Here is a 54,779-nt window from a genome sequence, read left to right on the forward strand (position 1 = left end):
TCGGCTTTCTCGATCACCCCGAACGGTTTCCGCCACAGGCCCACGCATACTGGGACATGAGGTTGCCCTGGGTCGACTTTCCAGACGAGCTGCCGCGGGTGGGGACGTATTCGAGGCGGCGAGATCCGGTCTTCGGAAATCCGGCGGAACGCTAGGTTTCGATCCCCTCGCTGGTTGGAAAACGTGCCAGTCTGGCTTCGTACGAAAACGACAATTGGCGCGCGGCTGAAAACGCGCGATCATGTGCCAATGGGCCGCCGTTTGGATGACAAGCTCGATTGCAAGGCGTGCGGGACGATCCTGATGGAGATTCCCGACAATCCGAAGGATTCGACGCCGATCTATTGCAGCAATTGCGGCGCCTATCTCGGCGAATGGGGCGATCTGCAGGAGGACTTCTTCAGGCAGGCGTTCGGCGCCCAGGCCTTCGATCTGAACAACGGAAACATCATCAAGAAATAATCCTGGATTGTGCGGGCACCCCGCCGGCCCCAAGCCACGGCCTATGGACCCGGCTCGTTGCGGCAATCGCCGTTCGTATCGGACCCTCGGGAACCTTTCTCCCGAGCCGCTTGTTTGGGTGGCGGAAGGAGAAACGCCATGAGCACGAAACCTCCCCCTGTGCCGCCTAAGAATCTGAGCCCAAAGGGCGCCGGTGACAAAAAATCGGTAGCAGCCGACCAGGCACCGCAATCCACCGTCCCCGATCCCGACAAGCAGGGTCAGCAAGGCAATACGAAGGTCAACACCACTCATCAAGGCAACGTCCAGGATCGCTAGGCCATGTCCACGTCGAAGAAAACTCCTGCCAGCATCCGCCAGGGCGGTCCCGGCGCCGCGCACGAAAACGCCAAGAAGCCGCTGAGCGTCGAAAAGCCGCCGGCCGATTCAGACCTGCGCAGCCACAGCAAGGTCTCCGGCGGCGGCGGCGAACGCGACAGCCACCATATCCATGACCCCGAAAAGAAAGGCGACACTCGGCCGGCGCATCAGGACAAGTGAAGTCGGGCGGCGACGCGACTACCGATGGGGCTCGAGCGAAATGTCAGCGGGGACGGCGCGCCAAGGCAATCGGCACGACGTTGTCGACATTGACCACCGGCAAATCGAACAGCATCGGAAGCCCCCGCGTCGCGGCCATTTCCACGATCAGCTCCTCGATGGAGTGATCGGTCAGAAGGGTTTCGACGCCCAGCCGGATCATCGCCGCCAGCTTGTGCACCGGCACCGGCACGGACTTCGCCCGGTCGTCGAGCAACTTGCTGATTTCGATCACGACGTCGGCGTCGATATTCCTGGGCAAGTCTCGCATAAGCGCCTCCCCGCCAAACGAAACGAAAAGCCCGCCGCACCTTTCGATACGGCGGGCGATCCAGTGATGCGCACCGGCGAGGGGATCGGGGGTGGGCGTGCCGGCGCGCGCAGATCGCAAGTAATTTTAGTTAAATCCGCCAACTTCGATGTGTCACGGAAAAACGTCTGTACGTTTTTTACCGAACCGCGCGGATCGTTAGCTGTCCCCGCCGTCGCGCGGCGCGGCAGCACAGACGGCGCGATCCTCTGCCCTCCGGACAGCGAGCTCAAACAGTATACATTATAGACTTGAAATATCTTGCCAGGTGATCCAGCCTGTGCTCCACTTGAGCCGGGAACAGGGCTGGCAGGTCGATTTCTGCCGATACATGGCTGCATTTCAACGGCACGACTGCGAGATCACAGCCTCAAACGATATACGAAATCTTCGCATGGGAAGGCGTGGATGACGGAAACGATAGAGCTCAAACGGGTTGGCGATGGCAATCTGCGTGCCCAGGTCTATCAACAAGTCCGGCTGACGATACAGCATGGCGAATTGGCGCCTGGCCAGAAGCTGGTGGATGTCGATATTGCCGCCCGGCTCGGCATTTCCAGAATGCCTGTCCGCGACGCCTTGATGCAGTTGGTGCATGAGGGCTATCTCGTCGGCACCACACGCGGCTTCACGCTGCCCACGCTTACCGCAACGGATGTCGCCGACATCTTCGAGGTCCGCCGGTTGCTCGAGCCGCGGGCCGCCGCGCACGCCGCACGGACACTTGACGCCGCTGGCCTCAAGACCTTGGCAGCCGCGCTCCGGGAGGCAGAGGCTGCGGCCGCAGATGGCGATGCCGACCGCTTTTTCCAGGCCAATTCGGCATTCAGGAATTGTTGGCTTGGCGCGGTCGCGAACGAGCGTCTTTCACAAACGATTGCCCGCTTCGCCGACCATGTACTCGTCGTCCGTTTAAGGACGCTGTCGCACCAGCCGACGCAGGCCGTTATCGTGGCCGGCATGCGCGCCATCTACGAGGCATTCGTCAAGCGCGACGCCGTCGCCGCTTACGACCGCATGACCCACTTCATTCAGAACGCCGAGGAGCGTTTCATGAAGCTGAGCCCACCGTTTCAAAACTCCGACGGCGAGGGCAAGAGCATGTCACGGCGGGGGAAATCATGATCAGGAAACAGCACCCGCTGAAAGGGCCGAACAGGTTCAAGCTCGGCGTCTTTTCCATGAACGCCGATGGCGGCCTGGCAATGACCACCGTCCCCGAGCGCTGGCGTGCCCGCTGGGAAGACAACCTCAATTCCGCCTGCATCGCCGATCGCGCCGGCCTCGAGTTTCTGCTGCCGATCGCCCGCTGGCGCGGATTCGGCGGTTTGACGCATGTGCGGGAATGGTCGTTCGAGACTTTCACCTGGGCGGCGGGTCTTGCTGTCGCCACCGAAAACATCGGCCTGTTCATGACGGTGCATGTGCCGCTTGTTCATCCGCTGCAGGCTGCAAAAGCGCTGGCGACGGTCGACCACATCTCCAACGGGCGTGCCGGCTTGAACATTGTGTGCGGCTGGAACCCGGACGAGTTCGCCATGTTCGGGCAGACGGTCGGCGAGCGGACCTACGATCAGGCCGAGGAATGGATCAACATCATCGTGCGTGCCTATCAATCGAGGGAGCCGTTCGACTTCAGCGGCGAGTTCTACGATCTGAAGGGGGTCGTCAGCCGCCCGCCAAGCCTGCAGGCGCCGCGACCGGTGACCATGAACGCCGCCTTCGGCGCGCCGGGGCGCAACTATGCGGCGCGCCACTGCGACTATCTGTTTTCGACTTTTTCCGAAATCGCCGACGGCCGTGCGCATGTGGTCGACATCACCAACCGAGCTGCCGAAGTCGGACGCGAAGTCGGCGTCTATACGGTTTGTCACGTCGTCTGCCGGGAAACCCAGCAGGAAGCCGAGGATTATTACCGGCACTACGCGCTGGAATGCGCGGACGAGGGTGCCGTCGACGAGCATATGCGCAAGAAGAAGGAATTCGCGAACTCGCACGATGCGAAGGCCTTCACCGAATATCGGCAAAGGTTTGCCGGCGGTGCCGGAACCTTCCCGCTCATCGGCACGCCGGAAAAGATCGTCGACGACCTCACCGCGATCATGGACCAGGGTTATTCCGGCGCCGCCCTCACATTCGTCAACTACACCTACGAACTGCCCTTCTTCTGCGACCGCGTGCTGCCGCTGATGCGCCAGGCCGGGCTTCGAGTAAATTGATGCCGGCGGCCGCCATTCCGACGCCGTGGGTGGATGGGCACGACGCCGTTAATCCGCGCGCATTCAAGCAGGCGATGCGGGCCGTGGCGGGCTCGGTCGCCATCCTCGCCTCGGAACATGACGAGATCGGTTTTTGCGGCATCACGGCTACGGCACTCTGCTCGTTCAGTGCCGAGCCGCCGTCGCTGCTGGCCTGCGTCAACCGCGGCAGCACCTTTGCCTCGGCCATTCGCGAAGGTTTGCCTTTTTCGGTCAATCTTCCCGCCGGCGACCAGGAGAACGTTGTGCGTGCCTTTGGCGGCTTGACCAAAGCCAAGGGCGCCGCGCGGTTCTCGTCCGGATCATGGGTGCGTGGCGAAACCGGCGCGCCCTTGCTTGTCGGCGCGCGGGCAATGTTCGAATGCCGGGTGGCCGAAATCATTGTGCGGGCGTCGCACATGATCGTCATCGGCATCGTCTCAGGCGTCGCGCTGGACCGCGCTGACCGATCGCCGGTCTTCTACGCACATGGACGGTTCCTGACAGTAGGAGATGATGCCAGTTAACCGCCGTTCGCGTGGCGGCGCAGCGATTGTAATTTTCAGATCGGCCCGATCATGGGCGAACTATCAAAGGGAACACGGCAATGCGCATTTGGAAATCCCTTGTTCTGGCTGCACTCCTGTCGGGTGTGGTGGGTATCGCCGCGGCCGAGGAGGTCGTCCTCAACGCCGTGCATTTCACGCCGACGCAGAACGGCTACGCCCAGAGCTTCCTGAAGTTCGTTCAGAAGGTGAACGAAAAGGGAAAGGGCGTGGTCCAGATCAACGTCCGTGGCGGGCCGGAGGTCATTCCGCCGATCCAGCAGGGCGCGGCGCTCAGGAGCGGCCTGATCGACGTGATCGACACGCCGGCAGGGCAGTTCCTCGAGCTCGTGCCCGAAGGCGAGGTGTTCTCCGCATCGACGAAGACGCCGTGGGAAGTTCGCGGCAATGGCGGCTGGGAGTTCATCAGCGGAATTTTCGAGAAGAAGGCCAATGCCCATCTGCTGGCGCATGTCGACGCGGGCTCGGGCTTCAACGTCTTCACCATCGACGAACCCAAGCTCAACAGCGAAGGCAGCATCGACTGGAGCAGCCTGAAGATCCGCTCGTCGCCGCTCTATCGCGATTTCCTTGAATCCCTGGGCGCAACGGTGATCGTGCAAGCGCCAGGGGACGTCTACACCTCGCTCGAGCGCGGCGTCGTCAATGCCAACGCCTATACCGTGTTTGGCTATGCGTCGTTCGGCTGGGACAAGTTCACCAAATACCGTGTCGACCCGCAATTCTTCAAAACCGACGTGCTGATCTCGATCAACAAGGCGAAATGGGACACGCTGTCGCCCGAGGCGCAGAAGCTGCTTGCCGACACGGCCGTCGAATACGAGCGCGCGAGCTATGACGCCAATCTTGCCGAGTCGGAAAAGCAGGCACAGGCGATGATCGACGGCGGGCAGAAGGTGATCAGCTTGACCGGTGCCGGCCGCGACAAATTCCTGGCGGCTGCCACGCAGGCGAGCTGGGCGAGAATGGCCAAACGCGATCCCACCAACATCGATCAGTTGAAGAAATTCTTCCAGTAGCCGAGCGGGGGCTGCCTTGTAAGCCCTCCGTCAAAGCTGGGCAAAAGCGGGGCAACGGTGGACATGAGGGTCGTCGGACATGGACAGATTGTTTGCAGCGATTGCGAAGCTGAGCCTTGCGTTGGCGGCGACGGCAAAAGTGGTGCTTGGCCTCATCATCGTCGCGGTGGTTGCTGATGTATGCGTCCGCAATCTGGGCCTGAGGCCGCTTGCCTGGGCAGTATCGGCGACGGAATACGGCCTGCTTTACGCGGCATTCCTGCCGATGCCCTGGCTGGTCCACAGCAAGGGCCATGTCTTCGTCGAGTTCCTGCGCAAGGCGCTGCCGATGCGGGCTCGGGCGGTGCTTGAAAAACTGGTCTATCTCGCCTGCATCGGCGTCAGCCTCTACCTTGGCAGCGTCGCCTTGTTTTCCCTGACAAGCGCCGTGGCGGGCGGCGAATATGAAACGCGCAGTTTCGACATGCCGAAATGGCTGGTCTTTCTGCCCATCATGCTCGCCTTCTACCTCTCTGCGCTGGAATGGCTCAGATATCTCCTCGGCCGTGACACGCTGTACACGCTCGATCCGCTGGAAATGGAAGGGCTCTGACCGGTGGCCTGGCTGTTTCCATTCGCCGTGCTTGTTGGCACCATCCTGGTGTTGATGGGGCTTGGGCTGCCGGTCGCCTTCGCTTTCTTCGTCACCAATGTGATCGGGCTGTACCTGTTCTTCGGCGGTTCGATCGGCGTGACGCAGATGGTCGCCAACTTCTCCGAGGCCGTCTCGACCTATGCGCTCGCTCCGCTGCCGATGTTTCTTGTCATGGGCAGCCTGTTCTTCCGCTCCGGCCTCGGCGAGAAGGTCATCTACGCGCTCGACCTGTGCATCGGCAATCTGCGCGGCCGCCTCGCCTATGTCGTTCTCGCCGCCGGCACCATCTTTTCCGCGCTGTCGGGCTCGAGCCTCGCCAATACCGGCATGATGGGTTCGCTGATGGTGCCGGAGATGCTGAAGCGGGGCTACAAGCCGCATATGGCCTACGGCCCGGTGCTTGGCGCCGGAAGCCTTGCCGTCATCATCCCGCCATCCTCGCTGGCCGTCTTGCTCGGCTCGCTGGCCCAGATCGACGTAGGCGCGCTGCTCATAGCGGGAGCTTTGCCCGGGCTGCTCCTCGTTGTCATGTACGCGGCGCTGATCTTCGCACAGACGAAGATCGATCCGGACGCCTCTCCGCACTATCCGGTGCCCGCCGTTCCTGCGGCCGAGAAGGTGAGGGCGGTTGCCGTCAACATCATTCCGATGAGCGTCATCGTGTTCATGGTGGTTGGCACGATCATCCTTGGAATAGCGACGCCGACGGAATCGGCGGGGCTCGGCTGTGCCGCCGTGTTCGCCTTGTTGTTTGTCTACCGGCGGTTCAGCTGGTCGGTTGTCTGGAAGTCGCTGGACGATGCGATGAAGGTCACCGGCATGACCTTCCTGATCATCTCGGCTTCGACGACGTTTTCGCAGATATTCGCCTTCTCCGGCGCCTCCAACGGCTTTATCCAGTTCATCGTCGGCTATGATCTTGGACCGTATCCCATGCTGCTCATGATGGTGCTCGTCATCCTGCTGCTCGGCATGTTCATGGATCAGGTCTCGATGATGCTGATCACGCTGCCGATCTTCCTGCCGATCGCCCACCAATTCGGCTACGAGCCGGTATGGTTAGGGCTGATCCTGCTGCTCGCCTACGAGGTCGGCTTCACCACGCCGCCGTTTGGTCTGCTGCTGTTCATCATGATCGGTGTTGCGCCGAAAGGCACATCGCTCAAGACGGTTGCCATGTCAGCGGCACCCTACATCGCGCTGACGCTTTTGCTGATCCTGCTGATTGTCCTCTTTCCGCAGATCGCTCTCTTTCTTCCGAATTTGATCTAGTCGAACTCGATCCAGCAGGTGTCCAAATGCGCTTTGCCTATCTTGCTTTCTTCCATGATGACCGCGAGGCAAATTTGGCCATCGCCGGTGAAGACGTTGATGCCGTGCGGGGGGTGATTGCATCGACGCCGGGCCTTGCGCTTGCAAACATCTATCTGCCCGAAGTGGCGACGGACATGTTCAACAAGGATGGCCCACCGCCGGTCTTTGGCTTCCAGCTCTATTTCGACGAATTGGCGGACATGGAGGCGGCGCTGGCGCCGTCCGGCCATCTGCAGGCGCTTGCCGCACCGGGTATGCTGTCGAGCGTCGCCGGTTCGAGGCCGACGCAACAGGCTATGTGCGTGCGTCCGTTTCCCGTCGACGACGCTGGCGTCCAGACGTCGGGGCTCCCCTGCAGCTATCTTGTCCACTATCCCGGGCCGGCCGAAGACATGAATGTCTGGCTCTACCACTATGTGACGCATCATCCGCAATTGATGCGGGGCTTCCCCGGCATTCGCCACATCGAGGTTCTGTCGCGACTGGCGGTTCGCTGCCCTGGCCGCGCATCGACCATATGCAGCGCAACCGGGTCATGTTCGACAGCCCCGCGGCATTGACGCACGCCCTGCAGTCGCCGGCGCGGCTGGAGATGCGCGCCGACTACAAGACTTTCCCGCCGTTTTCAGGCGGCAGCCGGCATTTCCCGATGTCGACGGAAGCCGTGCATCCTTTGCCGCGGGCCACATAGCGCAAACAGGTTTTGCCGACGCCGAAAAATCTCTGGAGATTTCATGTACGACTTTCGCAAGAAATGTGTCTCTCTCGATCGCCTCATCGGCACGTTCTGCGCCATCCCGCACCCGGTGGCGGTCGAAGTGGCGGCCGCCAGCGGGGTCGATTTCCTGTGCATCGACTGGGAGCATTCGCAGATCGGCCGCGAACGGCTCGAGGATCTGGTTCGCGCCGCCGATGTCCACAAGGTTCCCGCGATGGTGCGCGTTCCCGGCCAGACGCCGGAATGGATGGCGGCCGCGCTCGACGCCGGCGCGTCGGGCGTCCTGGTACCCCGCGTCTCGACGGCCGAGCAAGCCCGCATGGTGGTCATGGCCTGCCGTTACCCGCCGGTCGGCGCACGTGGTGTCGGTCCAGGCCGCGCCGCCGGTTATGGCTACAGGATTCCGGACTACCTCAAATCGGCCAACGAGGTCCTGACGGTCGCCATCCAGGTCGAGACGGCCGAGGGCCTCGCCAACATCGACGACATCGTCCAGGTCGACGGCGTCGACGTGGTCTTCATTGGCCCCGGCGACCTGTCGGTCTCGATCGACGCCATGGGGCCGGCCGGCCAGGACAAGCTCAATGCCGCGATTACCAGGATTGCGGCCGTAGCGCGCGCGGCCGGCAAGGCCGTCGGCATCTTTCGCCCTTCGGCGGATGATGTCGGCAAATGGTCGCGGCACGGCATCAGCTTCTACATGCTGGCCAGCGACACGATGTTTCTCGGCGCCGGCCTTGCCGCCGGCGTCGCCTCGGCGCGCAGCGCCTCATAGCAAGAGTTTGCCATGAAGATCATCAAGACCGACGGTGTGCTGTCAGTCGAGGAGGAGCAGCTGCGCTACCTCGACGGCTTGAGCGCCGAGTTTGTCGAAAAGACGCTGCTCACAGAAGATGCCCTGATCGAACACTGCCGCGACGCCGACGCATTGATGGTATTGCGGGAGCCGATCACGGCTCGCGTTTTGGCGGAACTGAAGAACCTCAAGGTCATCGGGCGGTTCGGCGTAGGGCTCGACTCGATCGACGTCGAGGCCGCTAGCCGTGCCGGTGTTCAGGTAACCTACGTGCCGGACGCCAATCTGGTGGAAGTCAGCACCCACGCCATGGCCCTGATCCTGGCCTTGGCGCGCAGGCTGAAGCAGTTCGACAGCGCGGTGCGCGCCGGCCGCTGGGCGGCGATGACCGACGGTGCCGGCATCACGCGGCCGGACAGGCAGATTCTCGGGCTGATCGGCTTCGGCCAGATCGGGCGCCTGACTGCCGAGCGGGCGCGGGTCTTCGGCTATCATATCATCGCCTACGACCCGCATATGCCGGCAGAGCGCATCACGGCCGGCGGTGCCGAACCGGTCGGCTTCGACGAGCTGCTAGCCAGGGCCGACATCGTCTCGCTGCACGTTCCAGCGACACCGGAGACCAGAAACATCATGTCGGCGGATGCCCTGTCGCGGATGAAGGAAGGAGCGATATTCATTAACGTGTCCCGCGGCGGCCTCGTCGACGAGGTCGCGTTGGCGGATCTGATCCGGCGTCGCCATCTGGCAGGCGCGGGCATCGACACGTTCGAGCAGGAGCCGCCTTCGCCCGACAATCCGCTGCTGGCGCTGGACACCGTCCTGGTCAGTCCACACGCGGCGCACTACTCGACGCAGTCTTACGCGGAGGTTCGCAACAAGGTGTTTGCCGACGTCGCAGCGGTCCTGCGCGGCGGCAAGGCGGTATATCCGGTCAACCGGGTGTGACCAATTCCCGATGCCGGCACCATCCGCTGCCTGCCGACAGTTCCACCTTAACGTTCCGGGGCAGGCAGCCTTGAGCGCGACCTCGGCAAGCGGATAAAGACGGGAACGGGTGAAGTGAATTCGCATTTTTTGCCGACAGCGCCACATTTTGTTCTTGCTTTGTGCCGGCAGCTATGCTACTAATTTACGTATGGTGCTGATTCGCACCGAGGACCCGCCGCAAGGCGGTTTTTTTGTTTCAGGTTTCAGCGCCGTCCGTCGAGGCCCTGCTCGGCTTGTTGCGGCGCTCGACGATGTAGATGTGGTCGGCGACCAGCACCACGTTGCCATGCTGGTTGATCACCTCGCAGCGTTCCACGACCCGGCCTGAATCGGGTCGCTTCGGGTCGTCTTCCTTGGCCGAGATGGTGGTGCGGGTCCTGATCGTATCGCCGATGAACACCGGCTTGATGAAGCGCAGCCGGTCGTAGCCATAGGAGAAGGCGACCGGGTTGACGACGCTTGCTGTCAGCCCGACGCCGACCGAAAAGACCAGCGTGCCGTGCGCGATGCGCTGGCCGAACGGCGTCGTCTTCATGAACTCGGCGTCCATGTGATGGGGAAAGAAATCACCGGTATGGCCGGCATGGACGACGAAATCGGTCTCGGTGATGGTGCGCCCGCTGGTCATGCGCGACGAGCCGATCTGGTAGTCCTCGAAATAGACAGTCTGCTCCAAGTCAGGGCCTCGCCGCGATCGGTGTTGCCGGCGCCGCGCTCGATTGGTAGGCGGCTTCGACCAGCGCCATGGTGTTCCAGCCGTCCTCGACGGAACTGACAAGCTCGGCGTCCTCGCCCGACGCGTAGCGCTGGACATTGGCCATGCGGCCGGCAAAGGCGTCCGGAAACCATGCGCCGACGAGTGGAACCGCAATCCAGTCCTTGCCGCCTTTGGGGTAGATTTCGAGGATGTCCGGCTCGCCGCGCGGATAGTCGAGGTTGACGCCCAATTTGAGGTAGGCGGCGCCTTCGGTGCCGCAGATGCGGAATTCGCAGGCCTGGTGTTTTCGACCGAATTTGTGATCGTGGTTGATCGACAGTGCACAGCGCACGGTGTCGCCATAGTCGAGGATCGCGCTGGTGCGCGTTTGCGCAACCTTATGGCCGGGATGGCCGAGCGTCTTGGCGTGAACCCCCTTGGGGTCGCCGAGCAATTGCCGGATCAGGTCGAGATAATGGATCGAATGCATGGCGATCTCGACGCGCGGCGCCTGCAACAGGAATTCCCAGAGCTGCCAGGGTGTCGCAAGCGCCAGCCATGCGTCGAAATCGACCACGTCGCCCAACCAGCCCTTGGCGATCGCATCCTTGAGCGCCAGCATCATCGGCGCGAACCGCAGCTGGAAATTCACCGCGGCCTTGAGGTCTTTGGAGCGGCAGATTTCGAGGATGTCAGTCGCCTCGCTGAGATTGCTGCCCATAGGCTTCTGGATCAGCGCCACCGCACCATCGGGCAGCGCCCTGAGCACGCCGGCATGATAGGCCGGCGGTGTCGCCAGATCGAAGACGGCGTCCTTTATTGACGCAGCTTCCTCGACCGACCGGTAAGCGGTGACGCCCCATTTCTGCGCCAGTTTTTCGGCCTTGGCCAGCTCGGGGTCGAACAGCCCGGCAACCGGGAAACCGGCTTTCCCATAGGCCGGGAAATGCGCATCGCCGACGATCGAGCCGGCGCCGAAAATCACGATCGGCCTGGGCTTTGACGGTTGTGCCCAGGCCTGGGAAAGCGAGGCAGGATCGAAAATGTCATCAGTCATAATGGAAAACTTCGTCCATCGACGCCCACCACTCGCCCTCCTTGCGGGTCGGCAGCGGCTCCTGGCACGGCATGCACAGCGCCCACCATTCCTGCGTCGTGGGATCGGCGGCCATCTTGGCCTTGTCGGCGGCGAAATCGGTGCCATGGTACTCGAAGGTGCTGAACAAAAGGTGCTCCGGCTCCCTCAGATAGATCGAATAATTCTTGATGTTGCAGGCGGAAATCATCTTGAGGACGTCCGGCCACACAGCAGCGTGAAGCCGCACATATTCGGCGACTTTCTCCGGCTTGAGGCCGAGCACCATTCCGATTCGCTGCATGTCCGCCTCCTATTTCGCTATCGTCGTGGTGAATTCCGCGATGCTCTTCGCCTTGATCGCATCCCAGTCCCAGTCGATGCCGATGCCTGGCTCGTCCGGCGCCAACGCGTGCCCGTCCTCGATACGCATTTTCTTGCCGGTCAGCTCGTCGAGCTGGGGAATATACTCGACATATCTGCCGTTCTGAACGGCGCATGTCAGGCTGACATGCAGTTCCATCAGGAAATGCGGGCAGACCGGTATGTCGAACGCCTCGGCCGCGTGCGCGACCTTCAGCCACGGCGTAATGCCGCCGATGCGGCCGACATCGACCTGCACGATCGAGCAAGCGCCCTTTTGCATATATTCGCGGAAATGCCGGATCGAATAGAGCGACTCGCCGATGGCGATCGGCGTCGATGTGGCACTCGACAGCCGCACATGGCCGTCAATGTCGTCGGCCGGCAGCGGCTCCTCGATCCAGGCGAGGTCGAGCTCACGCAGGCGCTCGGCCCGGCGGATTGCCTCGTCGACCGAAAAGCCCTGGTTGCAGTCGGTCATGATCTCGTAGGAGTCTCCGACCGCCCGGCGCACCGCCGTCAGCCGAGCAAGATCCTCGGAACCGTGCGGCTTGCCGATCTTGACTTTCGAGCCGCGAAAACCCTTGGCCTTGGCGGCCAGCGCATCCGCGACCAGCGCCTCGGTCTCGATATGCAGCCAGCCGCCTTCGGTCGTGTAGAGCGGGCAGCGGTCCTTGGCGCCGCCGGCCAGCTTCCACAGCGGCAGTCTCTGTTTCTTCGCCCGCAGGTCCCAAAGAGCAGTGTCGATGGCCGCCAGCGCGATTGCCGTGATCGCGCCGATCGTCGTGGCATGGGTGGCGAACTCCAACTCGCGCCAGACCGCCTCGATCATGTCGGCGTCGCGGCCGATCAGCCGCGGCGCAAGGTGGTCGGCCAGCAGTCGCATCACCGACGAGCCGCCGGTGCCGATCGTGTAGCTGTAGCCTGAGCCGACCGCGCCGTCGGCATCGGTGATGGTGACGATCGGTGTTTCCTGGCTGACAAAACTCTGGATGGCATCGGTGCGCTTGACCTTAGGCACCAAGTCGACCATGCGCAGTTCGACTTTCTCGATCTTTGCCATGATTTTAACCTCGCAATGTCTTGCCCGTTTCAGCAGAAAACAGATGGGCCTGCGACAGGTCCAGGCTCATCTTGACCCGGTCGCCGGCTTTGAGCGGCTTTGGATTGAGCATCCGTGATACCCAGTCGCTGCCGTTGAATTCGGCGAACACCAGCGTCTCATTGCCGAGCGGCTCGGTGACGGTCACCGGCAACTCGACCTGGTGGACGTCGACATCTTCGCCGGAGCTGATGCCGTGTCCGGTCGGATAGATGTCGTCGGGCCTGAGGCCGAACACGACCTTGTCGCCGGTTTCGACATTGGCTTTGAACTGGCTGGGCAGAGGCAGCTTCTCGCCGCTGGCGAACAGCAGCTGTCCGTCGTCGACAACCGCCTCATGCAGGTTCATCGGTGGCGAGCCGATGAAGCCCGCGACGAAGCGTGTCTGCGGCCGGCGGAACACCTCGTCGGGTGTGCCGACCTGCTCGATAAAACCGTCACGCATGATGACGATGCGGTCCGCCAATGTCATCGCTTCGACCTGGTCATGGGTGACGTAGATCACCGTCGACTTGACCTTGGCGTGCAGCTTCTTGATCTCGGTGCGCATCTGCGTCCGAAGCTTGGCGTCGAGATTGGAAAGTGGCTCGTCGAACAGGAAGACATCGGGATCGCGCACGATGGCGCGGCCCATGGCCACGCGCTGGCGCTGTCCGCCGGACAGCTGCGACGGCCGGCGGTCGAGCAATTGGTCGAGGCCGAGAATGCCGGACGCTTCGGCGACGCGACGGTCCATTTCTTCTTTCGCGGCGCCCGCGATCTTGAGCGAGAAGCCGAGGTTTTCGCGCACCGTCATATGCGGATAGAGCGCGTAGGACTGGAACACCATCGAGATGTTGCGCGAGCGCGGCGGCAGGTCGTTGACCATGCGGCCGCCGATCTCGATGACGCCGTCGCTGATCGCCTCGAGGCCGGCGATCATGCGCAGGGTTGTCGACTTGCCGCAACCGGACGGCCCGACCAGCGCGATGAACTCGCGGTCGGCGACCTCGAGATCGATGCCGTGCACCACCGCCACCGGGCCGTAGCTTTTGGTGAGATTCTTGAGCGATACGGTTGCCATGTCAGCCTTTCACCGCGCCGGAAGTGAGGCCGCCGACGAGGTGTTTCTGGACGATGAAGGTAAGCGTGAGCGCCGGTATGACCATGACCACGGCGAGCGCGCACATGCCGCGCCAGTCGATGGTGAATTCGGCCGTATAGTCGAGCAGGCCAACCGGCAGGGTCTTGGAGTTAATCGAGCGTGTCAGCTGCGAGGCCAGCGCGAACTCGTTCCACGAGGTGAGGAAGGCAAAGATTCCGGCCGAGGCGATGCCGGGCCCGGCGAGCGGAAACTCCACCTGCCAGAAGGCCTGCCAGCGCGTGCAGCCGTCGATCTGCGCCGCCTCGGCAAGGTCTTTCGGTACCTGGCGGAAAAAGCCGTCGATCAGCCAGATGGTGAAGGGCACATTGAGCGCGACATAGACCAGGATCAGCCCGAAATGCGTGTCGATGATGCCGAGCCGCGCAAAGACGAAGAACAGCGGCAGGGACAGTGCGATGCCGGGCACCGTGCGCGTCAGCATCAGGCCGAGAAACATCGCCGACTTGGCGTGGAAGCGATAGCGCGCAAAGGCATAGCCGCCCGCCATGCCGATGGCGATGGCGATCAGCGTCGAGGTCACCGAGATGATCAGCGAATTGCGGAAATAGTCGAGCACCGGAATGCCGCCCTTGCCGACGCCGCTGAACATGGCGACGTAGGCATCGAGCGAGAGTTGCTGCGGAATCCACACCGGCGGCTTGGCCATGATCTCGACAGTCGGCCGCAGCGACGACAGCACGATCCAGATGCCGGGCAGGCAGATGACCAGCATGGCCAGGAACAGCCCGATGCCATGGACGATCCGAAGCGCTTTGTTGCCGGCGCGATGCAGGCTGTTCTGGTCCATCCTCACCACTCCGCCGCGATCTGCGTGCGCGCCGCGGCGAGCTTGCGGTAGAAATAGACGGTGAACAGGATCGACAGCAGGATCGAGAAATAGGCCATGGCATTGGCCATGCCCATTCTGGCATCGCCATAGGCGGTGCGGGCGACCAGCGTCCAGACCAGCTCGGTGCGGCCGGCAGGGCCGCCGTCGGTCATGATCTTGACGATGTCGTAGGCGCGCGCGACGTCGAGCGAGCGGATGGTCATGGCGATGAAGGCAAACGGCATGATGAACGGCCAGGTGACATAGCGGAATGTCTGCCATGGCGTGCAGCCGTCGACGCGGGCCGCCTCGACGGGTTCGCGCGGCATCGCCAGCAGCCCGGCCAGGATGAGGATCGCGAACACCGAAGTCGACGACCAGATCTCGGCGGTCAGGATGGCGATGAAGGCGAGATTGCCGTCGATCAGCCACGGGATGGCGCGATCGGTCAGGCCGAGCGCCTGCAGGGCGTTGTTCACCAGGCCGATATTGTCGTTGAACATGAATTTGAACTGGAAGCCGACGAGGATCGGCGAAAACATCATCGGAAACATCATGATGGTGCGCAGGAGCCGCTGGCCGCGCGACGCTTTCTCCACCAGCAGGGCCAGCCCGAGCCCGATCAGCATTTCCAGGTTGAGCGCCACCGTCAGCAGCACCACAGTACGGGCAAAGGCGATCCAGAAATCGCGGCTGGTCAGGATGGTGACGTAGTTGCGGGCGCCGATGAAGACCCAGAACGTCTCAGGCCTGGTCAGCCGGAACGGCGTGAAGCTGGAGTAGAGCGACAGCAGCAACGGCACCACCACCACGGCCGCCAGCACGATCACCGCCGGCAGCAGGAGCAGCAATGGTGGCGAGGGTCTCCAGCCTTTCATGGCGATCCGGTTCTGGTTGGTGCCCGGACACCGAAGCCCGCCATCGGCGAGCTGGGATCAAGACAAAGCGGGTTGCGCATGGTTCGAAAAAAGTTCGGGGGCGCCGCTCTTCAATGAGCGCGGCGCCCCCTTGGGAGAATGGTCAAAGCTTGCCGGCGTCCTCGAGGATCTGGGTGGCCTTGGCGGCAGCGTCGTCCAGCGCCTGCTTGGAGGTCTTGTCGCCAAGGATGGCGGCCTGCAATTCGGGATAGACGGCGTTGGAGATTTCGATCCATTCAGGTGTCTGCGGCACGGCGAAAGCGTGCTTTGCCTCTTCCTGGAAAGCCGCCAGCACTTCCTTCTTGTAAGGATCGTTTGCTGCCTGCTGGATGTCCCAGTCCCACACCGCCGTGCGGGTCGGCAGAGGTCCGCCTGCTGCCTCGAGCTTCTGGCTGTCCTCATTGGTCAGGAACCAGACCAGCGACGCGGCCGCTTCCTTGCTGGCGCAGTTTTCGGTGACCGAAAACCCGTGGTGCCCCGACCAGCCGGTGCGAATGCCGGCCGATCCCTTCGGCGCCACCTTCACGCCGACATTGCCGGCGACCTTCGACGACTTTGGATCGTTGAAGAAGCCTGCCCAGCCAGGCCAATCGAGGTTGATGGCGACGGTGCCCGAGGCAAAGCCCTGGCCGAGATCGTCCCACAGATAGTTGGTGGTGCCGGCCGGCACTGCCTTGGCCTTGTAAAGATTGACGAACCAGTCGAGCGCGTGCACGCCGGCCTCCGAATTGAATGCGGGCTTGCCGTCCTTGTCGAGGTACTCGCCACCGTCGGCGATGAGCATCTCGTAAAAACGGCCGTTGATCGCCTCTTCCTTGCCGGCGAACTGGGTGCCATAGAAATCGGGCGGGCTGGCGAAGAATTCCGCCTGCTGGGCGACCTCGTCCCAGGTGTCGGGCGGTGTCAGCTCCTTGCCGTACTTGGCCTTGTAGGCGGCCTTCTTGGCTTCATCCTGATAGAGGCTCTTCTGGTAATAGAGCGCCGAGACATCGAACTGCGCGCGCGGCAGCATGACCAGCTTGCCGTCGAGCGTCGAGGCCTTGATCGTCGACGGCACGAAGGCGTCGATCTCCTCCTTCGGCAGCAGCTTGTTCAGGTCGGTGTAGATATCAGGATATTGCGGCGCGAAGGACGAGTGGTTCGAGCCGACGCACCAGTTGATGCTGCCGGAGGCGATGTCCGACTTGATCTCCTTGTCGAGCTCGAAGTGGTTCTTCTTCGAGATCACGTTGACCTTGGCGCCGGTCAGTTTTTCCCATTCGCCGATCCGCGCGTAGAGCCCTTCATATTGCTGGCCGCCGATCAGCTTGGCGTCGATGGTGACGCCGTCGAATTTGCCGGGCAGTTCGGCAGCAAGGGCAGCACTAGCACCAAACGCGAGTAGCGTTACGCCGGCCGACAGGCCGCAAAACAGTTTCGTCATTGGTATCCTCCCAAAGAGCCTGCATCGATCGCGTAGCGAGGTCGATCGGCAGCTTCATTCATATACAAACAAAACATTTATAGGATCGTCAAGCCGAAAGTTCTTTCGGAAGCAAGGCTGTTGCGTATATGAAAAGTGAAATTCACTGGAGAGGCGCAATGGCAGAGGACGAGGAAGACGACCGGTATCGAGCCCCGGCGCTGGACAAGGGGCTCGACATCCTCGAGCTGCTGGCCGGCGTCGACGGCGGCCTGACGCAGGCGGAAATCGCCAAGAAACTCGACCGTAGCCCGAATGAGTTCTATCGCATGCTGGATCGGCTGGTGCGGCGCGGCTACGTCACGCGTCCTGATGGCGACCGTTATTCGCTGACGCTCAAGCTGTTTGGCCTGGCGCAGCTGCACGCGCCGGTGCGCCGGCTGGTTTCCTATGCGACGCCGCTGATGCGCGAGCTGGCCGAAACCTCACAGCAGGCAAACCAGCTCGTCGTCTTCGATCGCGGCTCCGCGGTGGTTATTGCCCAGCAGGAGGCGCCGGATTACTGGGGCATCTCTATCCGCGTCGGCTCGCATATCAGCCTGTTCGACACCGGGTCCGGCCATGTGTTGCTGGCGTTCCGCCCGTCGGAAGAGCGGCAGATGATGATCTCCGAACATCTGCGCAGCACCGACAAGCCACCGCAATCGCCAGAGTTTTTCGCCCGCCTCGACCAGATTCGTGAACGCGGCTACGAGATGATGGCGTCGATGCAGACGGCCGGCGTGTTCAACCTGTCGACGCCCGTTCTCGGCTCGGACGGCAAGGCGATCGCCGCACTGTCGATCCCGTACATAACCCTGGTCAACGCACCCAAGGCGCCCGACATCACCAGGACCATAGAGCTGTTGCTGGCAGCGACCGAAAAGCTGTCGCAACTGGCGGGATCGACTGTCAAGCAATCGCGATGAATTCTTATTTGAATGAAGAATTTCTCCGTGAGATGATCTCGAAGTCGCCAAGGAGGAGCGCGCCGCCATGATTGTCGACACCCATCTGCACCTGATCGACCAGTCCGCCCTGCGCTATCCATGGCTGGCCGGCGTGCCGGCGCTCAACCGCGATTTCCCCTACGACGAATATGCAGTCCAGGCCCGTCGCGCTGGCATCGACGGCGCGTTCCATATGGAGGTCGATGTCGATCCAGCCGATATCGAGGCCGAAACCGGCCATGTCAAAGCGCTCTCGCGGCAAAAGGGCAGTTTGCTGAGGGGAGCGATTGCCTCCTGCCGTCCGGAGGAGCCCGGCTTTGCCGCTTATTTGGAAACGCAGCGCGCAGATCCTTTCGTCAAGGGCTTTCGCCGTGTGCTGCACGTCATGCCCGATGAGCTGTCGGAGGGCGCGCTGTTTCGTGAAAACATCAAGCGGCTAGCCGGCAGCGGCCTGACCTTCGATCTTGTCGTTCTGCCGCACCAGATCCCCAAGGCGATCGCACTCGCCGATCTCGCGCCGGATGTGCAGTTCGTGCTCGACCATTGCGGCGTGCCCGACATCAAGGGCGGTGCCGAGCACCCCTGGCGCGAGCATATGGCGGAGATCGCGCGGCGCCCGAACGTCGTCGGCAAAATTTCTGGTGTGGTCGCCTATGCGGATGCCGGATCCTGGACTGTCGAAACGCTGCGTTCCTACGTCGAGCACACCATCGAATGCTTCGGCTGGGACCGCGTCGTGTGGGGCAGCGACTGGCCGGTCTGCACGCTCGGCGGCGGGCTTGCGACCTGGATTGCGGCAACGCACGCGCTGCTCAGCGGTGCCAGCGCCGATGAGCGGCAAAAACTGCTGTCAGGCAACGCCAAGCGGCTGTGGAGGTTGTAAGCGGCTCAGATCGTCGCCGACACGTGCCGCTCGCGGCCGTAGAGCGAAACCAGGAGCACGATGACCAGGCCAAGTGCCGCCTGCACGGTCGAGGGTCGGAAGCCGAGGCCGATCAGCAGCGTGTTGATCTCCGTTAGCACCAGCACGCCGGCAATGGTGCCGAAATAGCTGCCGCGGCCGCCGACAAGGGCGGCGCCGCCGACCACCACTGCCGCAATCGTCTGGAACAGATAGGGTTGGCCGACATCACCATAGGCAGAGCCGGTGAAGCCGAGCAGCAGCACGCCGGCCGCGGCGGCGAAGAAGGCGCTCGCGGCATAGGTGACCGTCCACATGCGGACTGGATCGATCAGCGCCAGCGGCGCAGCACCTGGATTGCTGCCGAGGGCGTAGAGACGGCGGCCGTATGGCGTGCGCGCCAGCACCAGCGCCACCAGCAAGGTCAGCACCGCGACGCATGGCACCAGCCCCGGTACCGGCAGCGGTCCGACCGAACCGCCGATCGAAACGAAGGCGGAAACCGTGATTCGGGCCGGCCCGCGCAACAAAACCACCGTGCGCGCGTTTGCGAGGCATGGAAGCTCACGAGAACGTCGAGAACGCCTGGGCGTATGGTATAGAGACGTGCCCTGCCGGCGTGCTGCCGAGCGTCGAAGCCGTGTTTCTGCTTTATGGCCCCGAGCCCATCCATGAGGGTGAGGCGTTAGCCAAGGCTATCATCGAAACCGTTGAAAGGCTCACTCGCCCTGGCTCTTGAAAATCTCTGCGACGAGACATCCTTGGACACGCTTCCACGCCCGGTCGCTGATCGGGGTTCGAGATGTCAATTTATTTGTGCCGGTTCGGGTCAAATGGCGAACCTGCTAGGCGTCCCCTAGCGAATGGCTGTAGAGCTGGCCGTATTCTGGCTTTCCAGTTTCTTTCGAGCATTTTGTTGTACTCCTGTGCTGGGCCGATCGGGCGAGCTACCAATTCTTGGAACCGCTCTTCCCGCTGCCCAAGGTTGGTGGCGGTTTCGACCACACTATCGGTCATCGACCGGATTGCAATTTGCCTCTCCGTGTCAGAGAGGTCGAACCCCTGCAGATGCGTTGCCACAGTGACAAACATTGTATGAAGACGAGTTTCCAAAGGAGGGTACGGGTGTTGCGCTGCGAGGGCAAAATCGCCCTCCCATCCGGGTTTCCGCCCACCCCTGAACTTCACGAACGTATCAAAATAATGATATATAGCTGCTCCTAGAATGCTCATTTGCTGGGTTTGGTTGCCAAAGCGATTGGATTCTGGCCACCGCCAAATCTGGCTACCGTCCTCTCGTCGTCCCTCGGCTTCAGCACCGGCAATTCGGGAAAAAAGCGCCTGCGCGGCATAGCTGTCAGCATCATATTCGAGCGTTTGGTTATCCAGCCCCGAGAGAGCGTCGCGCCCGACGTGGCTCCGGAGATCTAGGTGCCCATTCACTATGTGAGCAAACTCGTGGAACCTTGCTACCGACACAGCCGCATGTGCTGTTATCGACCATCTTCTCTTGTTTTCTGCTGAAAACGGCCGCTCGGTGAGACCGATAGCTTTGCCGCATTCCCCGTACAAAAATATGATCACCGCGGCGCTGATGCCTACGAAATACTTTCCGTTTAACACGCCAGCGTAGGCGTTAATCGCTTCGCTTGCGAGGACAGCAGCTTCTACCACTATGCTGTGCGCACTCGCGCTCCACTGCGCAGCGTCTTTGCGCAGCATTGCGGCTTCGCTCGCAATGATGGCATCGAATGCGTCGGGCTCGTCCCGAGGGATCCAAATGCCCCCCCGTTCACCTGCCCAATGGACGAATTCAGGTGAATATGGGGTCGTTGGTTGTGCGGATAGGCCTTCCAATTTGATTCTTTAAGTCCCTCTTTCAGAGCAGCTTACTGCTCGCACAAGCTCAGGTCCTCGCAATCAAGAGATTATCAGCTCCCGCGCTGGCTGTCCCTTGCCGCCCGAGACCGTGTAGATCAGCTCGACGCCGTCAAATGCAAAACCCGCGAACGTCTCGCGGATCTCCGGCACGTCGTTGATGGACAGGATGAAGCGCCCCTTCAACGTTCGCAGCTTCGTCGCCAATGCATCGAATTGGTCGCGGCCGAACATCTCTTTGCCATAGTCGCTCTCGCTGCCGAAATAGGGCGGATCGAGATAGAACAGCGTCTCCGGCCGGTCGTAGCGGTCGATGAAGGCCGACCAGTCGAGCTGCTCGATCACGACGCCCGCAAGCCGGTCGTGCACGTCGGCCAGGAGCGGCTCAAGGGTCGTCAGGTTGAAGCCCGCCGAGGAGCGCGGGTCGACTCCGAAATTGCGGCCAGTGACCTTGCCGCCGAAGGCCAGGCGCTGGAGGTAGAGGAAGCGGCCGGCGCGCTCCAGATCGGTCAAAGTGAGCGGGTCGCTGCCACCGTCCCGTCGGCGATCAGCCCGTCGACCAGCCGCTTCAACTCCTTGGTGACTGTGACGCGCCACGGATTGCCCTGATAGGACTCGGAGTGGCACCATTTCCACGGCTTTGGCGGCGGCATGAAATTGTCCCAGGCCGACGGCAGCATCTTCTGCGGCGCGCCGTCATATTGCGCCTTCAGTTCGGTCGGCAATCCAGCAATCACGCCCGAAACGTCTTGAGCGCAGGCTATGGTCGTGAGCGATGCAAGTGCGGTTGCGGCCATAAGGCCGCGGATCAGGCTGTTCATGTTCTCCTCCGTTCGGTTGTTTTCAGGCTCCTCCGCCGGCAACGCCGGACACCTGCGTCGAAAGGCTCTCCCGAAACAGGCGATTGAGATCGGCAACGACGCGAGCGGCATTGTGCCTTTCGCTCAGGCCGAGATTGATGCGATCTGACGCCGCCTGCTGGAAGGCCATGTAGCCGTCGTGCCGCGGCCTGACCCAGGCACCTTCGAGCGTGGCTCGGGTGTCCTTGTAGAAGTTGCCGGTGGCAGCGTTGACGGCGGCATCCTCCCAGGCTGCCGCATGGCCGGGCTGGCCGCCGGCCGAGGCGTAAGGGCCGCGCTGCACGTCACCGCTGGCGACCCAGGAAGCGAAGTCGATGGCCGCCTGCCTGGCCTTCGAAAAAGCTGACACCGCAATGCCGGTCCCGCCGAGCGCCGAGCCTTTGGGGCCGGCATTGCCCGCGGCCGGGATATCCGCGAAAGCCAGGCGGTTGGGTCGAAACCCGGCGATGGCATAGGAGACATAGCCATAGATCAGCGGTGCACAGGCGATCCGTGATCCCGATCCGGCCATTTGCTCCAGAACCGCGATCGGATCCATGCCAAGGCATGCCGGATCGACGAGGGCCGCGATCTCGCGCATCATCTCGAAAACCTGCTTGCCCGTTGCCGGATCCACATGGTCGCCGGGGCCTTCGCCGGCGGGCCGGCCGAGATTGCCGGCGAGCGTGTAGAACACCATCAGCGAATGCGGCGGCCTGAGCGGCAACAGCACGTGGCCTTGCCGGGCCAGATCGAGCGCATCGGCCCAGCTCGCCGGCGCAGCCGAAAGCATGTCCGGCCGCCAAGCCTGCACCTGGCTGGCCGCGTCGATCGGAAACGCCCACTGCCGGCCTTGCCAGTTGTAGCTCGGAAAGGACCGGCCGACACTGCCCGCCGCAAGTGCTGCACGTTCGCCTTCCCGACCAGCGACATCGAGCGGCGTCAAACAATTCTCGGCGGTGATCTGGCCGACATGCGGATGGTCGATGACGATCAGGTCGTAGGCACTGGCCAATTCCTCGACCGGGAAGGATTCGAAATCCTGCAGCGAGCGCTTGTCCCATTCGATGGCGACGCCGGTGCGTTCCGTCCACAGCGCTGAACAGGCGACCATCGGGTCATAGCCGCGCGGATGGCTCCAGGTCATGCCTTTGAGCGTCACGTCGCTCACAGCCCGAACTCCTCGCGGATTTTTGCGCTGTGCTCGCCGATGCGTGGCGCGGCCCGCTCGACCTTGGCGCGGATGCCGTCGACCCTGAGCGGCGAGCGCGTGGTGAGGATCGAAACGTCATCCTCGCGCGTCACCGTCTGCAGCATGTCGAGAACCTGGAAGCCTTCGCTGGCCATCATTTCCGGCCAGGTCAAAACCTTGGCGCACCAGATGTCGGCGGGCTCGAGGATGCCGAGCCACCCATCCACCGTCCTGGTCGCGATTTTTTGCGCGATGATCGCCTTGATCTCGTCGCGGGCGGTGAACCAGGTCGACGGCTGGTCGCGGTAGGGCGCAAGCTCTTCGAGGCCCAGAAGATCGGCCAGCTTCGATATCGGCGTCATGGCGATCGCCAGATAACCGTCCTTGGCCGGATAGACGCCGTAGGGCGCCGACAGATAGGCATGGGCGCTGCGGAAAGATGACCGCCGCGGCAGCCGGCGTCCGTCATTGAGATGCGTCGTCAGCACCTCGAACTGGAAGTCGACCAGTGCTTCGAGCAGGCTGGTCTCGACATGGCTGCCCTTGCCGGTCACGCCGCGCCGCACCAGTGCGGCAAGGATGCCTTGCGCGGCGGCGGAGCCGGCCAGCATGTCGGCGATGGCCAGCCCGAAGGGCACCGGCCCCTGGTCCTCGTCGCCGTTCAGCCACATCACGCCGGAGCGGGCCTGCGCCAGCAGATCCTGACCGGGCCGCTTGACCCAGGGGCCTTCCTCGCCATAGCCGCTGATCGAGGCATAGACCAGGCGCGGATTAATCTTGCGCACCGCCTCGCAATCGAAGCCCAGGCGTTCGATGACGCCGGGCCTGAAATTCTGGATCAGCACGTCGGCCTTGGCCAGCAGGCCGCGCAGCGCCGCAAGATCGGCCTCGTCCTTCAAGTCGATGGCAAGGCTTTCCTTGGCGCGGTTGATGGCATGAAAAATGGTGGAATCGCCACCGATCTCGGTGTCGCTGAGATAAAGCCGGCGCGACAGGTCGCCGCCATCCGGCCGTTCTATCTTGATGACGCGGGCGCCGAGGTCGAGCAGTCTGAGTGAACAGTAAGGCCCGGACAGGAACTGGCTCATATCGACGACGATGAGCCCGGTCAGCGGCAGTTCGGCAATGGCAGCCATTGCCTATTTCTCCGTCTTGCCGGCGAAATCGGCCGGATTGCGGTACTTCACCGTCTGCAGGTGCTCGCAATAAAGCACGAGCTCGCCTTCGCCCTTGAAGACTTCATAGCTGGCGCGGATCAGCCCCATTTCCTTGTATTTCGGCTTCTTGTCGAGGTTGGAGCGGATCGAATAAATCGTGTCGCCGATGAACACCGGCTTGATGAAGCGCAATTTGTCGTAGCCATACGAAAAGGCGTTGATGCAATTGGTGGCGACGAGCCCGAGCCCGGCCGAGAACACGAAAGCGCCGGCGACCAGCCGCTTGCCGAAGATGCCTTCCGTTTCGGCGAACATCTGGTCCTGCACGTATGGATGGATGTCGAGCACCAGCGTGTTGAAGAGATGGCTGTCGCCCTCGGCAATGGTCCGGCGCAGCGAACGGATCTTCTGGCCGACCGGCCAGTCTTCGTAGAACCAGTTCTCCGCGTTCCAGACGGGAAGGTCGGCGTGTTCCTTCGGCATGTTGGCGGGGTGTGTCGATGCCACGCCAACGGTTGGCGCGAAGCCGCTCATGACGACTTCCTCTGGGAGCGGGAATCGTCCATCAGGGCGCGCCGCAGACCAGCGAAATGCATGATCGATCCTCCCGTCAATCTTCTTTTGTGAATAGTATTTTCACATATGGGGTTGTGTTGCAAGCGAGTCTCGGCGAAATTTTGCTTAGATCGGCGGCAGCCAACGCCGGCGGAACAGGAGGAAATGATGCAGAATGCCTGTCTGGTTTTCGTCGGTAGCCTCAACCGCGACGCCCCATATTTTCAGGGCGCGCGCGGTGTCGGGCTGGGCGTCTATAGTTTCGACGAGGGGACGCTGGAGACGAAGAAACTGGCCGAGACGGGAGGCATCGACAATCCGACCTTCCTGTCGGTGACGCCGGACGGCTCCCACATCTACGCCAATTCCGAAGTGTTCACCTGGCGCGAAGGCGTGGTCTCGGCTTACCGTTTCGACAGGCAGGCCGCCACGCTGTCCTACATCAACAAGCAGCCGACGCTGGGCAGCATCACGGCGCACAACACCATCACGCGCGACCGGACGAAGCTGCTGGTTGCCAACTACGGCATGGGCGAGGGCGGCCCGGATCGCTCGGTCGTGGTCTTCGGGCTGCGCGACGATGGCGGCCTGACCGCGCCATTGTCGAGCGTCGCCCATAGCGGGACCGGACCAGACCCCGAACGCCAGGAGCGGCCGCATGCCCATAGCGTAACCGAGACGGTTGCCGGCGGTGTTGCGATCGTCGCCGACCTCGGCATCGACCGGCTGGTGTCCTACCGCATCGGCTCAGACGGCAGCCTGACGAAGCTCGCCGAGTCGGCGCTTGCGCCAGGCGCAGGTCCGCGCCATCTCGCGCTGCATCCGGGCGGCCGCTTCGTGTTCCTCATGAACGAACTGGATTCGACGGTCGTCTCGCTGGCGCTGGACGAAGCATCAGGCAAGCTTACGGTGATCGACAGCAAGCCGGCCGTGCCGGCCGAGGCGCGGGACGTCAATCACTGCGCCGACATCCAGATCTCGCCCGACGGCCGCTTCCTCTATGGCTCCAACCGCGGTCATGACAGCATCGTGGTGTTTTCGATCGACCAGCAAACCGGCAGGCTTGCCCTTGTCGACTATACGCCTTGCGGCGGTGCCACGCCGCGCAATCTGGCACTGACGCCCTCGGGCGGCCATCTGTTCTCGGCCAACCAGAATGCCGACCGCATCTCGATTTTCGCCCGTGATGCCGCAACCGGCCGGCTGACCGACACCGGCCGATCTATCGGCATCGGCACGCCGATGTGCGTGAGGATCGTGCGTTGAGCGCTGGCGGGTGGAAATTCCGCCGGCACCATGGCCATAAGAACGCCCCGTTTCAATACGGGTGTCGGAACGCCTGTCGCGCGAGATAGGGAGCCACCAGCGCGCGTATGTCTGCGGCTGCTACATCACCGGCAGCACGCAATGCGCGCTCGTAGCGCCCATATTCGTCAACTGCGCCTTCGAAATCATTGCGGGACAGTTGCTCCTTTATCAGCGCCTTGCAGATCGGTCCGGCATCCGGATAGAAGTCCAATACCCCTAGATATATCGCCCGTGCTTTGTCGGCCCGGTCGGCCGCCTCCAGCCGCTTGCCGAGCCGCAGCCCAAGATCGATCAGTTCGCGACGCACGCGCTCGCGAGCCGGGAGCGACCAGGAAGTGGTTCGCTCATGCAACAACAACGGACCGGGGAAGGCATGGAAGAGCGCCTCCGCGTCAGGCCGCAATCCCTCCCCATTAATCGCTGCGACAGTCCTGAACCGTGCTTCCCAGTCGGCGAGGTCGACCCAGACCTTGTCCGATGCAAGGCGAAGCCTGCCTTCGCGCTGGACGATGAGGTCGGTCCGTCCCAGCAGCTTGCGCAGCCGATGAAGCGCCTGGTCGCACGCCGCCCGCGCCTGGTCGCCATCGAGGTTGGGCCACAGCCAGTCCTGAATGGTCTCCAGCGAGCAGGTATTTTCCTTTGAGATCGCCAGCACCCGCAGGATGTCGAGGGCCTTCGTCGGCGGCTTCGCGCCGAGAGGGAGAGGGTTTGCATCGAGTTCGAGCCGAAAGCCTCCGAGAACGTGGACCCTGAGCGGCCATGGCCAGGCGGCGGGCCGCCGGGGGGGCGGCTCGAGCCGGCGTTCGCGGATCAACGACCGGCAGAACTCGGGCTCGATGCCGCGCTCAAGCGCATCGCCAAGCAGTTCGGCGAGCAACTCCGGAACGTTGAGCAGCACCATTGGCCAGCTGATGTCGCGTAGCGCTTCCAGGAACGCCTTCAGCCGGTCGCCATAGTGCGGATCCTCGTTCCACAGGCTCTCCAACGCGGCCGCTGCCAGAATGCATATCTCGGTTCGCTTGTGGGCACCGCCGTCCAGCCGCGGCAGCAGATCGCTGAGAAGCGCGGCGGCTTCGTGCGGCCTCCTGTCCGCCAGCAGCACCTGGAACTGCGTAATGTAGTGCGGCCAGCGCTCGATCATCGGCTCGTTGGCCGCCTCGATGGCCGCCATGAAGTGCTCGCAATCCTGGTAGGCGGCCGTGAAATCGCTTTGCCTGGCATGGAGCGCGGCGTGGCAATCGGCGACGACGGCAACCTGTGTGGTGAAACGGCTGTCGGCGATTTCGGCCAAGCGCTCGACCACTTGGTGGAACTCGGCAAAATCGTTGCGGACCTTCATCTGCATTTGCAAATGGTAGAGCCCCCCGAACTCCACGCCCTTTAGCGACTCGCGCTCGCCAATCGCGATCGCCGCCCGCAACGCGGCTTCGGCCGACGGATAGGGAAAATCCCTTCTCTTGTAGGGAAAATAACGTCCACTTTCCGCACCAAAGGCGACCAGCCACATGCCGAGAATCCAAGGCAGCACGCTCTTGTCACTCAAATCGTCAACGACGCTGTCGACGGCCTTGGCGAACAGATCGGCGCGCATGGTCGATGCCGAAAGATCGATCAGCGTTTCGCTGGCAAGCAGCCGCAATCCGCTCGGATCGTGCTCGGGATTCCGCGTCAACCGCTCCAGGAGTTCGGTTTCGAGTGCCTGTCCGGCGGGGCTGCTGCGGTAGTAGTCGTCGCCGAAGTTCAGCGCCCGCATCATGCCAATGCGTACCAGCATCGCTTCCTCGGAAGGTAGTTCCGGAAGCCCGCGTTCGATCAGCTCGAACGCCCGTCGCGTCCACATGGACAGACCTTCGTAGGTGCGCCAACTGGCCGTTTTGACCAAGACCGCCCGCGACACCGTGAGGCACAGGCCGCGCAGATCGTCGGCCTCGCAAAAGGCTTGCCATGCCTTCGACAGCCAACGCTCCGCTGCAGCGTCGTCGGGCATGTGGGCCACGCCCAGCCAATAGAAATGCCAGCCATTCATGACGGTTTCCGGCAATCGGCCGCACCATTCGATGAAGGTCGCGCGGCTCCCTTGCGCCAGCAAGGCCTCCGCGCGGCTCAGCAGCAGCTCGCTCGCTTGGTCCCAGTCGTCGGCCTGTAAGGCGAGGTGGATGGCTTCGTCATGACGGCCGGCCTCCGCAAGGACCTTCGCCGCCTTTCGCCGGAGCGATTGCTGCTCTTCCCTGGCAACTTGTTGTGCGAAACGCCGGTCGAGGAAGTCGCGCAAGAGGTCATGAAGGTGAAAGATATCGCGGCTGTTTTCCGAGCGCGTGACCAGAAACTGTCGCCTGTAAAGCCTGTCGAGCAGCTTTCCTGCTTCGCCCGACCCGATCATCTCGTCAGCCAACCCGGCGCTGATTTCGGGCAGCAGATTGAGTTTCAGCAGCATGTCCTGGTCGGCGGCGGGAAGGGAAAGGAAGAAATGACGGCCGAGAACGTCCGGCAGCGCATTCTGCCCGCCGAGGACCGTCTCGCTTATGCCGTCCAGTCCGGCTTTCGCACCTTGATCCGCGAGCAGGACGAGCCCGACCGCCCAACCGCGTGCCGCCTCGACATCGACCGGAGCGGCGTCGTTCGAACGCAGTTGGACGAGTTCGCGCGCTTCCGCGGTCGAGAATTCGAGCGCGTAGCGGTCGATGACAGCCATTTGGCCCTTGAGAATGAGGTCGCGCAATTCCTCCTGGGGTAACGTGCGCGAGACACAGATGCAGCGGACCGTGTCAGGGAGTTCACGGAACATCTCGGAAAGCACCGCCCGGAATTCTGCGGTATCGGCGTCGTGCAAATCATCGAGCACCAGAATTGTGCCGGGCTTTAGCCGAGCGAAGTAGACTCTCGAGAAGCGCCTGGCGAACTCCTTCGGCTGCTCGGCATATTCGACGCCGAAGACCGGCATGTCTCCAGCCGAGGCTGAGTCCAGCGACTGCGCCAGATATTGAAAGAACCGCGCGATATCCTGGTCGCCCTCGTCGACGCGGTACCATATGTGCGGCGCCTCGACGCTTTCGAGGTAATCGATGACCGCCGTCGTCTTGCCATAGCCGGCCGGCGCCGCCACCCAGCATACGCTTGACCGCGACACCCGATCGATCGCTTCGAGAACGCGGTTCCGCCTCAATATCCTGGCGCTGCGCGGCGCCGCCAGCTTGGCGATCCGGCCTGTGCCCGAGAGCGGGCGGCTCGCGTCGGCTTCAACGGCGTCCAAGGCGGCCATGGGGGCTCCCGCTCGACCAATTATCGAGCGTCGGTCGTGCTGCCATGACCGTCCCGGCGACCCGATTGACGTTAGCGCAGCGTAATCATGCGACAATTCGTAGTGGCTTCGCAGATGAAGCGGCACTGGCTGATCCCGGAGGGGCGGATCTCGATGGTTGCGCAACCTGAAATTGGGCAATGGACGGCGGGTGAACCTCGCATTCCGTCTTCGACCGTCGGCTCCAAATCCGGTAGAAGATCTGATCATTGGTATTCCCTCCGATTGGCAAGCTCATGGACTGACTGACAGTCCTTTCCAAACTCACGAGCTCATCCTGTGCGCAGTGGCATTCGCGCACATCGGTACGGTCACCTAGTTTCTCGGCGATTGATCTCCTAGTTTTCGCGAGCTTGCCTAGTTTTTAAGGGCTTGTTGGGCGCCCGGGTCCTCGGTGCCTTACGCAACCGGAAATCATGAAGCGGACGGGACCGGACTGTGCAAGGCAATGGGTGACCGGTGTATCCCGCACTCTGTTTTCGACAATCCGCTCCAGCGGCCCGCGCGCGGATTGTCCGCGCTGCCGCACGCGACTGTGCAGGGCGCACAGCCAATCGAGAAATAGCCTTTTTCAACGAGCGGATGCCGGGGAAGGCGATGATGGTCGAGATAGACCTCGATCTGCTGGCGGGTGAAGCGGGCAAGCGGCTCGATCTTCAGGCGTCCGTCAGTTTCTTCCAGCGTCGCGACATCCGTGCGAACTCCACCATGATATCGCTTGCGGCCGGAAATCCAGGCCCTGAAACCGCTCAGGGCCTTCTCGAGCGGCAACACCTTGCGAATGTGACAGCACCGGTCCGGATCGCTGCGGTGCAGCGATCCAGCGCCGTCGAGCGCCCGCAGGACGTTTGCCTGGGGCGTGACGATGCGCACATCTGTGAGGCCGAGCAAGGCCGTCAATTGTGCGCCATAGGCGACCGTTTCCGCAAACAGCTTTCCGGTATCGAGCGTGATGATGGGGAGGGATCGGTCGATCGACGCGGCCATGTGCAGCAACACCGCAGATTCCGCGCCAAATGAGGAGACGAGCGCTACGTTTCCGCGGAACAAGTCGGTGACGAGCGGCGCCAGCAGCTCGGGCCCGTCGAGATGGTTCAGCTCCGCGATGATGCCTTCATGCATGGCAATTCGGCCCGGTTTGGCGTGACACGGCCGGTTCATAGTCTGCTCACGAAATCGAGGATCGCCTGGCGGTCGGCCTCGTCCAGGCCGAAGAAGCGGTCGCGGACGATCTGCGCCGTGCCGCCATGCGCGAACACCGCGTCGCGCAGTGTGGTCGCGCGGCCGTCATGCAGGAAACGCTGGCGCAGGCGGATGCCGATCAGCGGCGTTGTCCGCCATTCGGCGCCGATCGCGTCGCCCTGGATGATCTTGTCGTCGAGTGCCGGCCCCATGTCGTGCAGCAAAAGGTCCGAGTAGAGCCTGACTTCGCCTTTTGTGCCCGCCAGCGCCGGCACATGGCATTTGGCGCAGCCGACGGAAGCGAAGAACCTTCCGCCATCGCTGCCCAACATCGCGCTTTCGCTCGATGCCGGGGGCGAGGCCAGGAAGCCGGCCGAGAACGGGATCAGTGCACCGTAGGCCAGGGTTGCCGACAAAAGCACGCCGGTGGAGCCGAGGCCGATCAGGCGCCACGCACCGCCGGCTTCGCCAAGACGGCCGATGCGGGTGGTGATCCCGAGCGCGACCATCACCATCAGGAACAGGAACTGGTCGACATCGAGAATGCCGCGGCGCAATTGCGGATCGAGCGTGATTTGCGAATTGAGCATCACCACGCCGATGAAGGCGACGATGAACCACGGGAACGGGATCGGCGTGGCTCCGGGCGTGCTCTTGCGGCTGCGAAAGAACGTGCCGATGACCAGCAGAAGCGGGATGAGCATCAGCACCTTGCTGAGCTTGACGAGGGTGGCGGTGTTCAGCGCCCCGTCGGAGACGGCGAAGGAGGCACCGTAGACTTGCGCCAGTTCGAAGATGCTCGCGCCGACGAACACGCCGTAGAGCCGGTCGTCGAGATGCGGCAGCCAGCCGCCCAGGAACATCACGGGATAGACGAGCAGCGCCGCGGTGCCGCTGAGTGTGATCAGGGCGATCGCAACCCCGGCGCTCTGGTCGCGTGCGCGCACCAGCGCAGCCACGGAGAGAATGGCCGCTGCGCCGCAGACGGCGCTTCCGACCGCGACCAGCAACGCAATCTCGGCCTCCAGCCTGAATAGCTTGCGTGCGATAGCGTAGAGCAAAGCCGCGACCAGGATCAGTTCGATGGCCGCCACCGCGAGCGGCATCAGCCCGAGATCGAGGAACAGTCGCGTCGTGATGCGGAAGCCGACAAGGACGACCGCCAGCCGCAACAGATAGCGCTTGGTGAAGTCGAGCCCCGGGCGCAGCAGGTCGGGACAGGCAAAGCAGTTGCCGATCAGCAGCCCGAAGAGCATGGCGACGAGGACCGGATTGCGCGACAGGGGTTCGCCCAAGCCGCCGGCAATCCAGCCGCCCGCAAGGGCGAGCGCGGCCGCCACGGCGATACCGGGCAAGATCGAGCGCGCTTTTTCCGGCGCATGCGAAAACGTCAGGGTAATGCTCATCGTCTGGCCTCCTCGGCCGGGGTGAGCGTTCGCAGATAAGCAGCCACCGCCTCGATCTCTCCGGACCCTTGTTCGACGGGCTGCGTGTCCGTCCCGCTGTGGCCGAAGACGACGCTGGTGATGCCGAGCTCCCTGGTGAAGGCGTCGGCGACCATCTCTTCGAGGACCGCAATGTCAGCCTTCCAGCCATAGCGGCCGACCCGCGTCGCGCCGTTGGCATCGAGGACATAGTGCGGGCGGCCCTTGATCCCGTCGCCCTTGCTGATCGCCTGCGCCTCGATGACGCTGTCGGGTATGTCGTCGATGCCCGCGACGCCGTAGAGGCTGGGCGGCATGCGCAGCGAGATGACGTTGGCCTGGCGCGGCAGTGCAGCCGGTTCAGCCGCGGTGCCGGCACCATCGCGCAGCATATAGCGCCGGGCGACCGGGCTGTTGGGATGATCGATCGGGACCGTGCGGCCGGATTCCGGATCCATATGGGCTATCCTGCGCGCGAAACGGTTCTCATCGGCACTCGCACCGCCGGGGCCGGGATGGCAGGACAGGCAGGACGTCGCATTGAACAATGGTCCAAGACCGGTCCGCGGCGTGAAATCGGTCTGAAACAGCGCCCTTCCGCGAGCGGCGAGATCGGGATTGGCGACAGCATTTTGCGTCTGCTGGGCCGTCGTCGACACGCCGTGCTCGTCAAAGGCAGGGACCTCGAGCAGCGCTCCGTCTTGGCCGGGAAATCCGGGGAGCTCGCCGCCTATCGTTATCCAGATCCGCTGCGCGTCCGCCGACGTCGCGATGGCGCGTAGGCGATCGCCGCCGAGAGGCCCAAGGCCAGGGATATCGATCCTGGCCCGGGCGAGAAGCCGGCCATCCTGGCTTATGCGCAGCAGCGAGCCGTTGCCGCGATTGCCGACAAACAGGTCCGACCCGCCGGCAAGCGTCGTGTGGCTTGAAAATTGCGGATTGGCGATCTCGGGAACAGCTGCGGCGATATCGACCGGACGGTCGAATTCCGGCAGCGAGATGGTGTCGGTCCCGGCGACCGTGAAATGCCGCCGGTCGTCTTGCAGTTTCAACAGCACCAGCCGGTCGCGGCCGGGGTCGGCGATGTAGAGAACGCGGTCCGGGTTCCACTTGAAGACAATGCCGATGACACCGGAATCGTCGCCACTGTTGCGGCCCGTGCTCACCGTGCCGGGGCCGGCCAGGCCGTCGACACCGTCCTGGACATGAACCTGGACCACGCTGCCGTCCGCAGTGACCGCTGCGAACACGGCAAAACCGCTGCCGTCCGGCGATGGGCCGAGAAATGCCGTTCCGAGCGCACCTGTGTGCAGCCCGCCAGGCGTCAGTTGGCCGCTTGCCCGGTAGTTCAGCAGCTTCGCCAGCCATCCGTTGGCCAGCCAGCTACTCGCCAGCCATCCAGTGGGTTGAGCGATCTGCTCCTGTTCGCGATCAGTGGACCGGCCGGCGAACACGCCACCGGCCTCGCGGCTTGGCGCATTGTCAAGCGGCGCCCCGTCGGGGTCGACGACGGTGACGCTGCCTTCGCCGGCCAATCCGTTCGGCGCGTTGGCGATCCAGAGCCTTCCAAAGGCGTTGTTGATCGAGATGTAGCGCGGTCCGGATGCCGCCGCCAACCGCGCCGTTCGAGCCTTGCCATTGTAGCGCCGGTTGAGGAATAGCTCGCTCTGCGCAGTGTAGAGCTGGACTGGGCTCGCTCCGTCATAGTCGGTGAGATCTTGGTCGGTGAGATCCTGCGGAACCAGGATCGTGCCCGATTTGTCGCCGCGCGGATCGATCGACAGGATCGCGCCAGGTTCGAACGCAGGATCGCCTGGCGGGGCGCCGAAATTGCTGCCTACCGCGACCAGAACCCTAAGCGGATCGAGCACACGTCCTTCGCGCGTGGTCAGCAGGAATTCCGGATTTCCTGGTATCGGTCCGCCATTATGAAAACGCCCCACCTCGCGCACGCCGGCCACGCCCGGCAGCCCGACGGCGACGATGCGGGCGCCCAGGCGCCAGGCGTGATCGCTGGTGAAGCCCACGCTCGGCAGCAAGCTGAAAGACACCGCTGCCATTGCGGAGATAATCCGGCCAATCGAAAGGTCCAGCGAGGCGCAGCTTCGCCGGGACCGACGAGGTCTGACGAAATCCACAAACACCGCGGCAAGGCCTTTGCGCATTGCGATATCCCCGGCTCGATACCTCGATGCGTCTGCATGCGGCCCGTGCGCATGTGACGCTTATCTCGACGCGATCATTGAGCGGGTGCACTTACGTATCGTGTACGGGATCCACCGCAGGCAGGATCTTGCGCTCGGAAATGCGTCCGGCCGCAGAAGCGCTTCGCGAGGCAAGCGCTTCGCACTGTCAGGCAAAGGCGATTATGGGCCACGGCGAGGTTGCCGCGGACGGCAATTCTCAGAACTCGAGCGCCTGCCTGAGTGCCGGGCCGCTCCTGACGCGCAAATCGAGGTCGGCCTCGATATGGTCGATGTGGTGCAGCATCAGCGCGCTGGCGCGTTCGGCATTGCCATTTTCCAGCGCCTCGAGGATCTGCGTGTGCTCGTTGTGGCCGCAGCTCGAGATACCCGAGCGGCCATAGAGCGCGATCACCAGAGATGAACGAGCGACCAATTCCTCCATGAAGCGCTGCAGGATGACGTTTCCCGCGACCGACGCCAGCAGCAGGTGAAAATCCCCCGACGCCTTGATCTCCGATCGCCTTGCGTTCGGTCCGCGTTCGGCGATGAAACGGCCTTCTTCGTCGAGCTGGGCCTTGAACGCGGCGACATGCGCCGGCGTCATCCGCCCGGCGGCGGCAATCGCGATGCCGGGTTCGATCAGCCGGCGCGAAGCAAAGACCTGCCGCGCTTCCTCCGGCGACGGATTGGCGACGAAGGCGCCGCGATTGCGCTCGGTGCGCACCAATCCCTCGAAGGAGAGCATCTGCAGTGCGGCGCGCGCCACGGTGCGGCTGACATCGAACAGCGTGCCGACTTCGCCTTCGGAAAGCTTGGTTCCGGGCGCCAGCCGGCGATCGACGATCGCGTCGCGCAACTGATCGCGGATCGCCTGCGCGCGATCCTCGTTGGCGGCCTCGATAGCAGGGAAAGTCTGGTCGGCAATGTTCATGGCGGTGATCCTGCGTACTTCTACCCTGAATCGCATCGCTTGGACGAGAGACAAAGTGAATACAGGGATGAAAAAGATTGCATGCGATTTTTGCGAGGATCGGCGGCAATCGCCTATAATTTGTGCATTGCACAAGGATGCCATATCGGCAGCCATGTCGATGCAGCCCTGATTTCTTCGAGGATTCAGTCGGTTGGTGCGGCGGCGCGCAACTGGCACGCATGATGCTTTGGCTAATCCGACCAAAGGGGAAGCTGGATGTCCAAAGCCGCCGAAATCGACATTGTGTCCGTTTCGAAAGTCTATGGCGCGACGACTGCCGTCGAAGGCATCAGCCTGAAAATCCCTGCGGGAACCTATTGCTGCCTGCTCGGTCCGTCCGGCTGTGGCAAGACCTCGACGCTGCGCATGATCGCCGGGCACGAGAGCATATCGAGCGGCGATGTGCGGCTCGGCAACACAGTGGTCACCGACCTGCCGCCGGCCAGGCGCGGCACTGCCATGATGTTCCAATCCTACGCGCTGTTTCCGCATCTCGACCTGATCGACAATGTCGCGTTCAGCCTGAAGATGAAAGGCGTCGGCAAGGAGGAGCGCCGCGCCAAGGCACTCGACATGCTGAAGCTGATGCAGATGGAGGCATATGCCAGCCGCCGTCCGGCGCAGCTTTCCGGCGGCCAGCAGCAGCGCGTTGCTCTTGCGCGCGCACTGATCACCGATCCCGAGGCGCTGTTGCTCGACGAACCGCTTTCGGCGCTCGATCCGTTCCTGAAGATCCGCATGCGGGCCGAACTGAAGAAGCTGCAGACGTCGCTCGGCATCACTTTCGTCCACGTCACCCACAGCCAGGAAGAGGCGATGGCGCTGGCCGACCTGATCGTGGTCATGAACGACGGCCGTATCGAGCAGGCGGCGCACCCTCGCACGGTGTTCGAGCGGCCGGCCACGGCCTTCGTCGCTCGTTTCATGGGCGACCACAATGTCATCTCCGGCCGCGTCACCGGTAGTCGTGACGGCATGGTTGTTTTCGATGTGCCCGGCGGTGTCACGCTCGCCGCCAGCGGGCAGGGCAGGGCGACCGGGGAGCCCATCGACATCGCCATTCGCACCGACCACGTGCGGATCGGCGAGCCGCCGGCGGCGGGGCTCGGCTTCACCGGCATCGTTTCAAACGTCGAGTACCGCGGTTCGACCGTGAAGCTCTCGGTCAATGGCGCGGGCATCGAGGATTTCACGGTGATCGTCGACGACACCAGCTTCTTCGCCAGCCCGGTTGCCGTCGGCGACGCAGTGCCGATCGCCTGGGACGCCGAGGACGCGATCGTCCTTGGCCGTCTCGATTCCTGAAATCCAGCATAACCAACCAAAACAGGGGAACTGAACATGACCAACACCACAGACAAGAAGACTGGAATATCGCGTCGCTCGCTGCTCAAGACAGGCGCCGCCGCCGTCGGTTTTGCCGCCGGTTCCGGCGCCATATCAGGCTTTCCGACCATCTGGGCGCAATCGAACATCACGTTGCGCCAGTTCGGCACCGGCGTGTCCAACCTCAATGCCATCGCCGACAAGTGCAAGGCGGATCTCGGCATCACGCTGGAGATGACGGCAACCGATTCCGATGCCGCCGCCCAGCGCGCGGTAACGCAACCCGACAGCTACGACATCGCCGATATCGAATACTGGATCTGCAAGAAGGTGTTTCCGACAGGCGTCCTGCAGCCGATGGATGTCACCAAGCTGAAATACTACGACGAGCTCGTGCCGCTGTTCAAAACCGGCAAGCTGATGCCGGACAGCGTCATCGCCCAGGGCACCGCGCCGCACACGGTCGGTTACGTCGAGGCGCAGGACAGCAAGGTATTCGCCAAGGCGCCGACCAATTGGTTCACCATGGTGCCGACGATCTACAATGCCGATACGCTCGGCATCCGCCCCGACCTCGTCGGCCGTGACATCACCACCTGGGCCGACATCATGGATCCGGCCTTCAAGGGCAAGACAGCCATCCTCAACATCCCGTCGATCGGCATCATGGATGCGGCGATGATCATGGAAGCCACTGGCAATATCAAATATGCCGACAAGGGCAACATGACCAAGGAGGAGATCGACAAGACGATCGATTTCCTCATCAAGGCCAAGCAGGACGGCCAGTTCCGTGCCTTCTGGAAGTCCTTCGACGAAAGCGTCAACCTGATGGCTTCAGGCGAAGTGGTGATCCAGTCGATGTGGTCGCCGGCCGTGGCCGCGGTCCGCTCCAAGGGCATCGCGTGCCGGTTCCAGCCGCTCAAGGAAGGCTACCGGTCCTGGGGTGGCGGGCTTGGCCTGGCAGCCCATCTCTCCGGCGCCGAACTCGATGCCGCCTATGAATACATCAACTGGTACACGTCCGGTTGGGTGGGCGGCTACCTCAATCGCCAGGGCTACTACTCGGCCAACATGGTGTCGGCCAAGAAGTTCATGTCCGAGGACGAATGGGGCTACTGGATCGAAGGTAAGCCAGCAAAGGGCGATATCCTGTCGCCGGACGGCAAGGTCATGGAAAAGGCAGGCGCCGTGCGTGACGGCGGCTCGTTCGAAGAGCGCATGGGCAAGGTCGCCTGCTGGAACTCGGTCATGGACGAGGACCGCTATATGGTAAAGCGCTGGAACGAGTTCATCGCTGCTTGATGCCCTCTGCCTTCTCCCCTTGTGGGAGAAGGTGGATTGGCGCGCAGCGCCAAGACGGTTGAGGGGTGCTGGACGGAGCACTGTTGGTGCCAAGCTGGAACACCCCTCATCCGACCGAGCTTCGCTCGGCCACCTTCTCCCACACGGGGAGAAGGGAACACCCCTCAGTCGCATCGCCGACTTGGACCGAGAGATAGATGGCAGTAGCGCTCGAACAATCCACGCACGTTACGTCTGCGAAGCCGGCCAGACCTAGGCGCTCCTTTGCCGGCGTCGCACCCTATCTCCAGGCGGCACCGCTGGCGCTGATCCTCGGCGCGTTCCTCCTGTTGCCGATCCTGATGATCGCCGTGGTCTCATTCTGGGACTACGATTTCGCGGCGATGTATCCGGATTTCCTGACCACCAACTATGCCGACACGCTCGGCTCCTGGGTCACCTGGAAAACCTATCTGAACACGCTGAAATACGCCGCCATCGTTTGGGCGCTGACGCTGTTCATCGGTTTCTGGGTCGCCTATTTCCTCGCCTTCCACATCAGAACCACAGCCATGCAGATGGTGCTGTTCCTCGTCTGCACCGTGCCGTTCCTGACCTCCAACATCATCCGCATGATCTCGTGGATTCCAGTGCTTGGCCGCAATGGCCTGGTCAACTCGACGCTGGTGCAGATGGGGCTGATCCCGAAGCCGATCGAATGGTTGCTCTATTCCGAATTCGCCGTAGTGCTGGCCATGGTGCATCTCTATACGCTGTTCATGGTGACGCCGATCTTCAACACGCTGATGCGCATCGACAAATCGCTGATCGAGGCCGCGCGCGACGCCGGCGCTTCCGGCTGGCAGGTTCTGTGGAACGTCGTCATCCCGCTTGCCAAGCCCGGCATGGCGATCGGCACCATCTTCGTCGTCACCCTGGTGATGGCCGATTTTTCGACGGTGCAGGTGATGTCCGGCGGCCAGAGCGCCTCTGTCGCGCTGATGATGAAAAACCAGATGTCGCTGCTGCAATATCCGGCAGCCGCCGCCAACGCCGTCGTGCTGCTGGTGCTGGTGCTGTTGATGGTCGCGGGCATCCTGCGCATCGTCGATATTCGCAAGGAGCTGTGAGGCGATGAGCCACGACAAGCGCACCTTCGAATTCTACGTGCTGGCGGCCTTCTTCGCGCTTTTCGTGCTATTCCTATACGGCCCGCTTTCGGCGATCCTTATCCTGTCCTTCCAGGGCGAGAATGGCGGTCTGACGTTTCCGTTGAACGGCGTTTCGCTGCACTGGTTCGCCAATCTGTTCGAGCGCCAGGCGGTCGGCGATTTCGGCGGCAGTTTCAAACGCTCGCTCGTCCTTGGCCTGATGGTGATGATCGTCACGGTCGTCGTGTCGCTGCTTGCCGGCCTTGCCTTCCGGCAGAAATTTCGCGGCGCAACCGCACTGTTCTATCTGGCCGTCGCCAGCCTGGTCGTCCCGTCGATCATTATCAGTCTCGGCATCGGCGTCGTCTTCCAGCAGATCGGCTTCCGCCCCGCCTGGTACACGTCTGCTTTCGGCGCCCATCTGACCTGGACCTTGCCTTTCGGCGTGCTGATCATGTTCGCGGTCTTCAACCGGTTCTCGCCGGCCTATGAGGAAGCCGCGCGGGATCTCGGAGCATCGTCGTGGCAGACCTTCGCCCATGTCGTTCTGCCGATGATCGCGCCCAGCCTGATCGGTGTCGGCCTGTTCGGCTTCACTCTGTCATATGACGAGTTCGCCCGCACGCTGATGACCTCGGGGACCTTCAACACGCTGCCGCTCGAAATCTACGGCATGACGACGAATGTGACGACGCCGGTGCTCTATGCGCTCGGTACAGTGACGACCGTGTTTTCCTTTCTGGTGATCCTGCTGACGCTCGGCGCAATCGTCTATGTCGGCCGCCGCCGGGAGCGTGCCTGACAGTGCAGATCCTCGTCGTCAATCCAAACACCACCGCCAGCATGACCGAGACTATTGCGGCGGCGGCCCGATCGGTCGCTGGTCAATCGACGAAGATCGTTGCCGTCACCTCGACGATGGGCCCGGTTTCGATCGAAGGCTATTACGATGAAGCGCTTGCCGTACCCGGCCTGCTGGTCGAGATCGCTGCCGGCGAGCGCTCAGGCGCGCAGGCTGCGATCATCGCCTGTTTCGACGACACCGGCCTCGACGCCGCGCGCGCCATGGCCAACATTCCGGTCATCGGCATTTGCGAGGCAGCGCTCAGCACGGCCTCGTTCATCGCCCAGCGCTTCACCGTCGTCACCACCACCGGACGCTCGCACGTGCCGGTCGAAGGGTTGGTGCAGCGCTATGGCATGGCGGGGCGCGCGCGCGTGCGCGCTGCCGATATCCCGGTTCTTGCCCTCGAAGATCCGGCATCCGATGCGCTCCTGAAGCTGCGCAACGAGATTGCGCGCGCCATCGACGAGGATCGCGCCGAAGCGATCGTGCTCGGCTGTGCCGGCATGGCCGACTTGGCGGCCGCGCTGCAGCGGGAATTCGGGCTTCCGGTCATCGACGGCGTCGGCGCCGCAGTCAAGCAGGCCGAGGCCTTGATAACGCTTGGCCTGACGACATCTAAGCGCGGCGCCTATGCAAGCCCATTGGCAAAGCCCTATCATGGTGCGTTGAAGTCCTTCGCGCCTGATGCCGCCGAGTGATCGCAATGCCCCGAACGATCCGAACGCTCGCACGTGAAGAAGTGCAAACCCTTGTCGATTGGGCGGCGGCGGAAGGCTGGAACCCCGGCCTCAGCGACGCCGCGCTGTTCCAGGCAGCCGACCCGCAGGGCTTCATCGGCGCCTTTGTCGACGGCGAGATGGCGGCCGGCATTTCAGCCGTTGCCTATGGCGAGGAATTCGGCTTCATCGGCCTGTATATCTGCCGGCCGGACAGGCGTGGCCAAGGCCATGGTAAGGCCGTTTGGGATGCCGGCATGGCGCGGCTCGACAACCGCACGATCGGCCTCGACGCCGTCGTCGAACAACAGGCCAACTACCGCAGCATGGGTTTTGCGCCGGCCTACCGGACGATACGGCTCATGGGGTCGTCGAATGCCCCGGCAGCCGCCGGCAGCGACATTCGCGCCGTAGGGCCGGAACTCGTGCCGGACATACTGGACTATGACCGCCGCTTCTTTCCCGGCCCGAGGCGATCCTTCCTGGAGCAATGGCTGCGCCCGCCGCATATGGCCCATGCGATCGTCAAGCACGGCGCCATTGCAGGATATGGCGTCGCGCGCCAATGCCGGGACGGCTGCAAGATCGGCCCGCTCTTTGCCGACAGCCTGGATGCAGCGAGCCGTCTCTTCGCCGCACTCGCGCACATGTCCGGTCCCGGAAACGTCCATCTCGACGTGCCCGAGACCAGCGGGCAATTTGCAGATTTGCTGTCGTCCGCCGGCCTTCAACCCGGCTTCGAGACAGCTCGGATGTACAAGGGAAGGGCGCCGCAGCTCATGCAGTCCGGGGTTTTTGCGATAACGACGTTGGAGCTTGGCTGAAACGGTGCAAGCCGACGTCTAGCGTAAAGTCGGGCAACACGAATACCTGGTCTATTTTTCCTGAACCGAAATGCCGGAATCGTCGATACGAAGTTCCACGCCTTTCGGCTTAGTCTCCTCGCGATAAACGTAAATGCCCAAGGCAATGACGGCGACGACCAAAGCGCCGATGATGAGATAAAGATAGTTCTGCTTCATCCGCTGTCGTTAACAACATGATGTGGGCGAGTCTAGCAGTTCGGGTATCAGGACGGCGGCCGGAGACGCACGTCGATCAGCCATCCAGCCGGTCGCGCAGCATGCTCCAGGGGAGCACCATGTTTGGTGCATGCCGCACCAGGCTATGGAACGGGATCGGCGACGGCGGCGCAAACGGCAGCGGCAAATCCTGAGGCTTTGTTCCATCAGCCCAGTCGGCAAGCACCTCGCCCATGGCAGTCGTCATGGCGATGCCGCGCCCATTGCAGGCAAAGCCCGCAACCAGGCCGGGGCCGAGATCGACGAGGTGCGGCAGGAAGTCGGGCTCGACCGCAGCCATCCCCGACCAGCTGTAGTCGATCGGCGGCATTCCCGGGAGATCGAGATGCCTGGCAAGCCGTCGCCAGATCGCCCGCGGCACCCGCGTGTCGGCACCGGGGCCAAAAACATGCATGCCGCCGGTTATCAGCCTGTTTTCGCCATCGAAGCGGAAGGTGAAGAGATATCGCCTTGTGTCGCCGACGCCTTGCCCTCCTGGAAGCAGGCGGGTGCGGTATTCGCGCGGCAGCGGCGCCGTCGCGATCTGGAAGATTTTCAGCGGGAAATAGGTTCGCTGCAGCGCGCGATCCAGCGCCCCGCCATAGGCGTTGGTGGCGACCAGCACTTTTTCGGCACGCACCGAACCGGCGGCCGTCTTCAGAGTCCAGCCACCCCCTGTCCGCTCGATCGATTTAACCCGCGTATGTTCGAAGATGCGCGCACCGGCCTTTTCCGCCGCGTCGGCCAGCCCGCGCGCATATTCGACCGGATTGAGGACGCCACCCGACCTGTCCATCCAGCCACCGAGATAACCGCGAACGCCGGTCAGCTCTTCGACCGCCTGTCTGTCCAGCGCGACAGTCTGTCTTCCGCGTTGTGCCCATTGTTCGGCGCGCGATCTGGTCTTTTGCAAAGCGGCCGGTGAATGGGCTGGTTGTATCCAGCCGCTCTGGACGGCATCGCATTCGATGGCATGCCGCTTGATCAGGGCAAAGACGAGGTCGGCGCTGCCGGTGGCGAACCCGACAAGGCGTTCGCCGCGTTCCGGCCCAAGCTGGGCAATGATATCGTCGGGGTCTCTTTTCGCGAAATTCGGCACGACGAAGCCGGCGTTCCTGCCGGTTGCCCCCCAGGCGATGATTTCCGCCTCGAGGACGGCAACCGAGATGCCTTTTTCGGCGGTGTGCAGCGCGGTTGAAAGGCCCGAAAATCCGCCGCCGACAATCGCCAGATCGACATCGAGTGCACCTTCGAGAGCGGGCCGGTCGCGGCGGTTGCGGCCGACCGCATGCCATAGCGACAGGCCGCGTGGCATGGCAACGTTGCTCATGACCGTGCAGCGCTCTCGTCCGGAGCCGCTTTCGCGCCCTTGCCGAAGCTTGCGCGTCGCGGCCTGTCGCCGAACAGGCCGTTCGGCCTGACCAGAAGGATGACGCACAGCATCACGCCGATGGCGACGATCTGCAGGGAGGCGGCGCGGGCCTGCTGTTCGGGCGAGAACAACAAACTGGTCAAGGCTCCTGATCCGGCCCAGATCGCCCAAACCAGGATGCTGCCGATGATGGCGCCGATATTGCTGCCGGAGCCGCCGACGATCAGCATCACCCAGACCTGGAAAGTCAGCGCGGGCAAATAATTGTCCGGCGCGATGAAGCCGGTGAAATGCGCCTGCAGCGCACCGGCCAGCGCCATGAAGGCGCCGCCGACGGCAAAGGCCTGGACGCGGTAGAAACGCGCGCTTTTTCCCAGCGATATCGCGGCCCGCTCATCCTCGCGCAGCGCCTTCAACACGCGCCCCCACGGGCTGCGCGACAGATGCTCCAGTGCGAGATAGACGATTAGCGTCACCACCGAGACGACGGCAAGATTCGACAGGTTGAACAGCAATGGGGTTTCGGCAAGGCCGCCGAACGGACGCGGAATGAAGCCGATGCCGAACGGGCCGCCGGTCAGCGTCTGGGCATTGAGAGCCACCAATTGCACGACGACGGCGACGCCAAAGGTGGTGATCGCCAGATAGTCCGATCTCAGGCGCAGCGTGGCGATGCCGGTGATGGCGGCGGCGACACCGCCCACCAGCATGGCGCCGAGCCAGCCGACAAGGATCGGCAGATCGAAGCCGCCGAGTCGCGCGGCATCGTCGGGCGTGGTCAGCAGTGCCGAGGTGTAGGCGCCGATGGCAACGAAGCCGGCGACCCCGACATTGAAAAGCCCGGTCAGCCCCCATTGCAAATTGAGCCCGAGCGTGACGAGCGAAAAAATCAGCGCGGTGGTCAGGAAGAAAGCGCCGTAGCCGAGCAGATCCATCAGCGTTCCCCCACTCCGAAAAGGCCGATGGGCCGCACGAACAGCACCGCCATCAGGATGATGAAGGAGATGGCCGCCCGCCATTCGGCGCCGATCAATTGCACCGCGCCGGCTTCGGCCAAACCGATGATCAAGCCGCCGAGAACGGCGCCGGGCACACTGCCGATGCCGCCGAGGATGGCGGCCGCGAACATCGGCAGCAGCATCTCGAAACCCATGAACGGGCGGATCTGAATGAGAATGCCGATCATGACGCCGGCGACACAGGCCAGCCCCCCGCCGATGATCCAGGTGACGCGCACGACTTTGGCGACGTCGATACCGACAATGCGGGCAAGTGCCGCGTTCTGGCTCAACGCCTGCATCGAGCGGCCGGTCTGGGTACGCGTCATCAAAAGATGTACGCCGAGCACCAGAACGGCGGTCAGCAGCAGCAGCGCGATTTGGTCCGGGGTGATGCGAATGCCGAAGCCTATCGGCATGGCGATCTGGATCGCCCGGCTGAAATAGGTCGGACGCGAGGTGAAGATGAATTCGAGCAGGCTTCTCAGCGCCATCGAGGCGCCGAAGCTCGCCATCACCACGATGATCGCCTGGCCCTTGGCGCGCAGCCGCGCGAACAGCACCATGTCGAGCGCCAGCGCCAGCAGGCCGGTGGCCGCCATGCCGATGATGAGCGCGACGATCAGCGGCCAGCCGAAGGAGAGGGGTGCGATCGGCGCGATCTTGCCGAACATCGCGCCGATAGCGCCAACCACGGCGAGCGTCGCATAGGCGCCCCAGGCCATGAAGTCGCCATGGGCGAAGTTCGAGAAGCGCAGGATTGAATAGGTGAGCGTCACGCCGATGGCGCCGAGGCCGATCATCGAGCCTGCCAGCAGCCCGTCGGCGACGAATTGCAGGTTCATGCCGCGCCTCCTTTTCCAAGGTCGGGGCGGCGCTGGCCAAGATAGAGCTCGGCGACGACAGGATCGTTCCAGAGCTCGGAGGCGATGCCCTGGTGCCGGTCCTTGCCCTCGACCAGCACGTAGGCGCGATCGCCGATCGCAAGCGCTGCCTTGGCGTTCTGTTCGACCAGCAGAATGGTGACGCCGGATTTGCGGATACCGGCCAGCATCTCGAACACCATCGCCACGAATTTCGGTGACAGGCCGGCCGACGGTTCGTCGAGCACCAGCACCGTGGGATGGACGATCAACGCCCGGGCGACGGCCAGCATCTGCCGCTGTCCGCCCGAGAGATTGCCCGCGGCCGTTCTGCGCTGACGGGCGAGATCGGGAAAGGCCGCATACATTTCCTCGATGCGGGCAGGGATCTCGCGCGGCCTCAGGATGCCGCAGGCGACCTTCAAATTGTCCTCGACCGACATCAGCGGGAAGATGTTTTCGGTCTGCGGCACGAACGCAAGGCCAAGGCGGACCATGGTGTGGGCGGGCGCCGCCGTGATGTCCTTGCCGTCCAGCAGCACGGTGCCGCCGGTGATCGGGACGAGGCCGGCGATGGCCTTGATAAGGCTCGACTTGCCGGCGCCGTTGGGACCGAGAACGACGACGATCTCGCCCTGGTCGACGGTGATCGAAGCGCCGCGCACGATCGGCACGCCGGGCTCATAGCCGGCTTCGAGACCGCGGACGTCGAGTACCGTTTGGCTCATGCAGCGCCTCCGAGATAGGCCTCGATGACGCGCGGGTCGCGCGCAACCTCGTCCGGAGTGCCCTCGCACAGCAGCTGGCCGCTTGCCATGACCAGCACCCGGTGGCAGAGCCGCGTCACCATGTCGATATTGTGCTCGATCAGCAGGAAGGTGATGCCGCTTCTGTTGATATCGCGGATGCGGTCGATGATGACTTCAAGAAGCGTCGCATTGACGCCGGCCGCAGGTTCGTCGAGCAGGATGATTGCCGGATCGGCCATCATGACGCGGGCCAGTTCGAGCAGCTTGCGCTGGCCGCCCGAAAGCACGCGCGCCGGCTCGTGCGCCAGGCGGGCGAGCGTGACGAGCTCAAGCAATTCGATGGCTCTCGTCTCGGCCGCCCGCTCTTCGGTGGCGACCCGCCGCGGCGTCAGGAAATTGGCGAGCAGTCTTTCTCCGGCCTGCCCCTGCGCGGCCAGCATGACGTTTTCGATCAGTGTCAGATTGGGCAAGGGCCGGGGGATCTGGAACGTGCGGCCAAGGCCGCGGCCGATGCGGCGATGGGCAGCTTCCCCCGACACCGATACGCCGTTGAGAAGGATTTCGCCGCTGGTCGGCAGGATGCTGCCGGCCAGCAGGTCGAACATCGTCGTCTTGCCGGCGCCGTTCGGGCCGATAAGGCCGAGTATTTCGCCTGGCTGGACGTCAAACGAGACATTGTTGACCGCGACAAGGCCGCCGAAGCGTCTGACGACGTTCCTGGCCGTCAGAACCGGCGTGCGGATCTCCTCCTGCCGTTCTGTCGTGTCGCCCATCAATCCCTCTGGCCGAAAGCGTCTTCGCCGCCTATGATTTGTGATCACACTTGCTTTGATCACGCTATTCGGCTTTAATTTCTTCCGCAAGCCGAAAACGGGCCGAATGGCCACCGGGAACGCCATGCAGAAGGCCGCCATCGAACGGAATAACGAAACGATCGCAGCCCAGCTTACGCCGGTCGGCCGCGAAACCGTGCAGGATCGCGTCTATTCGGAGCTGCGCCGTGCCTTGATCGGCGGCCTTTTCGAGCCGAGTCAGGTGCTGCCCATCCGTGGCCTCGCCGACGCGCTGATCACCAGTACCATGCCGGTGCGTGAGGCGCTCGGGCGGTTGATCACCGAGAAGGCGCTGGAGGCGCTTCCCAACCGCTCGGTGCGCGTGCCGCCTATCACGCTGGAGCGTATCGACGACCTCTTGCGCGCCCGCTCCCTCATAGAGGGCGAAGCGATAGCACTTGCCGCTAACCGCATGAATTCGCGCCAGATAGCCACGGTCGAAGCCATGCTGGGCCAATGGGACGAGATGCGGGCGCTGAAGCACAAGAAGGATATCGACCGCGAGGCGACGCTCAACCAGAGCTTCCACTTCGAGATCTACCGATGCTGTGGCTCCGCCGTGCTGATCCCGATGATCGAGAGCCTGTGGCTGCAATCCGGGCCGTGCATTCGCGTGGCCATTTACGCATTTTCCGATGCCGGTGAAGTCGATACCGCCCACTACCATCGTAGTATCGTCGCAGCGCTTTCCAGGCAGGATGCCCAGGCAGCGCGCGAGGCGCTGGTGGCGGACATCAGCCGGCCCTTCGCCTTCCTGCGCGACAAGCTCCAATCCGCAAGCAAAGAAGGATTGAGGGCATGACGACGCCTGGCATCAGGATCACCGAGCCACGCTCGAAGCTTTCCGTGACCGCGCTGCTGTTGCCTGAAAAGGCGCCCGACAACGCCGCCTTCCTGCTGGCCTATCTCGAGCAGCCGCGCGTCGTTGCCGGCATCCATGCGATGTGGACCGGGCCGGAAATCTCCTGCCCGGTTCCATCAGCCGAACTTGAGGGCCAAACCTATGCCAGGCCCTTGCCGGCGGAGAACGCAACGCTAACGCCGCAGCCGGGTGACATCGTGTTGTCCTACGTGCCGCCGCGCATGTGGGGCGGCAACCCGAATGCCATCTTCGACATTGGCTTGTTTTATGGACCGAGCGCGCGCTTGCTGTTCCCGATCGGCTGGCTTGCCGGAAGCGTCGTCGCGCAGGTGCGTCCCGAAGAGCGCGATCAATTCGCTGCCGCCTGTGGCGCGATCCGCCGCAACGGCGCCTGTGACATCACCTTCACCCGGGTGGAGATCTGAATGGCCGACGACAGTTTCGAACTCTTCGACCTTCGCGTCGAGGCGGTCGTCCCCGAGGGCAAGCCGATCTATTGCGGTGCCAAGGCCGGCGACTATTTCGAGTTGAAGGGCGAGATGCTGTCGATGCCGACGGGGCAGGGCTTCTCGATCTATTCCATTGCGGCAGTGTTGCCGCTTCTGGCCGCAAAGCAACGCCCGACCCACAGGAACGACTGGATGACTTCGGATGCCGAGATCGCCTGTCCAGATCCCAATTGCGCCAGCCGGCTCAGGATCGTCAGGACCGGCAAGCGGTGGTTCAGTCATTCAGAAACCACGGCTGTGCCGCTGCCCAAGGAGACTGACCAGAGATGACCGCCAAGGCGTTCGAGCTCAGCCCCGGCTACACGATCTCGCGCGTCATTCGTGGCGGCTGGCAGCTTGCCGGCGGGCACGGCGCGATCGACCGCCAACAGGCGGTAACCGACCTGATCGCCACGTTCGACGCCGGCATCGGGACCTATGACTGTGCCGACATCTATACCGGCGTCGAGGAACTGATCGGTGCCGCGCGCCTGCGGCTTGCCAATGAGCGCGGCCTCGACGCCGCCGCCAAGATGAAGGTGCACACCAAGCTGGTGCCTGACCTCGAAAGGCTTTCCAGCATCAGCCGCGACTACATCAGCAGCATCGTCGACCAGTCGCTGCGGCGGCTGAAGACCGAGCGGCTCGATCTCGTTCAGTTCCATTGGTGGGACTATGCGCTGCCGGGCTACGTCGATGCGATGGGCTGGCTCAACGACCTGCGTCTCCGAGGCAAGGTGCGCAACATCGGCACCACCAATTTCGACACGCCGCGGCTGGCCGAGATCCTGGCCGCCGGCGTGCCGCTGGTCAGCCAACAGCTGCAATACTCGGTACTCGACCAGCGGCCGGCCAACAGCCTTGCGGCGCTCGCCAGCCAGCACGGCGTCAGTTTCCTCTGCTACGGTTCGGTGGCGGGCGGCTTCCTCAGCGAAAAATGGCTAGGCGTTGCCGAGCCACAAACGCCACTCGAAAACCGGTCGCTGGTCAAATACAAGCTGATCATCGACGACTTTGGCGGTTGGGAGCTTTTCCAGGAGTTGCTTCGCACACTGAAGGCCGTCGCCGACCACCACGGCGTCGACATCGCCACCATCGCCAGCGCCTGGGTGCTGGAGCAGCCGCAAGTGGCGGCCGTCATCGTCGGCGCCCGCAACCAGGCGCACGCCCTTGCCAATGCCAGAATCATGGACATCGCGCTCGATGCCGACGACCGGGCGAGGATCGCTGCCGTGATCGCGCAAAGCCGTGGGCCGCTGGGCGACGTCTACACATTGGAACGCGACCGTCACGGCCGCCACGGCTCGATCATGCATTACAATTTGAATGCAGGCAGGAAATGAGCGCGGCCATGGACGAGAAGCCCTCCTTGCTTTCCCGCGCCAGTGCCGAAGTGGTCGATCTCCACCGCTTCTTCGTCGACTGGTTCAATGCGGCGAGTGCGGACAATGCAGATTTCAGCCGCTTCGAACGCGTCATGGGCGAAGGCTTCTGCATGGTTGCGCCGGACGGTCAGGTCCTCGATCGTGACGCGGTGCTCGACCATGTCAGGGCAAGCCGCGCCACCTCTGATGGCGATTTCAGTATCTCGATCGAGGATATCCGGGCCGGCTGGCAGTCAGACGACACGATCGTCGTCTGTTACATCGAAGCACAGCAGCGCGGGGGCAAGCACAGCCGCCGCCGCTCGAGTGCGGTCTTCACCACCAGCTCATCGGCGCCCAACGGCGTCGAATGGCGACATCTGCATGAAACCTGGCTGCAGATGCCGGAAGACTGAACAGGCTCAAGGCGTCAATGAGAGTCGTGTAACGAAAGGGGAACAACAATGAAAAAGACCATACTTCAGATCACCACTGCGCTGGCTCTGGTGACAGCGGCCGGTGCAGCGCAGGCCGCGGATTGCAAGATCACGGTCGGCCTCGTCATGGAACTGACCGGTCCCGCCGGCGAATACGGCCAGGCCGGCGCAAAATCGGTCGAAATGGCCTTCCGCGATATCAACGAGGCGGGCGGCGTGCGCGGCTGCGACCTAGCAACCGACACCCGCGACAGCCAGAGCCAAGGCAACATCGCGGTCGATGCCGCGACACAACTCGTGCAGGTCAAGAAGGTGCCGGTGATCATCGGCGGCATCATTTCCTCGGTGTCGATCCCGATCCTGACCTCGGTCACCGCTCCGGCCAAGATCGTCCAGGTGTCGCCTGCTTCCTCGTCGCCGACGCTGACGGCGCTTGGGCGCGACGGCAAGACCAACGGCATCTTCTTCCGCACCATCACATCTGATGCGCTGCAGGGTGTCGCTGCCGCCAAATACGCCATCGACAAGGGTTTCAAGAAGCTGTCGGTCATCCACGTCAACAACGACTTCGGCGTTAACATGGTGGCGGAATTCTCACGCGCCTATAAGGCGCTCGGCGGCACCATCGTCTCCGACACGCCCTACAATGAAAAGCAGTCGAGCTATGCCTCGGAAGTGACCGCGGCGATGGCCGGCGAACCGGACGGGCTTTATCTCGTCAGCACGCCTGTCGACGGCGCGACCATCGCCCGCACCTGGATTTCGCAGGGCGGTGTCCAGAAGTTCCTGCTCAATGACGGCATGAACAGCCCGGACTTCATCGAATCCGTTGGCGCGGATTACCTGAAGGATGCGTACGGCACTTCCTCCGGCACCAGCCCGACCGCATCGACCGAGTATTTCACCAAAAACTACAAGGAATTTTCGGGCATCGAACCCTCGAACCCGGCGGCCGATCGATCCTATGATGCCGGCGCCATCGTCGGCTTGGCCATCGCCATTGCCGGCTCTGAGGATCCGGCCAAGATCAAGGACGCGATGTACAAGGCGGTCGACCCGGCCGGCACGCCGATCTATGCCGGCAAGGACGAGTTCGCCAAGGCGCTCGGCCTGATCAAGGAGGGCAAGCCGATCCGCTACGAAGGCGTCATCGGTCCGGTCGCGTTCGATAAGTATGGCGACATCACCGGCCCGTTCCGGCTCTGGAAGATCATCGACGGCAAGGTGACGACCGACGGCGAAATGACGACGGATGACGTCAACGCCTTGCAGGCGAAACTTCAGTAAGCGCCTATGCCCCGTCCGGCATCGATCGCATTTCATTGAGGTCGATGCCGGACACTTGCAGGTCCTGCTGCCGGTTAGGCCGGCCCGGAAACGACCACCGCACCAGCGGCCGGCATGATCCAGGGGCAGGCATAGTAATCGGTGACGCGATTTATGATCCCGCCAGCGGCTTCGATCCGAACCGGATGGGCCGGCTTCCAACCGTCTTCGCCATGGTGAAGCACGAGCAGCACCGCCTCGCTATCGATTATGCCAATCGCCATTTTCCAGGTCGTCGAGGCTCTTTTGTATTCAACGAAGTAAGGTGATTCCGATAGCCTTCCCTTGAAGCAATCCGCGACCTGCAATTGGGCATCCGCGCTGGTCAGCGCCCGTACCCCGTCCCAGTCGCGGCGATTGAACAGTTCGACATAGCGGCTGAGCAATTCCAGAAGTTCCGGATCGCGCTGGGGCTCCGAACGGACGATTGGCTCGCCTGACAAGGCGGCCAATTTGGAGCGGCCACGGCTCAACGCGGCCTTGACGCCACCGACGGTCGAGCCGACGAGATCGGCGATCTCTTCCAGCGAATAGTCGAAGACATCCTTGAGCAGGACGCAGGCGCGTTCCTTGGGCGGCAGGTGGATAAACAGCCGTTCGATCGCGCGATCCGCGCCCTTGCCCACCGGCTCGACCGGCAGGATGATCTCGTCTTCGACGAAATTGGCCTCCGCATGCTGACGCACCTGCCGGCTTCGCAGGAAATCGATGCAGCGATTATGTGCAATGCGAAACAGCCAGGGGCGAAGAGCACTCGCATCGTCCAGCTTCTCGATCTTCCGATAGGCCTCGAACAGCGCCTCTTGCATCACGTCTTCGGCGTCGAGCGTCGAACCGGTCATGCGTGCACAGTAGCGGTGCAGCCGCCCACGCAAATGCGCGACTGTCTCCAGGAAGCCGGCGTAGCGGACGTCGAAAAGCCCGGTCGGGTCAAGTCTTGGCTGCATCTTCATGGGCATTCAATTCGGCGGCGGATCACAGCGGGACATAGGTCAGCGTAATGACGCCGTTCTTGAAACGGTGCGTATCTATAAGCTCCAGCTTGACCAGGGATGGGTCGACATCCTGGAAAGCGCGTTTGCCATGCCCGACGCGGGTCGGCACGATCGAGAGTTGATACTCGTCGACAAGCCTGTTGGCGAGCAGCGTCTGGTCGAGATTGCTCACTCCATACTTCAGTATGTTGCCGCCGGCCTGTTGCTTGATCCTGGCAATTTCGGCAGCGACGTCGCCTTCGATCAGCGATGCGTTCCAGCTCACCTCCTTGAGGCCGCGCGACGCAACGAGCTTCTTCAGTCCGTTCATGCGGTCCATGTACTTGCTGCCTTTGACCTGCGGCCAGCGCGCCGAAAACATTTCATAGGTGATGCGGCCGAGCAGGAAAAAATCGGCCTCGCCGGCCTTTTCATAGGAGTGCTCCTTCATCTCCTCGTCGAAGAAGGGCGAGGCCCATTCCATTGGCGCTTCGATGACGCCGTCCAGCGAAATGAAGCTGCCCACGATCAATTTTCTCATCGCATATCTCCGGTTGCGCACAGGCGTCCCGTGAGACCCAAGAACCGGCGAAAACGAAACGGCCCGATGGATAACCACAGGATGCAGTCTCTAGGACGTTCCCGGTTCGACTTTGGATACGCGTGAGGATCGTTTGAGTTAATAGAGCGGCTTGGCCATGTGCCGGGGCGTCGGCCACTCCGTCGTAATCCCCGGCTGCACTGGCCGCTCCAGATAGGTCGATAGCACCACGTAACTTCGCGTCGAGGTGACGCCGGGTGTTTCGTAGAGGCGCGACAGCAGGCCTTCGAGCGCCCGCGTGTCCTCGGTGCGGACCTTGATCAGCATGCATGTGTCGCCGGCCACCGAATGGATCTCCTCGACTTCGGGATGTTCGGAAATCGCCATCAGCTCCGGCGTCTTTCCCCACCCCTTGGTATCGATATGGACGAAGGCGAGCAGCGGCTTGTGTACCGCCTTGGGATCGATGATGGCCGCGGTGTTGCGGATGGCGCCACTCCGCCGCAGGCGCTTGACGCGTTCATGGACTGCCGGCGGCGAAAGGCCGACGCGGTCGCCGAGCTCGGCATAGCTGATCGTCGCGTCGTCGACCAGGACGCCTAATATTTTTCGGTCGGTTGCATCGATATCGCGGGCGGCAGGCCTGTTCTGCGGAATGCCATCTGTTTCTTCATCCATATTAAAATTCCCGATTGATGCAGAATTTAATACGGCCATTATTGCCATATGTCGAACAGTGATCAAGTCGCCACATTCGCAGCGGCCCCCAAGCCGCCAATCCCGGCACTCGCTTACCTGCTGACCGGGTGCATTGCCGTGATCGGCTCGAACTCGCTGGTGCTCGGTCCGATTGCACCGGCGGTGGCCGCGTCGTTCGGCACAAGCGTGCCGGCGGTTATGATCGCGTCCGCCGCGTTCGGGCTCGGTACGTCGGCAAGCGCCTTGTTCCTAGCGCGCTACATCGACCGGCTCGGCGCCCGCCGCATGCTGCAAGGAGCGTTGCTGCTGCTGGCGATAGCGCTTGTCGCCAGCGCCGCTGCGCCGACGGTGACGGCGCTGGTCGCGGCCCAGCTTCTCGCCGGCATGGCTGCAGGTGTCGCCATGCCGGCAATCTACGCCAGCTCCGCCGCGATTGCGCCGCCCGGTCGTGAAAGCGGGACCATCGGCGTCGTGCTGACCGGCTGGACGCTGAGCATGGTCGCCGGCGTTTCGCTGTCGGCCGTACTTGCCGACCTGGTGCATTGGCGCGCCGTGTTCGCGGCGGTCGCGGTGCTCGCAACACTCGCATTGGCCAGCCTCACGTTGACGTCGCTCAGCGACGTCAGGAAGAGCGGTCCGGCACCGACGCCGCTAGGCGCCTTGGGTGTTCCCGGCATAGTGCCGCTTCTGGTCGCCTGCGCCGCCTTCATGACGGCGTTTTATGGCGTCTATGGCTATCTCGGCGATCACCTTCACAACGGCCTGGGACGGCCGGTCAGTGCCAACGGGCTGGCCGCGCTCGCCTATGGCGCCGGCTTTGGCACGGCGGCACTTCTTGACCGCGTCATCGATCGTCTGGGCGCGCGGCGGGTCATGCCGTTTGCCTATCTGCTCGTCGCGCTCGTCTATGTCGCGATTGCTGCGGCAAGTGGCAGCTTCGGCCTGACCATAGCGATGATAGCCGTCTGGGGCCTTGCCAATCATTTCGGGCTGAACGTCCTGGTGATGCGCCTGTCGGCGCTCGATCCTGCGCGGCGCGGCACGATCATGGGTTTGAACAGCGCGGTGACCTATCTCGCGGTGTTCGTCGGCACCACGGCGTTCGGATCGCTTTATTCCACGTTCGGTTTTGCGGCGTCGGCGGTGGTTGCAGCCTTGCTCATGCTGATCGCTGCTGCGGCAGCGGCGTGGCGTTCACCGAAGCTATAGCGCAGCAAGGCTTGCGTCTCGGTCTGGTCCTTCGATAGATGCTTGGTGGATGGACAATACAACGCTTGAGACAACCGCCGATCCCTTGCCGCAGGAACTGGCTTTTCTCGGGGAGCGGCTTACCGCGTTCAACGACAGTGATGTCGGCGCCTCCGGCAGGAAGACATTGGCCGTGTTCGTGCGCGATGAGCACGGCGCGATTGTCGCCGGCATCTCGGGATACACCGCCTGGGGCTGGCTCTATGTGCAATGGCTCTGGGTCGATGAAAAGCTGCGCGGCCAGCGCATGGCCGGCCGGATGCTCGAGGCAGCCGAGAGGGAGGCGATGGCGCGCGGCTGTCACGGCGCCTGGATCGACACGTTCAATCCCAAGGCCGCCAAGGCCTATGAGCGCCAAGGTTATCGACCGTTCGGTGCGCTCGCCGACTTTCCCATTGGCCGAAGCCGTATCTTCCTGCAGAAGAAATTGGTGGCTTAACTAGCCGGCAAGGCGTCCGCCGCACATCGGCTGTGGCACGCCGGTCGTGCTGGGGAAGCTGATCGGCAAGCCCCTAAGCACGCGCACAGCCAGGAAGGCAAAACACTCCGCCTCCACCGCGTCGCCCTTCCAGCCAAGCGCCTCCGCCGGCACGGCTTCGACGCCGGCGCGGCTGGCAAGCATGGC

General features: G+C 62.9%; 63 protein-coding genes (2 of these 63 running past the window's edge). 31 read left to right on the forward strand and 32 right to left on the reverse strand.

Annotated features, from left to right (window positions below; all coding sequences use genetic code 11):
* The 4 genes from NKI01_RS13615 to NKI01_RS13630 all read left to right on the forward strand — a co-directional run.
* On the forward strand, nt 1-155 hold the final stretch of the coding sequence (locus NKI01_RS13615) for a GFA family protein (RefSeq protein ID WP_023716638.1). It extends 283 nt beyond the left edge of the window; 155 of the gene's 438 nt are visible here — the last part of the coding sequence; its start codon lies beyond the left edge, outside the window; it ends in the stop codon at nt 153-155.
* Between the two features lie 94 nt (nt 156-249).
* Nucleotides 250-462 (forward strand): hypothetical protein, encoded by a 213-nt coding sequence (locus NKI01_RS13620; protein WP_036244132.1) that lies wholly within the window; start codon nt 250-252, stop codon nt 460-462.
* Nucleotides 463-600: 138 nt separating this feature from the next.
* Nucleotides 601-780 (forward strand): hypothetical protein, encoded by a 180-nt coding sequence (locus NKI01_RS13625; protein WP_031193315.1) that lies wholly within the window; start codon nt 601-603, stop codon nt 778-780.
* 3 nt (nt 781-783) lie between these two features.
* Nucleotides 784-1,002 carry a hypothetical protein gene (locus tag NKI01_RS13630; RefSeq protein ID WP_352963481.1) on the forward strand — a complete coding sequence of 73 codons (219 nt, stop codon included), beginning with the start codon at nt 784-786 and terminating at the stop codon, nt 1,000-1,002.
* Nucleotides 1,003-1,045: 43 nt separating this feature from the next.
* Here NKI01_RS13630 and NKI01_RS13635 read toward each other — a convergent pair whose 3' ends face one another.
* Both NKI01_RS13635 and NKI01_RS13640 read right to left on the reverse strand, forming a co-directional pair.
* Nucleotides 1,046-1,432 (reverse strand): hypothetical protein, encoded by a 387-nt coding sequence (locus NKI01_RS13635; protein WP_352895231.1) that lies wholly within the window; start codon nt 1,430-1,432, stop codon nt 1,046-1,048.
* 261 nt (nt 1,433-1,693) lie between these two features.
* Nucleotides 1,694-1,948 (reverse strand): hypothetical protein, encoded by a 255-nt coding sequence (locus tag NKI01_RS13640; RefSeq protein WP_352963627.1) that lies wholly within the window; start codon nt 1,946-1,948, stop codon nt 1,694-1,696.
* On the opposite strand from NKI01_RS13640, the gene NKI01_RS13645 reads away from it, so the two are divergent.
* From NKI01_RS13645 to NKI01_RS13690, 10 genes are all read left to right on the forward strand, one after another.
* Complete coding sequence (locus NKI01_RS13645) at nt 1,853-2,476, forward strand: GntR family transcriptional regulator (RefSeq protein WP_352963617.1); 624 nt, start codon at nt 1,853-1,855, stop codon at nt 2,474-2,476. The two genes, NKI01_RS13640 and NKI01_RS13645, sit on opposite strands and share 96 nt — an antisense overlap.
* On the forward strand, nt 2,476-3,570 hold the full coding sequence (locus tag NKI01_RS13650; RefSeq protein ID WP_023716644.1) for an LLM class flavin-dependent oxidoreductase: 1,095 nt from the start codon (nt 2,476-2,478) through the stop codon (nt 3,568-3,570). Before NKI01_RS13645 ends, NKI01_RS13650 begins: the two co-directional genes overlap by 1 nt.
* Nucleotides 3,570-4,115 (forward strand): flavin reductase family protein, encoded by a 546-nt coding sequence (locus NKI01_RS13655; protein WP_352963484.1) that lies wholly within the window; start codon nt 3,570-3,572, stop codon nt 4,113-4,115. Before NKI01_RS13650 ends, NKI01_RS13655 begins: the two co-directional genes overlap by 1 nt.
* An 80-nt stretch (nt 4,116-4,195) precedes the next feature.
* Entirely contained in the window at nt 4,196-5,173 is a 978-nt protein-coding gene (gene dctP / locus NKI01_RS13660) for a TRAP transporter substrate-binding protein DctP (protein ID WP_352963487.1), read from the forward strand.
* A 79-nt stretch (nt 5,174-5,252) separates the two neighbouring features.
* Nucleotides 5,253-5,765, forward strand: a complete 513-nt coding sequence (locus tag NKI01_RS13665) for a TRAP transporter small permease (protein WP_023716647.1) — start codon at nt 5,253-5,255, stop codon at nt 5,763-5,765.
* A 3-nt stretch (nt 5,766-5,768) separates the two neighbouring features.
* Nucleotides 5,769-7,079: a TRAP transporter large permease gene (locus NKI01_RS13670; RefSeq protein ID WP_352963490.1), complete on the forward strand. Its 1,311-nt coding sequence runs from the start codon at nt 5,769-5,771 to the stop codon at nt 7,077-7,079.
* A 26-nt stretch (nt 7,080-7,105) separates the two neighbouring features.
* Nucleotides 7,106-7,681 carry a hypothetical protein gene (locus NKI01_RS13675; RefSeq protein WP_352963493.1) on the forward strand — a complete coding sequence of 192 codons (576 nt, stop codon included), beginning with the start codon at nt 7,106-7,108 and terminating at the stop codon, nt 7,679-7,681.
* Nucleotides 7,657-7,812, forward strand: a complete 156-nt coding sequence (locus NKI01_RS13680; RefSeq protein WP_352963497.1) for a hypothetical protein — start codon at nt 7,657-7,659, stop codon at nt 7,810-7,812. The genes NKI01_RS13675 and NKI01_RS13680 overlap by 25 nt, the downstream gene beginning before the upstream one ends.
* Nucleotides 7,813-7,855: 43 nt before the next feature.
* A complete protein-coding gene (locus NKI01_RS13685) occupies nt 7,856-8,614 on the forward strand; it encodes an HpcH/HpaI aldolase family protein (protein WP_352963500.1) in 759 nt (252 codons plus the stop codon).
* Between the two features lie 12 nt (nt 8,615-8,626).
* Nucleotides 8,627-9,583, forward strand: a complete 957-nt coding sequence (locus NKI01_RS13690; RefSeq protein ID WP_352547444.1) for a C-terminal binding protein — start codon at nt 8,627-8,629, stop codon at nt 9,581-9,583.
* 238 nt (nt 9,584-9,821) lie between these two features.
* Here the strand turns inward: NKI01_RS13690 and NKI01_RS13695 are convergent, their stop codons facing one another.
* The 8 genes from NKI01_RS13695 to NKI01_RS13730 all read right to left on the reverse strand — a co-directional run bounded on the left by NKI01_RS13695 (nt 9,822) and on the right by NKI01_RS13730 (nt 17,154).
* Nucleotides 9,822-10,253, reverse strand: coding sequence for a MaoC/PaaZ C-terminal domain-containing protein (locus NKI01_RS13695; RefSeq protein WP_352482890.1), 432 nt, complete (start codon nt 10,251-10,253; stop codon nt 9,822-9,824).
* A gap of 49 nt (nt 10,254-10,302) precedes the next feature.
* Nucleotides 10,303-11,379 carry a Gfo/Idh/MocA family protein gene (locus NKI01_RS13700; protein WP_352547446.1) on the reverse strand — a complete coding sequence of 359 codons (1,077 nt, stop codon included), beginning with the start codon at nt 11,377-11,379 and terminating at the stop codon, nt 10,303-10,305.
* Nucleotides 11,372-11,701: an L-rhamnose mutarotase gene (locus tag NKI01_RS13705; RefSeq protein ID WP_352963503.1), complete on the reverse strand. Its 330-nt coding sequence runs from the start codon at nt 11,699-11,701 to the stop codon at nt 11,372-11,374. Before NKI01_RS13705 ends, NKI01_RS13700 begins: the two co-directional genes overlap by 8 nt.
* A 9-nt stretch (nt 11,702-11,710) precedes the next feature.
* The gene (locus tag NKI01_RS13710; RefSeq protein ID WP_352963506.1) at nt 11,711-12,823 is read right to left on the reverse strand and encodes a mandelate racemase/muconate lactonizing enzyme family protein; all 1,113 of its coding nucleotides are present in this window, start codon (nt 12,821-12,823) and stop codon (nt 11,711-11,713) included.
* Between the two features lie 4 nt (nt 12,824-12,827).
* Nucleotides 12,828-13,925, reverse strand: coding sequence for an ABC transporter ATP-binding protein (locus tag NKI01_RS13715; RefSeq protein ID WP_023716655.1), 1,098 nt, complete (start codon nt 13,923-13,925; stop codon nt 12,828-12,830).
* A 1-nt stretch (nt 13,926) separates the two neighbouring features.
* The gene (locus NKI01_RS13720; RefSeq protein WP_023716656.1) at nt 13,927-14,793 is read right to left on the reverse strand and encodes a carbohydrate ABC transporter permease; all 867 of its coding nucleotides are present in this window, start codon (nt 14,791-14,793) and stop codon (nt 13,927-13,929) included.
* Nucleotides 14,794-14,795: 2 nt separating this feature from the next.
* Nucleotides 14,796-15,692, reverse strand: a complete 897-nt coding sequence (locus NKI01_RS13725; protein WP_352963509.1) for a carbohydrate ABC transporter permease — start codon at nt 15,690-15,692, stop codon at nt 14,796-14,798.
* Nucleotides 15,693-15,834: 142 nt separating this feature from the next.
* Nucleotides 15,835-17,154 (reverse strand): type 2 periplasmic-binding domain-containing protein, encoded by a 1,320-nt coding sequence (locus NKI01_RS13730; protein WP_352547448.1) that lies wholly within the window; start codon nt 17,152-17,154, stop codon nt 15,835-15,837.
* 158 nt (nt 17,155-17,312) lie between these two features.
* Between NKI01_RS13730 and NKI01_RS13735 the strand changes: the two genes are divergently transcribed.
* A complete protein-coding gene (locus NKI01_RS13735; RefSeq protein ID WP_352482774.1) occupies nt 17,313-18,101 on the forward strand; it encodes an IclR family transcriptional regulator in 789 nt (262 codons plus the stop codon).
* Nucleotides 18,102-18,168: 67 nt separating this feature from the next.
* On the forward strand, nt 18,169-19,005 hold the full coding sequence (locus NKI01_RS13740) for an amidohydrolase family protein (RefSeq protein WP_352909398.1): 837 nt from the start codon (nt 18,169-18,171) through the stop codon (nt 19,003-19,005).
* 5 nt (nt 19,006-19,010) lie between these two features.
* Here the strand turns inward: NKI01_RS13740 and NKI01_RS13745 are convergent, their stop codons facing one another.
* From NKI01_RS13745 to NKI01_RS13775, 7 genes are all read right to left on the reverse strand, one after another.
* Nucleotides 19,011-19,559, reverse strand: coding sequence for an ABC transporter permease subunit (locus NKI01_RS13745; protein WP_352963512.1), 549 nt, complete (start codon nt 19,557-19,559; stop codon nt 19,011-19,013).
* Nucleotides 19,560-19,833: 274 nt separating this feature from the next.
* Nucleotides 19,834-20,745 carry a M48 family metalloprotease gene (locus NKI01_RS13750; protein WP_352482771.1) on the reverse strand — a complete coding sequence of 304 codons (912 nt, stop codon included), beginning with the start codon at nt 20,743-20,745 and terminating at the stop codon, nt 19,834-19,836.
* A 198-nt stretch (nt 20,746-20,943) separates the two neighbouring features.
* Complete coding sequence (locus tag NKI01_RS13755) at nt 20,944-21,414, reverse strand: DNA adenine methylase (RefSeq protein ID WP_352482770.1); 471 nt, start codon at nt 21,412-21,414, stop codon at nt 20,944-20,946.
* A complete protein-coding gene (locus NKI01_RS13760; protein WP_352482769.1) occupies nt 21,411-21,722 on the reverse strand; it encodes a hypothetical protein in 312 nt (103 codons plus the stop codon). The genes NKI01_RS13755 and NKI01_RS13760 overlap by 4 nt, the downstream gene beginning before the upstream one ends.
* A 22-nt stretch (nt 21,723-21,744) precedes the next feature.
* Nucleotides 21,745-22,887, reverse strand: a complete 1,143-nt coding sequence (locus tag NKI01_RS13765; RefSeq protein WP_352963619.1) for an extracellular solute-binding protein — start codon at nt 22,885-22,887, stop codon at nt 21,745-21,747.
* A gap of 20 nt (nt 22,888-22,907) precedes the next feature.
* The gene (locus NKI01_RS13770) at nt 22,908-24,068 is read right to left on the reverse strand and encodes a CaiB/BaiF CoA transferase family protein (protein WP_352963517.1); all 1,161 of its coding nucleotides are present in this window, start codon (nt 24,066-24,068) and stop codon (nt 22,908-22,910) included.
* 3 nt (nt 24,069-24,071) lie between these two features.
* Nucleotides 24,072-24,623: a MaoC family dehydratase gene (locus NKI01_RS13775; RefSeq protein WP_352963520.1), complete on the reverse strand. Its 552-nt coding sequence runs from the start codon at nt 24,621-24,623 to the stop codon at nt 24,072-24,074.
* 189 nt (nt 24,624-24,812) lie between these two features.
* On the opposite strand from NKI01_RS13775, the gene NKI01_RS13780 reads away from it, so the two are divergent.
* The gene (locus NKI01_RS13780; protein ID WP_352963523.1) at nt 24,813-25,910 is read left to right on the forward strand and encodes a lactonase family protein; all 1,098 of its coding nucleotides are present in this window, start codon (nt 24,813-24,815) and stop codon (nt 25,908-25,910) included.
* Between the two features lie 52 nt (nt 25,911-25,962).
* Here the strand turns inward: NKI01_RS13780 and NKI01_RS13785 are convergent, their stop codons facing one another.
* From NKI01_RS13785 to NKI01_RS13805, 5 genes are all read right to left on the reverse strand, one after another.
* Nucleotides 25,963-29,211 (reverse strand): AfsR/SARP family transcriptional regulator, encoded by a 3,249-nt coding sequence (locus NKI01_RS13785; RefSeq protein ID WP_352963525.1) that lies wholly within the window; start codon nt 29,209-29,211, stop codon nt 25,963-25,965.
* A 453-nt stretch (nt 29,212-29,664) separates the two neighbouring features.
* Nucleotides 29,665-30,372, reverse strand: a complete 708-nt coding sequence (locus NKI01_RS13790; protein WP_352963528.1) for a phosphoadenylyl-sulfate reductase — start codon at nt 30,370-30,372, stop codon at nt 29,665-29,667.
* 35 nt (nt 30,373-30,407) lie between these two features.
* Entirely contained in the window at nt 30,408-31,838 is a 1,431-nt protein-coding gene (locus NKI01_RS13795; RefSeq protein ID WP_352963530.1) for a putative sulfate exporter family transporter, read from the reverse strand.
* On the reverse strand, nt 31,835-33,916 hold the full coding sequence (locus NKI01_RS13800; RefSeq protein WP_352963533.1) for a di-heme oxidoredictase family protein: 2,082 nt from the start codon (nt 33,914-33,916) through the stop codon (nt 31,835-31,837). The genes NKI01_RS13795 and NKI01_RS13800 overlap by 4 nt, the downstream gene beginning before the upstream one ends.
* A gap of 343 nt (nt 33,917-34,259) precedes the next feature.
* Nucleotides 34,260-34,973, reverse strand: coding sequence for a GntR family transcriptional regulator (locus NKI01_RS13805; protein ID WP_023676076.1), 714 nt, complete (start codon nt 34,971-34,973; stop codon nt 34,260-34,262).
* Nucleotides 34,974-35,231: 258 nt separating this feature from the next.
* Between NKI01_RS13805 and NKI01_RS13810 the strand changes: the two genes are divergently transcribed.
* The 6 genes from NKI01_RS13810 (at nt 35,232) to NKI01_RS13835 (ending at nt 41,163) form a co-directional block, all read left to right on the forward strand.
* A complete protein-coding gene (locus tag NKI01_RS13810; RefSeq protein ID WP_352547462.1) occupies nt 35,232-36,320 on the forward strand; it encodes an ABC transporter ATP-binding protein in 1,089 nt (362 codons plus the stop codon).
* Between the two features lie 36 nt (nt 36,321-36,356).
* Nucleotides 36,357-37,646 (forward strand): ABC transporter substrate-binding protein, encoded by a 1,290-nt coding sequence (locus tag NKI01_RS13815; RefSeq protein ID WP_352963537.1) that lies wholly within the window; start codon nt 36,357-36,359, stop codon nt 37,644-37,646.
* A 197-nt stretch (nt 37,647-37,843) separates the two neighbouring features.
* On the forward strand, nt 37,844-38,755 hold the full coding sequence (locus NKI01_RS13820; protein ID WP_352482763.1) for an ABC transporter permease: 912 nt from the start codon (nt 37,844-37,846) through the stop codon (nt 38,753-38,755).
* A gap of 4 nt (nt 38,756-38,759) precedes the next feature.
* Nucleotides 38,760-39,578 carry an ABC transporter permease gene (locus NKI01_RS13825; RefSeq protein WP_352963541.1) on the forward strand — a complete coding sequence of 273 codons (819 nt, stop codon included), beginning with the start codon at nt 38,760-38,762 and terminating at the stop codon, nt 39,576-39,578.
* Nucleotides 39,579-39,580: 2 nt separating this feature from the next.
* Complete coding sequence (locus NKI01_RS13830) at nt 39,581-40,321, forward strand: aspartate/glutamate racemase family protein (RefSeq protein ID WP_023716674.1); 741 nt, start codon at nt 39,581-39,583, stop codon at nt 40,319-40,321.
* A gap of 5 nt (nt 40,322-40,326) precedes the next feature.
* On the forward strand, nt 40,327-41,163 hold the full coding sequence (locus NKI01_RS13835) for a GNAT family N-acetyltransferase (protein WP_352963544.1): 837 nt from the start codon (nt 40,327-40,329) through the stop codon (nt 41,161-41,163).
* 51 nt (nt 41,164-41,214) lie between these two features.
* Here the strand turns inward: NKI01_RS13835 and NKI01_RS13840 are convergent, their stop codons facing one another.
* From NKI01_RS13840 to NKI01_RS13865, 6 genes are all read right to left on the reverse strand, one after another.
* Nucleotides 41,215-41,361, reverse strand: coding sequence for a hypothetical protein (locus tag NKI01_RS13840; RefSeq protein ID WP_023716676.1), 147 nt, complete (start codon nt 41,359-41,361; stop codon nt 41,215-41,217).
* 76 nt (nt 41,362-41,437) lie between these two features.
* Entirely contained in the window at nt 41,438-42,730 is a 1,293-nt protein-coding gene (locus tag NKI01_RS13845; protein WP_352963547.1) for an NAD(P)/FAD-dependent oxidoreductase, read from the reverse strand.
* On the reverse strand, nt 42,727-43,710 hold the full coding sequence (locus tag NKI01_RS13850) for a branched-chain amino acid ABC transporter permease (protein WP_352963621.1): 984 nt from the start codon (nt 43,708-43,710) through the stop codon (nt 42,727-42,729). The genes NKI01_RS13845 and NKI01_RS13850 overlap by 4 nt, the downstream gene beginning before the upstream one ends.
* Complete coding sequence (locus NKI01_RS13855; protein WP_352482758.1) at nt 43,707-44,615, reverse strand: branched-chain amino acid ABC transporter permease; 909 nt, start codon at nt 44,613-44,615, stop codon at nt 43,707-43,709. The genes NKI01_RS13850 and NKI01_RS13855 overlap by 4 nt, the downstream gene beginning before the upstream one ends.
* Nucleotides 44,612-45,361, reverse strand: a complete 750-nt coding sequence (locus NKI01_RS13860; protein ID WP_023716680.1) for an ABC transporter ATP-binding protein — start codon at nt 45,359-45,361, stop codon at nt 44,612-44,614. Before NKI01_RS13860 ends, NKI01_RS13855 begins: the two co-directional genes overlap by 4 nt.
* Entirely contained in the window at nt 45,358-46,155 is a 798-nt protein-coding gene (locus NKI01_RS13865; RefSeq protein WP_352482755.1) for an ABC transporter ATP-binding protein, read from the reverse strand. Before NKI01_RS13865 ends, NKI01_RS13860 begins: the two co-directional genes overlap by 4 nt.
* Nucleotides 46,156-46,279: 124 nt before the next feature.
* On the opposite strand from NKI01_RS13865, the gene NKI01_RS13870 reads away from it, so the two are divergent.
* Genes NKI01_RS13870 through NKI01_RS13895 form a run of 6 tightly spaced genes read left to right on the forward strand, consistent with a single transcriptional unit; the run spans nt 46,280 to nt 50,653 of the window.
* Nucleotides 46,280-47,017, forward strand: a complete 738-nt coding sequence (locus tag NKI01_RS13870; RefSeq protein ID WP_352963623.1) for a GntR family transcriptional regulator — start codon at nt 46,280-46,282, stop codon at nt 47,015-47,017.
* Entirely contained in the window at nt 47,014-47,502 is a 489-nt protein-coding gene (locus NKI01_RS13875) for a DUF3830 family protein (protein WP_352963550.1), read from the forward strand. Before NKI01_RS13870 ends, NKI01_RS13875 begins: the two co-directional genes overlap by 4 nt.
* Entirely contained in the window at nt 47,503-47,856 is a 354-nt protein-coding gene (locus tag NKI01_RS13880; protein ID WP_352482752.1) for a TIGR04076 family protein, read from the forward strand.
* Nucleotides 47,853-48,908 (forward strand): aldo/keto reductase, encoded by a 1,056-nt coding sequence (locus NKI01_RS13885; RefSeq protein ID WP_352482750.1) that lies wholly within the window; start codon nt 47,853-47,855, stop codon nt 48,906-48,908. The genes NKI01_RS13880 and NKI01_RS13885 overlap by 4 nt, the downstream gene beginning before the upstream one ends.
* Before the next feature lie 8 nt (nt 48,909-48,916).
* The gene (locus NKI01_RS13890) at nt 48,917-49,345 is read left to right on the forward strand and encodes a DUF4440 domain-containing protein (RefSeq protein WP_023716686.1); all 429 of its coding nucleotides are present in this window, start codon (nt 48,917-48,919) and stop codon (nt 49,343-49,345) included.
* Between the two features lie 48 nt (nt 49,346-49,393).
* A complete protein-coding gene (locus NKI01_RS13895) occupies nt 49,394-50,653 on the forward strand; it encodes an ABC transporter substrate-binding protein (protein ID WP_352482748.1) in 1,260 nt (419 codons plus the stop codon).
* Nucleotides 50,654-50,727: 74 nt separating this feature from the next.
* On the opposite strand, the gene NKI01_RS13900 is transcribed toward NKI01_RS13895, so the two are convergent.
* The 3 genes from NKI01_RS13900 to NKI01_RS13910 all read right to left on the reverse strand — a co-directional run bounded on the left by NKI01_RS13900 (nt 50,728) and on the right by NKI01_RS13910 (nt 52,885).
* Nucleotides 50,728-51,645: a sigma-70 family RNA polymerase sigma factor gene (locus NKI01_RS13900; RefSeq protein WP_352963553.1), complete on the reverse strand. Its 918-nt coding sequence runs from the start codon at nt 51,643-51,645 to the stop codon at nt 50,728-50,730.
* Nucleotides 51,646-51,667: 22 nt separating this feature from the next.
* Nucleotides 51,668-52,207 carry a dihydrofolate reductase family protein gene (locus NKI01_RS13905; RefSeq protein WP_352547478.1) on the reverse strand — a complete coding sequence of 180 codons (540 nt, stop codon included), beginning with the start codon at nt 52,205-52,207 and terminating at the stop codon, nt 51,668-51,670.
* A 138-nt stretch (nt 52,208-52,345) separates the two neighbouring features.
* Nucleotides 52,346-52,885 carry an Lrp/AsnC family transcriptional regulator gene (locus NKI01_RS13910; RefSeq protein WP_352963556.1) on the reverse strand — a complete coding sequence of 180 codons (540 nt, stop codon included), beginning with the start codon at nt 52,883-52,885 and terminating at the stop codon, nt 52,346-52,348.
* A 48-nt stretch (nt 52,886-52,933) separates the two neighbouring features.
* Here NKI01_RS13910 and NKI01_RS13915 point away from each other — a divergent pair, with 48 nt between their 5' ends.
* Nucleotides 52,934-54,115: an MFS transporter gene (locus NKI01_RS13915; protein WP_352963559.1), complete on the forward strand. Its 1,182-nt coding sequence runs from the start codon at nt 52,934-52,936 to the stop codon at nt 54,113-54,115.
* A 49-nt stretch (nt 54,116-54,164) separates the two neighbouring features.
* A complete protein-coding gene (locus tag NKI01_RS13920) occupies nt 54,165-54,593 on the forward strand; it encodes a GNAT family N-acetyltransferase (RefSeq protein ID WP_352963562.1) in 429 nt (142 codons plus the stop codon).
* On the opposite strand, the gene NKI01_RS13925 is transcribed toward NKI01_RS13920, so the two are convergent.
* Nucleotides 54,594-54,779, reverse strand: partial view of an anhydro-N-acetylmuramic acid kinase gene (locus NKI01_RS13925; protein ID WP_352963565.1) — the final stretch only. It continues 939 nt past the right edge of the window; the window shows 186 of its 1,125 coding nt (coding positions 940-1,125); its start codon lies beyond the right edge, outside the window; it ends in the stop codon at nt 54,594-54,596.

This window comes from Mesorhizobium sp. M0815, assembly GCF_040319995.1.
Taxonomy (GTDB): domain Bacteria; phylum Pseudomonadota; class Alphaproteobacteria; order Rhizobiales; family Rhizobiaceae; genus Mesorhizobium.

Coding starts and splice junctions, on each gene's coding strand:
- NKI01_RS13835 (WP_352963544.1), top strand. CDS start 40,327: ATGCCCCGAACGATCCGAACGCTCGCACGTGAAGAAGTGCAAACCCTT.
- NKI01_RS13780 (WP_352963523.1), top strand. CDS start 24,813: ATGCAGAATGCCTGTCTGGTTTTCGTCGGTAGCCTCAACCGCGACGCC.
- NKI01_RS13895 (WP_352482748.1), top strand. CDS start 49,394: ATGAAAAAGACCATACTTCAGATCACCACTGCGCTGGCTCTGGTGACA.
- NKI01_RS13760 (WP_352482769.1), bottom strand. CDS start 21,722: ATGAACAGCCTGATCCGCGGCCTTATGGCCGCAACCGCACTTGCATCG.
- NKI01_RS13665 (WP_023716647.1), top strand. CDS start 5,253: ATGGACAGATTGTTTGCAGCGATTGCGAAGCTGAGCCTTGCGTTGGCG.
- NKI01_RS13725 (WP_352963509.1), bottom strand. CDS start 15,692: ATGAAAGGCTGGAGACCCTCGCCACCATTGCTGCTCCTGCTGCCGGCG.
- NKI01_RS13840 (WP_023716676.1), bottom strand. CDS start 41,361: ATGAAGCAGAACTATCTTTATCTCATCATCGGCGCTTTGGTCGTCGCC.
- NKI01_RS13855 (WP_352482758.1), bottom strand. CDS start 44,615: ATGAACCTGCAATTCGTCGCCGACGGGCTGCTGGCAGGCTCGATGATC.
- NKI01_RS13750 (WP_352482771.1), bottom strand. CDS start 20,745: ATGCTGCGCAAAGACGCTGCGCAGTGGAGCGCGAGTGCGCACAGCATA.
- NKI01_RS13795 (WP_352963530.1), bottom strand. CDS start 31,838: ATGAGCATTACCCTGACGTTTTCGCATGCGCCGGAAAAAGCGCGCTCG.
- NKI01_RS13770 (WP_352963517.1), bottom strand. CDS start 24,068: ATGGCTGCCATTGCCGAACTGCCGCTGACCGGGCTCATCGTCGTCGAT.
- NKI01_RS13735 (WP_352482774.1), top strand. CDS start 17,313: ATGGCAGAGGACGAGGAAGACGACCGGTATCGAGCCCCGGCGCTGGAC.
- NKI01_RS13640 (WP_352963627.1), bottom strand. CDS start 1,948: ATGCACCAACTGCATCAAGGCGTCGCGGACAGGCATTCTGGAAATGCC.
- NKI01_RS13690 (WP_352547444.1), top strand. CDS start 8,627: ATGAAGATCATCAAGACCGACGGTGTGCTGTCAGTCGAGGAGGAGCAG.
- NKI01_RS13620 (WP_036244132.1), top strand. CDS start 250: ATGGGCCGCCGTTTGGATGACAAGCTCGATTGCAAGGCGTGCGGGACG.
- NKI01_RS13815 (WP_352963537.1), top strand. CDS start 36,357: ATGACCAACACCACAGACAAGAAGACTGGAATATCGCGTCGCTCGCTG.
- NKI01_RS13800 (WP_352963533.1), bottom strand. CDS start 33,916: ATGGCAGCGGTGTCTTTCAGCTTGCTGCCGAGCGTGGGCTTCACCAGC.
- NKI01_RS13625 (WP_031193315.1), top strand. CDS start 601: ATGAGCACGAAACCTCCCCCTGTGCCGCCTAAGAATCTGAGCCCAAAG.
- NKI01_RS13885 (WP_352482750.1), top strand. CDS start 47,853: ATGACCGCCAAGGCGTTCGAGCTCAGCCCCGGCTACACGATCTCGCGC.
- NKI01_RS13865 (WP_352482755.1), bottom strand. CDS start 46,155: ATGGGCGACACGACAGAACGGCAGGAGGAGATCCGCACGCCGGTTCTG.
- NKI01_RS13700 (WP_352547446.1), bottom strand. CDS start 11,379: ATGACTGATGACATTTTCGATCCTGCCTCGCTTTCCCAGGCCTGGGCA.
- NKI01_RS13880 (WP_352482752.1), top strand. CDS start 47,503: ATGGCCGACGACAGTTTCGAACTCTTCGACCTTCGCGTCGAGGCGGTC.
- NKI01_RS13920 (WP_352963562.1), top strand. CDS start 54,165: ATGGACAATACAACGCTTGAGACAACCGCCGATCCCTTGCCGCAGGAA.
- NKI01_RS13680 (WP_352963497.1), top strand. CDS start 7,657: ATGTTCGACAGCCCCGCGGCATTGACGCACGCCCTGCAGTCGCCGGCG.
- NKI01_RS13860 (WP_023716680.1), bottom strand. CDS start 45,361: ATGAGCCAAACGGTACTCGACGTCCGCGGTCTCGAAGCCGGCTATGAG.
- NKI01_RS13765 (WP_352963619.1), bottom strand. CDS start 22,887: ATGACCTGGAGCCATCCGCGCGGCTATGACCCGATGGTCGCCTGTTCA.
- NKI01_RS13730 (WP_352547448.1), bottom strand. CDS start 17,154: ATGACGAAACTGTTTTGCGGCCTGTCGGCCGGCGTAACGCTACTCGCG.
- NKI01_RS13790 (WP_352963528.1), bottom strand. CDS start 30,372: ATGCATGAAGGCATCATCGCGGAGCTGAACCATCTCGACGGGCCCGAG.
- NKI01_RS13775 (WP_352963520.1), bottom strand. CDS start 24,623: ATGAGCGGCTTCGCGCCAACCGTTGGCGTGGCATCGACACACCCCGCC.
- NKI01_RS13675 (WP_352963493.1), top strand. CDS start 7,106: ATGCGCTTTGCCTATCTTGCTTTCTTCCATGATGACCGCGAGGCAAAT.
- NKI01_RS13740 (WP_352909398.1), top strand. CDS start 18,169: ATGATTGTCGACACCCATCTGCACCTGATCGACCAGTCCGCCCTGCGC.
- NKI01_RS13710 (WP_352963506.1), bottom strand. CDS start 12,823: ATGGCAAAGATCGAGAAAGTCGAACTGCGCATGGTCGACTTGGTGCCT.
- NKI01_RS13655 (WP_352963484.1), top strand. CDS start 3,570: ATGCCGGCGGCCGCCATTCCGACGCCGTGGGTGGATGGGCACGACGCC.
- NKI01_RS13705 (WP_352963503.1), bottom strand. CDS start 11,701: ATGCAGCGAATCGGAATGGTGCTCGGCCTCAAGCCGGAGAAAGTCGCC.
- NKI01_RS13875 (WP_352963550.1), top strand. CDS start 47,014: ATGACGACGCCTGGCATCAGGATCACCGAGCCACGCTCGAAGCTTTCC.
- NKI01_RS13820 (WP_352482763.1), top strand. CDS start 37,844: ATGGCAGTAGCGCTCGAACAATCCACGCACGTTACGTCTGCGAAGCCG.
- NKI01_RS13720 (WP_023716656.1), bottom strand. CDS start 14,793: ATGGACCAGAACAGCCTGCATCGCGCCGGCAACAAAGCGCTTCGGATC.
- NKI01_RS13785 (WP_352963525.1), bottom strand. CDS start 29,211: ATGGCCGCCTTGGACGCCGTTGAAGCCGACGCGAGCCGCCCGCTCTCG.
- NKI01_RS13905 (WP_352547478.1), bottom strand. CDS start 52,207: ATGAGAAAATTGATCGTGGGCAGCTTCATTTCGCTGGACGGCGTCATC.
- NKI01_RS13915 (WP_352963559.1), top strand. CDS start 52,934: ATGTCGAACAGTGATCAAGTCGCCACATTCGCAGCGGCCCCCAAGCCG.
- NKI01_RS13825 (WP_352963541.1), top strand. CDS start 38,760: ATGAGCCACGACAAGCGCACCTTCGAATTCTACGTGCTGGCGGCCTTC.
- NKI01_RS13900 (WP_352963553.1), bottom strand. CDS start 51,645: ATGAAGATGCAGCCAAGACTTGACCCGACCGGGCTTTTCGACGTCCGC.
- NKI01_RS13630 (WP_352963481.1), top strand. CDS start 784: ATGTCCACGTCGAAGAAAACTCCTGCCAGCATCCGCCAGGGCGGTCCC.
- NKI01_RS13910 (WP_352963556.1), bottom strand. CDS start 52,885: ATGGATGAAGAAACAGATGGCATTCCGCAGAACAGGCCTGCCGCCCGC.
- NKI01_RS13715 (WP_023716655.1), bottom strand. CDS start 13,925: ATGGCAACCGTATCGCTCAAGAATCTCACCAAAAGCTACGGCCCGGTG.
- NKI01_RS13695 (WP_352482890.1), bottom strand. CDS start 10,253: ATGACCAGCGGGCGCACCATCACCGAGACCGATTTCGTCGTCCATGCC.
- NKI01_RS13890 (WP_023716686.1), top strand. CDS start 48,917: ATGGACGAGAAGCCCTCCTTGCTTTCCCGCGCCAGTGCCGAAGTGGTC.
- NKI01_RS13870 (WP_352963623.1), top strand. CDS start 46,280: ATGCAGAAGGCCGCCATCGAACGGAATAACGAAACGATCGCAGCCCAG.
- dctP (WP_352963487.1), top strand. CDS start 4,196: ATGCGCATTTGGAAATCCCTTGTTCTGGCTGCACTCCTGTCGGGTGTG.
- NKI01_RS13685 (WP_352963500.1), top strand. CDS start 7,856: ATGTACGACTTTCGCAAGAAATGTGTCTCTCTCGATCGCCTCATCGGC.
- NKI01_RS13810 (WP_352547462.1), top strand. CDS start 35,232: ATGTCCAAAGCCGCCGAAATCGACATTGTGTCCGTTTCGAAAGTCTAT.
- NKI01_RS13845 (WP_352963547.1), bottom strand. CDS start 42,730: ATGAGCAACGTTGCCATGCCACGCGGCCTGTCGCTATGGCATGCGGTC.
- NKI01_RS13805 (WP_023676076.1), bottom strand. CDS start 34,973: ATGAACATTGCCGACCAGACTTTCCCTGCTATCGAGGCCGCCAACGAG.